Raw genomic sequence first — 56,287 nt, 5'->3', positions numbered from 1 at the left:
ACACCGTCCGCGAGGGGCACCCCGACACGCCGCTGCTCGTGGTATCCCCCGTCCTGTGCCCGATGCACGAGGACACCCCCGGCCCCACGATGCCGGACCTCACCGCCCTGAGCGAGGGCCGCCTCGCCTTCCGGGCGGCCGGAGACCCGGCGGAGACCGCCCGGGGGAAGCTGACCCTCACCGCGATACGCGAGGAGCTGGCCCGGATCGTGGCCCAGCGCTCCGCCGAGGACCCGCACCTGTATGTCCTCGACGGGCGCGAGCTGTACGGGGAGGCCGACTTCGCGGAGCTGCCGCTGCCGGACGGGCTGCACCCGGACGGCGCCGCGCACCGGCGGATCGGCGAGCGGTTCGCCGCGCTAGCCTTCGCCCCGGACGGTCCGCTGGCAGCCCGTACCCGGTGAGCGCGACGCCTCAGACGGTGAGCGCGGCGCCTCAGACGAGGTGGCCGAAGACGACCAGGTTCTCCGTGTAGTCCTTGGCCGAGTGGTCGTAGTCCCCGGCGCAGGTGATGAGCCGGACCTCGGGGCGCTCGGCGTTCGCGTACACCCGCTCGCTGGGGAAGTCGTCCTTGGCGAAGGTGTCGGCGCTGTCCACGACGAAGTTCGCGGTGTTGCCGTCGGCGCGCTCCACGGAGAAGCGGTCGCCGGGCTCCAGGTCGTCGAGGTTGGCGAAGACGGCCGCCGAGGTGGTCGTGTCCACGTGGCCGGCGATGACCGAGGTGCCCTTCTCGCCGGGCGAGGCGCCCTTGGCGTACCAGCCGACGAGGTTGGTGTTGCCCGCGGGCGGGGGCTCCAACTGGCCGGTGGAGGCGAGCACCAGGGCGGTGAAGGGCGCGTCCACGCCGATCTTGGGGATGCGCAGCCGGGTGGGCGCCGAGCGGGGCAGTGGCGCTCCCGCCTTGACCGCGCCCGCCGTCGCGGTCCTGGTGCGGGCCGCGTCCGTGCCGGTGCCGGTGCCGTGATGGCCGCCGAAGACGCTGAGGGCGAGGATGGCGATGGCCACCCCCCACAACGTCAGTCGGCCGCCCCGGCCCGCGGGGTCACCGGAAGGGTCTGCTGCCATCGGACACCACCTCGCTCGGGCACGGCAGCACAGGGATCGGGGTCGGGGGGCGCGGGCCGCCGACGCGACCATGCGTCGACGGCGGCCACGGCCCCTGATGCGCGGGAACGGTCAGGACGCGGACCCGGCGGACTTCTTGCGGCGCAGCGCGTAGGCGCCCAGCGCGCCGGCGGCGAGCACGGCGGCGCCGCCCATGGTCACACCGCCGGAGTCGGCGAGGGCGCCGCCACCGGTGTGCATGCCGCCGCGCGGCTCGTCACCGCCGGAGTCGCCCTTGCCCCCGCTGTCCTTGCCGCCACCGCCGCTGTCCTTACCGCCGCCGCCGCTGCCACCGCCGTCGCCCTTGTCCTTGTAGCTCTCCGGGTCGAAGCGGCTGTCGTCACCGGAGTCGGAGCTCCAGTCGTCGCTGTTGACGGCGGCCAGGGCGCCGCCGCCCGTGTGCATGCCGCCGCGCGGCCCGTCGTCGTCGGAGTCGTAGGAGTCACGGCCGGAGTCCTTGCCCCCGGAGTCCTTGCCGCCGGAGTCCCGTCCGCCGGACTCCTTGTCACCGGACTCCTTGTCACCGGAGCCCTTGTCGCGGTCGGAGCCGCTGTCGTGCTCCTTGTTGTAGGAGGAGTCGTCCCGGCCTCCGTCGTCCCCGGCGAGCGCGGCGCCGGGGGCCAGGGCGATGGCGGCGGACGCGGCCGCCGTGGCGAGAAGAATGCGGGCAGAGCGCATGTCTGTGTCCTTCCGCCGTGGCCGGGCAGCTGATTCCTCATCGGCTGACATGACCCGGCCTCGACATGATCCACCGTCGGACAGGCCGTCGCCGCGCACCATCCAGGCCGTCCAGCCGGGTCAGCTCTCCACCCGTCTGTCCCAGCGACACGCCGGTACGACCCCCGAACGGGTCAGCCGACGACCCGTCCGGCGCCGGGTACGACGGCTCGGCGCGCCCTCCGCCCGTCCCACGGAAGCAGCCGGGCACCACCACCCGGCATTCCGGGCAAACTTGGCCGAAAACCGTCGTAGCAATGCGCGAAGTTCTCGACGTGGCGGGGGTTTTGCGGGTCGTACCCTGGGGCCGTGATCGAGCGAGTCGAAGATCCAGGGCTGACGGCGTCCCGGCTCACCGGGCGCCGGGTCACGGGCGGCCCGGTGGCGACGGGGTCGCCCGCCGAGGTGACCCTCGAGGACGGCACCACGGTGATGGTCAAGCGCGGGGACGGCCCCGGCGCCGCGCGCGCCGAGGCGGCCGGGCTGCGCTGGCTCGCCGCCGCGGGCGCGGTGCGCGTGCCGGAGGTGCTCGGGTTCGACGAGTGGTCGCTGGTCAGCGAGCGGGTACCGACCGGCAGTCCCGGCCCCGGGGCGGCGACGCGCTTCGGCCACGCCCTGGCCGCCCTGCACGCGTCCGGCGCCCCCGCGTTCGGCGCCGCCCCGCCGGACGGGCCCGAGGAGGCGTACATCGGCCGCGCGCCGATGCGCAACGCGCGGGGCGACGACTGGCCTTCCTGGTACGCCGAGCACCGGGTGCTGCCGTATCTGCGTACCGCGGTCGACGCGGGGATCGTCCGGACGGGCGAGGCCGGGGTGATCGAGGCGGTGTGCGAGCGGCTGCCCGCGCTCGCGGGGCCCGCCGAGCCGCCCGCGCGACTGCACGGCGACCTGTGGCAGGGCAACGTCCTGTGGGGCGCCGACGGCGAGGTCCACGTCATCGACCCGGCCGCGCACGGCGGCCACCGGGAGACCGACCTGGCGATGCTGAGCCTCTTCGGCTGCCCCCACCTGGAACAGGTACTGGCCGGGTACGAGGAGACGAGCCCCCTCGCCGCGGGCTGGCGCGACCGGGTCGGGGCGCATCAGCTCTTCCCGCTGCTGGTGCACGCCGTGCTGTTCGGCCGGGGGTACGCCGAACAGGCCCTGGCCGCCGCCCGCGCCACCTTGGCCGGGTAATCGGGGTCCGGAGAAGAGCATTCGGGGCAGACGAATGTGCGGTGGAGCGCAGCCACCGCGCCCTGACCGGCGTCCTTCCAGCTGACCCACCGGCTCACGGTGCCTCCCTCCGGACCGCTGTCACGGAGCGTGAGGAAACCAACCAATCGTTCGATTCGTATAAGGACGTGAAGGACGAAACAGGGGAGAGACCATGCAACCGTTCACGCTCAACTACGCGCGGCCTGCTGGCCAGTTGGATGTCACCGCAGCGTATTCGTACGACTCCGCACTGCAGTTGAACGTCCTGCCGGACGGGCGGATCGCCGCGACCGACCACGCGGTCCTGCTCGCCCTGGGGACGACCACCTCCACGGCGGGTTCCAAGACGCACTTCGACGACTGATCGCGGGCCCCGGACGATGACCGTGCTCATCCTGACCAGTGACGAGGACGTCACGGCGGACATGGTGGTCCTGCGACTGGGCGAGACGGGCGTGCCCGTCGTCCGGTTCGACCCCGCCGACCTGACCAACGGGGTGTCGCTCACCGGCGAGTACGCGGGGGACGCCCTGGGCGGACAGCTGTCCGTCGGCGGGCGCCTGGTCGGGATGAGCGGCCTGCGCTCCATCTGGGTGCGCAGGCCGGGCGACGCGGCCGCCCGCGCCGCCCGGCCGTCCTCCTGGCTGACCCAGGAGTCGACGCAGGCGCTGTACGGCATGCTGCGGTGCGGCGACGCCCGCTGGATGAACCATCCGGACGCGGCCCGCCGGGCCCGGCACAAGCCGTGGCAGCTGCGGCTCGCCCAGCGCAGCGGACTGCCGGTCCCGGCCACGCTGATCACCACGTTCCCGGAGGCGGCGCGGGAGTTCGCCGAGCGGCACCGGGACGTGGTGGTCAAGCCGGTCTCCGGCGCGCATCCGCAGGAACCGCCGCGCGCCGTGCCGACCAGCCGGGTCGCGCCGGGCACCGACTTCAGTGCCGTGGCCTTCGGGCCGACGCTGCTCCAGCGGCGGGTGGACAAGCGGGCCGACATCCGGCTCACGGCGGTCGGGGACCGGCTGCTGGCGGCACGCAAACCGGCCGATCCGGATGCCCACCCCGACCATGTGGACGTCCGTTTCGCCCCGTCCGTCTCCCCCTGGCTCGCCACCGAGGTGCCGCCGGGGGTGGCCCGGTCGGTCCGCCGCTATCTGCGTGCCGCCGAACTGGCTTACGGCGCTTTCGACTTCGCGGAGGACGCGGAGGGGACCTGGTGGTTCCTGGAGTGCAATCAGTCGGGGCAGTTCGGTTTCGTCGAGCTGGACACCGGTCAGCCGATCGCGGAGACGATCGCCCGCTGGCTCGCCGGAGACGACGGGCCCGTGGAGCCGTATACCCACGAGAACAGGGGCAGAGTGCCCTGATGCCGTGGAGAGCGGCCGGGAGAAGGGAGCGCTCGATGCGCATCGGACTGCTGGGAACGGGCCCGTGGGCACGCACCGCGTACGCCCCGGCGCTGGCCGGCCACGCGGGCGTGGACTTCGCCGGGGTCTGGGGTCGCCATCCGGAGGCGGCGGCCGCGCTGGCCGGGGAGTACGGGGTGCGGGCGTACCCGGACGTGGACGCGCTGCTGGCCGATGTGGAGGCGGTGGCGGTGGCCCTCCCGCCGTCCGTGCAGGCGGAGTTGGCGGTACGCGCGGCGCGGGCCGGGCGGCATCTGCTGCTGGACAAGCCGCTGGCGCTGAGCGTGGCCGACGCGCGGGCGGTGGCCGAGGCGGCCCGGCGGGCCCAGGTGGCGTCGGTGGTGTTCTTCACCACCCGGTTCCAGAAGGAGCCGGAGGCGTGGATCGAGGAACAGGCCGCCGAGGCGGGGTGGTTCACGGCGCGGGCGCAGTGGCTGGGCTCGGTGTTCACCAGCGACAGCCCGTTCGCGGCCTCGGCGTGGCGGCGGGAGAAGGGCGCGCTGTGGGACGTGGGCCCGCACGCGCTGTCGGTCCTGCTGCCGGTGCTGGGTGACGTACGGCAGGTGCTGGCGGCGGCGCACGGCCCCGCGGACACCGTGCATCTGGTGCTGGACCATGCCACCGGCGCGTCGAGCACGCTGACGCTGAGTCTGTCGGCGCCGCCCTCGGCGGCCGGGGCCGATGTGGAGCTGCGGGGCGAGTCGGGGGTGACGCTGCTGCCGAGGAGTTCGGAGGGCGCGGTGCCCGCGCTGGGCCGCGCGGTGGACGCGCTGGCGTCCGCCGCGCGCACCGGCCGCCGACACGCCTGCGACGCAGCGTTCGGACTCCGGGTGACGGAGATCCTCGCGGAGGCGCAGGCGCGGCTGGGCGCCGAGGATGTGGACTAGGCGGCCGGTTCCCGGTCGGTCCAGAAGCTGACGCGCTCTCGTACGACGGGATAGCCGACCGCGGTGAAGTGGGCGGCCATCGGGAAGTTGCCCTGGTCGGTGGCGGCCGCGATGAAGTCGGCGCCCTGGTCGGCGAGGAAGCGGGTGCAGTCGGCGAGCAGGTCGTAGGCGTAGCCGTGGCCGCGCTGTTCGGGGACGACGCCGATGAAGCCGACGCAGGGCCCGGAGGGGTTGTGGGCCGGGATGTGGATGCCGACGGTCTCGCCCTCGGGGGTACGGGCGACCCGCCACCACTCGCGGGGCGAGGGGCACCAGTGGAAGAAGTCCAGTTCCTCCTGGGCGGCGAGTTCGACGCCGCCCTTCTCGATGGCGCGGAGGGCGTGGGCGTCCAGGGTGACGGAGTGGATGCGGCGCAGGGCGTCGAGGAAGACGGCGTCGTCCGGTTCCGGGGTGAACTCCAGCCGGGCGGGCTGTTCGGGCAGGCCCAGGTCGGGGGTCCAGCGGTAGAGGAAGCGCTCGACGAGGGGTTCGTACCCGGCGAGGCGGGCGGCGGCGGTGCGGGTGGCGACGGCGACGGCCAGGGCCGGGTTGTCGCGCCAGCCGGGCGGCAGGTCCAGCTCGAGTTCCGAGGTGGCCCACGGCGCGGTGCGCAGCAGCTCGGCGCCCGCCGCCTCCTCGCCCTCGGCGACGTCGAACCAGTTGATCAGCAGCGGGGTGGGGTCCTCGGCGCGGGCCCACCAGGCGGCGCGGGCCACGGGGCGTCCGTCGCGCAGGGCGACGCGCTGCCAGTCGGGGCGGTATTGAGTGGTGCGGTGCCGCTCGCTCAGGCCGAGCGGGTCGGGCAGGTCGTGGAAAAGCTGGGCACTGCTCTGGTCGAGCGTGCGGATGACCGGTGCGGTCAAGGTGTCCTCCGGGAGACGCGGCTGCGGTGAGGCGCTCCCGGTCCGGTCAGGGGCACACCCGGATGACGGAGTGGAGGGAGCGCGCGTGCGGGGTGATGTCCATGACGCTCGCCTCCTTCCCGGTCCGTCTCGGGGCGTGCCCGCGCCACATTAGAGGGACGCCCACGCGTGCGTCCAGGGGTTTTTCGGGGCGGGCGGCGGGGGCGGCCCCGGCGTAGCGTGGGCGTGTGAGATCGCTGCGTGGCTGGTCGCCGGGCCGAACGCGGGAGCGGCGCGGCTGGCTGCGGGGCGCTCCCCCGCCGCCGTGGGTGCGGGTGCTTCCGGTGCTGCTGCTGATCGCGGTCACCCTGGCCACGCTCGTCACCCCGCACGCGAGCGATCTGGGTTTCCTGCTCGGCGCGATCCCGCCGCTCGCGGTGCTGTCGTACGGGCCGCTGGCGACGGCGGTGCTGGGCGCGCTGGTGATCGTGTCGCTGGTCGTGCCGGTGACCCATCTGAACCGGCCGGGCGACACCGACCTGCTGACCATCGCGTTCGTGTCCCTGCTGAGCGTGTTCGTGTCGTACGTACGCAGTCACCGGGACGCCCAGCTGGACACGGAGCGGGAGATCGGCGAGGCGGTGCAGCGCGCGGTGATGCCGCCGCTGCCGGAGCGGGTCGGCGGCGTCCGGTGCGCGGGGTTCAGCCGGGCCGCGCAGGACGGGACGCTGCTGGGCGGGGACTTCTTCGACGTACGGGACGGGCCCTACGGGGTGCGGGCGGTCATGGGGGACGTCCAGGGGCACGGGCTTTCGGCGGTGCGGACGGTGGTGGCGCTGCTGGGCGCGTTCCGGGAGGCGACGCTCGACCAGCGGGCGCTGGAAACGGTGGCCGCCCGGATGGACCGCAGGCTGGTGGTCGACTCGTCCGGGGTGCGGCACGCGGAGTTGTTCGCGACGGCGGTGCTGCTGGAGTTCTCCGCCGACACCCGGACGGTGCGGGTGGTGGCCTGCGGGCATCCGCCGCCGGTGCTGCTGCGCGCGGGGCGGGCGCGGGAACTGACGGTCGCACCGGGTCCGCCGCTGGGCATCGGTCTGCTCGGTGTCGATCCGCCGAAGGAGGTCACGGTGACCCTGGACGCGCGCGACCGGCTGCTGATCGCCTCGGACGGGCTGTGGGAGGCGCGGGACGCCGCCGGCCGCTTCTATCCGCTGCCCGAACGGCTGGCGGCCCTCGCGGACACCGGCACGGCCGGGCTGCCGGACGCCCTGTGGGAGGACGTACGCCGCCAGGGTCACCGGGTGGACGACGACGCCAGTGTGCTGGTCCTGGCCCGGGAGCCGTCGGCCCGCTGACCCGGCGCTCACCCGAACGGCCGACGGGCGGGGCGGAAGAAGCGCTCCTATGCTGAGAGCCCGGGGCGTCAGCCCCGCCGCAGCTCCGGCTCGTCCGTGCTTGCCGTCCGTGCTTGGAGTCAGCCCATGCCCCGTTCCCCAGCACGCCTGCGCCGGAGGCTCGCCACCGCGGCCGCGCTCGGCGCACTCGTCGTCCCGCTCACCGCGGCCCCCTCCCTGGCGGCGCCGCCCACCGCGCCTTCCCCGAGCCCCTCCCCCACGGGCCCCGACGTACAGGCCCTCACGCCCGAGGTGAACCGGCAGATCGACGACGCCGTGCAGCGGGTGATGCGCGAGGCGAACGTCCCCGGTGTCACGGTCGGGATCTGGACCCCGGACAAGGGCAATTACGTCCGCTCCTTCGGTGTCGCCGACAAGAGCAGCGGGCGCCCGATGTCCCCGGACCTGTACATGCGGATCGGCAGCGAGACCAAGACGTTCACCGTCACCGCGCTGCTGCAACTGGTCGACCAGGGCAAGGTGGACCTGGACGACCCGATCGGCCGGTACATCGCCGACGTGCCGAACGGCGACAAGATCACGCTGCGCCAGCTCGCCGACATGCGCAGCGGGCTGTTCAACTACTCCCAGGACCCGGACTTCGTCAAGGCGCTCACCTCGGACCCGCAACGCTCCTTCACCCCGCAGGAGTTGCTGGACTACGCCTTCAAGCACCCGGTGCAGTTCAAGCCGGGCGCGAAGTTCGACTACTGCAACACCAACCTCATCCTGCTCGGTCTGGTCGTGGAACAGCAGAGCGGGCAGGGGCTCGGGGACTACATCCAGCAGCACGTGCTGGACCCGGCCGGGATGAAGCACACGTCGTTCCCCGAGGGCGCCGAGTTCCCCAAACCGCACGCGCAGGGGTACACGAACCAGACGGCGGACGGGAAGGTCGCGGAGACGGCCGGCTGGAACCCGTCCTGGGGCTGGGCGGCCGGGGCGATGGTCTCGGACCTGGAGGACCTGCGGGTGTGGTCCCGCACGGTGGCCACCGGACGGTTCCCGGACGGCCGGACGATGGTCTCCCCCGCCACCCAGCGCCAGCGCCTGCTCACCCCGCCGACCGGCTACCCCGACGCGGGCTACGGCCTGGGCATCTTCGACGTGCACGGCTGGATCGGCCACAACGGCTCGCTGCCGGGGTACGAGTCGCTGACGGTGTATCTGCCGTCGGCGCGGACCTCGCTGGTGGTGCTGCTGAACACGGACATCACCCACGGCGGCCAGGAGCCGAGCACCCTCTTCGGGCAGGCCGTCACGAAGGTCATCTCCCCGGACCACGTCTTCGAACTGCCCGCGCAGAACGCCCAGCACTGAGCCGCAGGCCGGGCGGACGAGAGGGGTACGACCGGTCCCCCGCGCCGGTCGTACCCCCGCATGACTGCCGAACCTAACCTCGGGGCAGGGCGGTGGCCATCGCAGCGGTGCCCGGTTCGCGCCGGTGAGCACTCACCCGTGCACAGGTGCGTCCGCTTGGTCCCCGTTCGCTCCGGCCGCGGGGGCGGCGAGGGTGCCGTCCGCGAGGAGGGCGAGGACCACCTCGTACAGATCGCTGCCGCCCGCGAGAAGCTGCCGTTCCAGTACGGGTTCGGCGGCGCGGACGTGTTCGCGGACCGTCTGGGCGTGCACTCCGCGCCGGCGGGCGGCGCGTTCGGCGTTCGCGTCGGCCGCGATCCAGGCGCCCAGGGTGCCGCGCAGGTCGCGGCCGTCGCCGTCCAGCCTGCCGAGCAGGTCCCCGGCCCAGTCGCGCAGCGCGGCCGAGTCGAGCAGGTCGGTGAAGCGGACCCCGGTGGGCGGGTGGGGGGAGGCTCCGGGGTCGTACGGGCCGTGCGCCGCTTCGGTGAGCAGGGCGAGGCGGACGGCGGTACGGGTGGTGAGGCAGGACAGGTCGGTGTCCAGCAGGGTCTGCAGCCGGTCCATGCGGGCGCGGACGGTGTTGCGGCTGACGCCGAGCACCTTGGCGGCGCTGACCGCGGTGAAGTCCAGGCCCAGCCGGGTGGTGGCCAGCAGTTCGGCGCGGGTGTGGTGGGGCAGCGTGTCCAGCGGGCGCAGGGTCCGGGCGGACCAGGTGCGCAGCGCGGCCGGGTCCAGCAGGCGTTCGGGGTGGGTGCGTTCGGCGTAGACCGCGCTGCGGCCGGGGCTGAACCGGGCGACGGCGAGGGCGCTGATGGCCTGTCCGTAGGCGGTGGCGGTGCGTGCGAGGCGCTGGTGGAGGCTGCCGCCGAGGTAGGTGCCCGGACGGTCGGCGGCGAGGGCGCGCAGCCGGTCACTCGGCGCCGAGTCGGTGCTGACGACGATGACGTGGGCGTCCATGGCGGGGCAGCGCACGACGAGCGCGCGGCCCTCGGTGACGTCGGCGCACTCCTCGGCGAGGGCGTCGCGTCCGGCGGGCGTGCCCTCGAGGACGTGGACGCGGGCGGTGTCCTGTTCGAGCAGGCCGGGCCAGAGTCCGGCGGCGACCCGGCGGGCGGAGACCACGTCCTCCACCATGAGCAGTTGCAGGATGGCCAGCCGCAGGTCGGCGGAGGCCCGCCGCAACCGCCGTGCGGAGCGGGCGAGTTCGCCCTCCCGGAGCAGCAGGCCGAGGACTCCGGCGGTGCGGTGGACGATCTCGGCGGCGCGGCGGTCGAAGGGTTCGGGCCGGGCCACGGTGAGCAGGGCGCCCGCCGCGCGTCCCGGTCCGGGGTGCCGGATGCCGACCAGGTGGACATGGCGTCCGCCGTCCTCCAGGGCGGCGGCGGAGATCCGGCCGGTGGCCACGTCGGCGCGGACGGCGGGGTCGACGGGGAGGTGCTCACCGGCGAGGAGCCGGCCGTCGGCGCGCTCGAGACCGACGGTGGCGTGCACGGTGCGGGCGAGCCAGGTGACGGCCCGGCGCGGGTGCCGGACGGCGGGGCGCAGCTGGTCGAGCAGCTCTTCCGCCCAGGTGGCGGCGGTGTCGTGCGGCGGTGGGGCCTGGGTGCCCTCGCCGGTTCGGGCGGCCACGTGGTGCCTCTCCTCGTCCCGTCTCGGCGTCGGCGTTCGACGGCCGACGTTACCCGACACCCCTTCCGCGCGTCGCCGGGCGGACGCGGACATGGCTCCGCCGGTGGCCTGGGGGGCGTTGGCCACCGGCGGAGACGGCGGGGCCCGGAGCTGGGGGGCGTCTCCCCGATCTTCGCGGGCCCGCGCCTCCCCCAGCCTCCGGCCGGGAGGTGCCCCCTGGCACGGCACCTCGCCGCACGGTCGAATCGCCCAAGTACGTCCAGTACGAGGACGACTCGACCGCACGCCGAGGCACCGCACCAGACGCCGCGGGCTGATCCACGAAGATCGAGGAGACACCCCCTAGGGGGGAGAGTGCTCCGGGTGCCTCGCCGTGCGGGTGCCCCGGTCCGCGCGTGCTACGCCTGGCCGGGTGGGGGTGCGCGAGTGGCGCGAGGGGACGGCTTAAGCTCGGCGGATGGCCAAGTACTTCGACGTGCACCCCGAGAACCCGCAGCCCCGTGCGGTGTCGCAGATCGCGGACGCGGTCCGGTCGGGGTCGCTGATCGCTTATCCCACGGACTCGTGTTACGCGCTGGGCTGCAAGCTGGGCAGCAAGGACGGCATGGAGCGCATCCGCTCCATCCGCCGCCTGGACGACCGGCACCACTTCACGCTGATGTGCCAGAACTTCGCGCAGCTCGGGCAGTTCGTCCGCATCGACAACGACGTCTTCCGCGCGGTGAAGGCGGCGACGCCGGGCAGTTACACCTTCATCCTGCCCGCCACCCGTGAGGTGCCGCGCATGCTGCTGCACCCGAAGAAGAAGACGGTGGGCGTGCGCATCCCCGACCATGTGGTCACCCAGGCGCTGCTGGCCGAGCTGGGCGAGCCGCTGGTCTCCAGCACGCTGCTGCTTCCCGACGAGGAGGAGCCGCTGACCCAGGGCTGGGAGATCAAGGACCGGCTCGACCATGTGGTGGACGCGGTGGTGGACTCCGGCGAGTGCGGTACGGAGCCGACGACGGTGGTGGACTTCTCCAGCGGCGAGGCGGAGATCGTACGGGTGGGCGCGGGCGACCCCGCGCGGTTCGAGTAGACCAGCCCCGGACCGACAACAGCCCGACAACAGCCCGGCAGCAGACCGGCCAGGGAGCGTGCGCATCATGACCGACGTCCAGGGAACGACCGTCACCATCCCGACGGGGGACGGTGTCGCCGACGCCTACCTCGTCCACCCCGCCGACGGGCGGCCGCATCCCGGCGTCCTCTTCTACCAGGACGCCTACGGGCTGCGGCCCTGGCTGAAGGAGATGGCCGGCCGGCTGGCCGCAGAGGGGTACACCGTGCTGGTGCCCAATGTGTTCTACCGGCAGGGGACGGCCCCCGTGGTGGAGCTGCCCGAGTTCATCGACCCGGGGTCCGACCCGACGATCTGGGAGCGGCTCGGCCCCCTGGTGCACTCGCTGACGCCCCGGCAGGCGGAGGTGGACGCGGACGCGTTCCTGAACTGGCTGGCGGACTCCCCGTCGGTCGCGGCCGGACCGGTGGCGGTGACCGGGTACTGCATGGGCGCCCGGCTCGCGCTGCGCGCGGCGGCCACGCATCCGGACCGGGTGGCGGCGGCCGCCGGGTTCCACGGCGGCAACCTGGCCACCGAGGACCCGGACAGCCCGCACCTGGGCGCCGACCGGGTCACGGCCGAGCTGTACTTCGGCCACGCCGACCAGGACTCCTCGATGCCCGAGGAGCAGATGCGCCGCCTGGACGACGCGCTCACGGCCGCCGGAGTGCGCCACACCAGCGAGGTCTACGAGGGCGCGCCGCACGGCTACACCCAGAAGGACACCTCGTCCTACGACCAGGCGGCCGAGGAGCGCCACTGGGAGGCACTCAACTCTCTTTTGCGGCGCACTTTTTGACGCTTGCTCACATCACGGAACGTGTTCTGTTCGGTTCAACTGATTGACACGTCCGTGACACACAAGCACTCTGAGAGCGCTCTCAAAAAGGTCCGGACCAACATCCGTACCGCCCCGAACCCCCACACGGAGGTGGAGAGTTGACTCGAAGAATCGCTCGTTCCGTACTGTCGGCCACGGCCACGGCCGCCTTGGTCGGCTCGGTCCTCACCTTCGGCGCCGCCGGTGAGGCCAGTGCCGCGGTGCCGGACACGATCCCGCTCCAGATCACCAACAACTCGGGCCGCTCCGAGCCGGTGTACATCTACGACCTCGGCACCCAGCTGTCCTCCGGGCGGCAGGGCTGGGCCGACGCGGGCGGCACCTTCCACGCCTGGCCCGCGGGCGGCAACCCGCCGACCCCCGCGCCGGACGCGGCCATCGCCGGGCCCGGTCCGGGCCAGTCGACGACCATCCGGATACCGAAGTTCTCCGGCCGGATCTACTTCTCCTACGGCCGCAAGCTGGACTTCCGGCTGACCACCGGCGGTCTGGTGCAGCCCGCCGTGCAGAACCCGTCGGACCCGAACCGGGACATCCTGTTCAGCTGGTCCGAGTACACGCTGAACGACGCCGGGCTCTGGCTGAACAGCACCCAGGTGGACATGTTCTCGGCGCCCTACGCGGTCGGCGTGAAGCGGGGCAACGGCCAGGTCGCCACCACCGGGCACCTCAAGGCAGGCGGCTACGCGGCCGTCATGAACTCGCTGAAGAGCAAGTCGGGTTGGTCCGGCCTCGTGCAGACCCGCTCGGACGGCACCGTGCTGCGCGCCCTCTCCCCGCTGTACGGCGTGGAGACCGGGGCGCTGCCCGCGAACGTGATGGACGACTACGTCAACCGGGTCTGGTCGAAGTACTCCTCGCAGAACCTGACCGTGACGCCGTTCACCGACCAGCCGAACACCAAGTACTTCGGTCGGGTCTCGGGCAACGTCATGAACTTCACCAACTCCTCCGGCGCGGTCGTCACCAGCTTCCAGAAGCCGGACGCCTCCAGCATCTTCGGCTGCCACAAGCTGCTGGACGCGCCCAACGACCTGGTGCGCGGCCCCATCTCCCGTACTCTGTGCGCCGGTTACAACCGCTCCACGCTGCTGAGCAACCCCAACCAGCCGGACTCCTCGGACGCCGGTTTCTACCAGGACGGGGTCACCAACCAGTACGCGAAGGCCATCCACGCGCAGATGGCCGACGGCAAGGCGTACGCCTTCGCCTTCGACGACGTCGGCAACCACGAGTCGCTGGTCAACGACGGCAACCCGCAGCAGGCGTATCTCACGCTGGACCCGTTCAACTGACGGGCGACGCGAAGGGCCCCGCACACCTGTGTGCGGGGCCCTTGTCGTGCGGGGAGGTGCGGATCAGCCGGTCGTCAGGGCGGTGTCGTCGACGACGAAGCTGGTCTGGAGCGAGGAGTCCTCGACCCCGGTGAACTTCAGGCTGACCGTCGAGCCCGCCAGCGAGGACAGGTCGATGGTCTTCTGGACGTACCCCGTGGCCTTGTTGAGGTTGGAGTAGGTCGCGAGGGTGGTCGAACCGGCGGTGAGCGTCAGCTTGTCGTACTGGGTGCTGGTGGTGGTCTCCGCCGAGTCCACGTGCAGGTAGAAGGTGAGGGTCGCCTTGCAGCCCGCCGGGATCGCGACCGACTGGGCCAGGGTGTCGGTGTGCGTGGCGCCGTAGCCGTTCAGCCATGCCTTGTACGAGCCGCCGTGGCTGGCCTGGCCGCTGTCGGTGGTGATGACGCCGCTGCTCGCGGTCCAGCCGGTGTTGCCGGACTCGAAGCCGGGGTTGGCGAGCAGCTGGGTTGCCGAGCAGCCGCCGCCGGTGGCGCTGACCGTCCAGGTGAAGGCGGCCGTGCCGGTCTTGCCCGCGGAGTCGGTGACGGTGACCGTGGTGCTGGAGGAGCCCGCACCGGTCGGGGTGCCGGATATCAGGCCCGTGGAGGCGTTGATCGAGAGCCCGGCCGGGAGCCCGGTGGCGCTGTAGCTCAGCGCGCCGCTGTTGGTGCTGCTGGCCTGGATCTGGAGGCTGACCGCCTTGCCCACCGTGGCGTTCTGGTTGCCCGGGTTGGTGACGGTCACCCCGCTGGCCGGCGGGTTGATGTGGCTGCCGACGTTGATCCCGGCGAAGGCGTTGCCGACACCCGCGTACTCGGCGGAGTTGGCGCCGTAGAGCGCGGTGGCCGCGTTCAGGGCGGCGGTGCGGGCGGCGGCGTAGTTGGTGCTGGACGTCATATACGTCGTCAGCGCCTTGTACCAGATCTGGAGGGCCTTGTCCCGGCCGATGCCGGTGACCGCGACGCCGTCCGAGGTCGGGCTGTTGTAGGTGACGCCGTTGATGACCTTGGTGCCGCTGCCCTCGGAGAGCAGGTAGAACATGTGGTTCGCCGGGCCCGAGGAGTAGTGCACGTCCAGGCCGCCGAGGCTGGAGGACCAACTGTCCTTCGAGGCACCGTCCTTGCTCGGCTTGTCCATGTAACGCAGCGGCGTGCCGTTGCCATTGATGTCGATCTTCTCACCGATGAGGTAGTCACCGGGGTCGGTGGTGTTGTTCGCGTAGAACTCCACACCGGTGCCGAAGATGTCGGAGGTCGCCTCGTTCAACCCGCCGGATTCCCCGGTGTAGTTGAGTCCGGCGGTGTTGGAGGTGACGCCGTGGCTCATCTCGTGCCCGGCGACGTCCAGCGAGGTCAGCGGGTCGTTGTTGCCCGTGCCGTCGCCGTAGGTCATGCAGAAGCAGGAGTCGTCCCAGAACGCGTTCACGTACGCGTTGCCGTAGTGCGCGCGGGAGTAGGCGCCGACGCCGTCGTTCTTGATGCCGCTGCGGCCGAAGGTGTTCTTGTAGAAGTCCCAGGTCTCCTGGGCGCCGTAGGCGGCGTCCGCGCCCGCCGTGGCGGCGTTGGACGTGGTGCCGTTGCCCCAGGTGTCGTTGGTCTGGGAGAACAGCGTGCCGGTGCCGGAGGTGCCGCGGTTCAGGTTGTACGTCTTGTGGCCGCCGCGCGTGCTGTCGGTGAGGGTGTAGTTGGAGCCCGACTGCGCGGTGGTCAGCGTGACCTGGCCGCTGTACTGGGTGTTGCCGACGCCGGTCTGCACCGCCTGGTACCGGTACAGCTCCTTGCCGGTGTTCGCGTCGGTGATGACGTGCAGCTTGCTCGGCGTGCCGTCGTCCTGGAAACCGCCGATGACGGATTCCCAGGCGAGGGTCGGCGTGCCGGAACCGGCCCAGATCACCTTGCGCGCGCTGTCGGCGGCGGGCTTCTCCGCCTTCAGGGCCTTGGCGGCCTTGAGCGCCGTGGACTGCGCGGCGGACTTGGTGACGGCCGGGGTGGTGGAGGCGACCTTGATGGTGCGCTTGGTGGCGAAGGTGGTGCTGACCGTGCCCTTGGCCAGGGAGGCGGGCGGGGTGTGCACCACGAGGTCGCCGCCGAGGACCGGCAGGCCCGCGTAGGTGCGCTCGTAACGGGTGTGCAGGGTGCCGTCGTTGTCCTTGACGACGTCCCGGACGACCAGCTTCTCCTGGGCGCCGAGGCCGAGGGAGCGGGCGGTGTCGTCGGTGCGCTGCTTGGCGGTCTTGAGCAGGGCGCCGCGCTGGGCGGGGCTGAGCTTGGCCTCCAGGCCGCCGGTGCGCAGCGAGGCGTGGGGGGCCGCGGGCCGGGCCGCCGCGGGGGTCGCCTGGACGGCCACGGCGAGGAGGGCCGCCGTGGAGAGCAGGGCGGCTCCGACCGTGGCTCCCTTGCGGGAAACCCGGCCGGAAAGGGGTCTGTGGGGAAGGCGTCTCACTCGTACTCCTCCTGTGAAGGGAGTGGGGAGGATGCGCGTACGGGGCGAGAATGGCACCTTGACTAGGTCATGTCACCAAGCGCCGGGGCAAGCGAGGGTTTTCCCTAGGGGGCCGGGCTGTTCCGGGAGAGGAAAAGGGATCTCAAACCTCGCTGTGTAAAACCTTTTTGACAGCTGGACAAAGAAATTCCCATGGCGTCCGCATTCCGGATCGGCGGTTTTCCTCGAACCCGTTCGGCCGCCGGAGTTCCGCACGCGCCGCCGGTCCGTGTGACCCTCGGAACTGGACGCCTGCCGGGCGCCGGGCGCCTCGGGCGTCCCTGGAACCGCACATCTCCGGAAGTGGATGACCATGGAGTTCACGCAGCCCGTCCCCACCGCCAAGGGTCCCGCCGAGTGGTTCACCGGGGACGTGTGGTTCGACGTGATCTGCGCGGGCGAGGAGCCCTCCCGTATGCGGGCCAACCTGGTGCGGTTCGCGCCCGGCGCACGTACCCACTGGCACTCCCACGTCCTCGGCCAGACCCTGCGCGTCGTCTCCGGCACCGCGCTGGTCGGCACCCGCGACGGTGTGGTCCTCGCGGCCCGGCCGGGCGAGACGATCACCTGCCCGCCGGGCGAGGAGCACTGGCACGGTGCCGCGCCGGACACCTTCATGGAGCACCTCGCGCTGTGGGAGGGCGCCGGGAACGGCACCCCCGAGACCGTCTGGCGCGAGGCCGTCACCGAGGAGCAGTACGGGCGCCCGCGCAGCTCGAACGACTGACGCGCCGGACGTCCTCCCTGAGACGGACCCCCGAGAACCCCCCTGTGAGGGGACGACCGCACCCCCGCCCTCCGCCTACCGTCTCTTCCGTGACCGAAACGACGCACACCCAGCCGATACCGCCGGGCGGCACCGCGCGGCCGCGCAGCCCCGAGGTCCGGTTCGCCGCGGACGCCCTGCGCGGGCTGCGGCGGGACCTGTTCCACGACGCCTTCGCCTACCGCCCGCTGCCGCCCACGGAACCGGGCGGCCGCTTCACCCGCCGCGGTTCCGAGCGGATGAGGGAGTACGGGGCCTGGGCGCCGCACGCGGTGGTCGTCGCGCTCGCGGGGCTGTCGGTGTTCGTCGCCCTGGTGACCACGTACACCGGCGGCCTGTTCGGCCTGGTGTGCGGGCTGCTGGCCGGGGCGCCGGTGCTGCTGACCCTGGTCCGTCCGGCGGGGGCGTTCTGGGTCTCCCTGGCCGCGAACACGGTCGCCCTCGTCCTGGTCGGCGGTGTCTCCGGCGAGTCCCCGTTCCCGCCGGGCGGCTTCGTCGGGCACCTGGCCGTCCTGACGGTCGTCGCGGTGCGCACCCGCCCCCGCACGGCCGCCTGGATGTGGCTGGTGACCGCGGCCTACGGGGTCCTCGCCGACGGCCTGTTCGGCCGGAGCGACTTCGGCTACGGCTCCGACCTGGGGCCGCTGCTGTTCTGCGCCGGCGTGGCCCTGCTGACCGTCTCGGTCCGGCAGACCCTGCGACAGGCCCGGCGGGAGGTGAGCGTCCACCAGACGGTCACCGCGCACGAGCGTTCCCGGCGCACCCTGCTGGAGGAGCGCACCACCATCGCCCGCGAGCTGCACGACGTGGTCGCCCACCACATGTCGGTGGTCGCCATCCAGGCGGAGGCCGCGCCGTACCGGGTGGAGAACCCGCCGCCGGAACTGGAGCAGGCGTTCGCCACCATCCGGGAGAACGCGGTCGCCGCCCTGACCGAGCTGCGCCGGGTCCTGGGTGTGGTCCGCGCCCAGGACTACGCGGCGCCGGACGCCCCGCAGCCCACCCTCGCGGAGCTGGACGGCCTGCTCGCCAACGTGCGGGACGCGGGCCTCGACGTGACCAAGCTGGTGACGGGCGCGGTGCGCGAACTCCCGCAGGGCGTGGAGCTGTCGGCGTACCGGATCGTGCAGGAGGCGCTGAGCAACACGCTGCGGCACGCGCCCGGGGCCGACGCCAAGGTCGAGATCGGGTACGTACTCGGCGGACTGGGCCTGCGCGTGGTCAACGGGGCACCGCCCGCGCCGAGCCTCATCAAGCCCTCCCCCGGCGCCGGGCACGGCATCACGGGCATGCGGGAACGGGTCACCATGCTGAACGGCGAGATGACCGCGGGCCCGACGGCCGAGGGCGGCTACGAGGTGACGGTGTTCCTGCCGGTCCCGGCCGCCCCGAACGAGGGTGCGGCATGACGATCCGCGTGGTGATCGCCGACGACCAGATGATGGTCCGCGAGGGCTTCTCGGTCCTGCTGAACGCGATGCCGGACATCGAGGTGGTCGGTGAGGCGGTCGACGGCCGGGAGGCGGTCGGGCGGGTGCGTGAACTGGCCCCGGACGTCGTGCTGATGGACATCCGGATGCCGGAGATGAACGGCATCGAGGCGACGCGGGAGATCATCGCGGCGGACGCGGCGGCGAAGGTGCTGGTGCTGACCACCTTCGACCTGGACGAGTACGTGTACCAGGCGCTGCGGGCGGGCGCTTCCGGCTTCCTCCTGAAGGATGCCTCCGCACGCCAACTCGCCGACGGGGTGCGGGTGGTGGCCTCGGGAGAGGCACTGCTCGCGCCGACGGTCACCAAGCGGCTGATCCACGAGTTCTCCCGGCTGGCCGAGGCCCCCCGCCTGATGCCCGCCGCGCACGCGGCCTACGGCGAGCTGACCGAGCGGGAGACGGAGGTGCTGGTGCTGATCGCGCAGGGCCTGTCGAACGCGGAGATCGCCGAGCGGCTGGTGGTGGCCGACTCCACCGTGAAGACCCATGTCAGCCGCATCCTGGTGAAGCTGGGGCTGAGGGACCGCACGCAGGCGGCGGTGTTCGCGTACGAGGCCAGGCTGGTCACGCCGGGCTGAACCGGCGTGACCCGGCGGGGCTCACCAGCGTCCGGGCTCCGTGCCCACCAGCGGCTTGGAGGCGATGCCGTCCACGCCCACGGGCACATCGCCGTGGAGCATCACCCGGTGCATGATCCGGGGGTGGTCGACGTGGGCGGTGTCGTTCGGGGCGAGATGCACGGTGGCCCGGTTGTCCCAGAAGGCGACACTGCCGGGCTCCCAGCGGAAGCGGACGGTGTACTCCGGCCGCACCACCTGCTCCAGCAGCATCTCCAGCAGGGCCGCGCTCTCCGGGCGGGAGACCCCGGAGATCTGCTCCAGGTAGTAGCCGTTGACGAACAGCACCCGCTCCCCCGTCTCCGGATGCACCCGCACCAGGGGATGCTCGGAGGCCACCTGGTGGTCCAGCAGATGCCGCAGGTACGCGTCGTCGCCGGGCCGGGACTGGTAGCCGACCCCGAGCCGGTGCTCGGCGCGCAGCCCGTCGACGAACGCCCGCACCGGCGCGGAGAGCCCGGCGTAGGCGGCGGCCAGGTTGGCCCAGGTGGTGTCGCCGCCGTACGGGGGTACGGTCTCGGCGCGCAGGATGGTCGCGGCGGGCGGGTCGATCCGGGCACCGTGGTCGCAGTGCCAGCCGCGCAGCAGGGTGTGCCGTCGGCGGCGCAGCCACTCCTCGTGCTCCATGCCGAACCGGCCGCCCAGCTCCAGCCGGTCGGCGGTGGTCTCCACCTCCGGGAACCCCTCCGGCGAGGCGCTCCCCCGCTTGCGCAGCACGACCGGCTCGCCGAAGCGGCGGGCGAAGGCGACATGCCCGGCGTGGTCGAGCCGCTGACCGCGGAAGAACACCACCTTCCAGCGCAGCATCGTCTCCCTGATCAGCGCCACCAGGGAGTCGTCTAGCGGTGCGGCGAGGTCGACGCCGGTGATCTCGGCGCCGATGTGCCCGGCGACCGGTCTCACCGTCACGCCCGCGACCGGCTCCGCCGAGGTGCTGTCCGTGGTCATGTTCGCGCTCCCGAGGGTCGTCGTACGTGCCTCATCGTGATCGTGCCAGCCGGTCGGCGCGGTTGGCGAGCGCCGACCGCCGACATCTGCCATGCAAAGGCAGCACTCAGCTCTTCGCCGCCCGCAGCGCCTCCAACGCCCGGTCGGCATGGGTGTTCATCCGCAGTTCGCTGCGGACGACCTCCAGCACGGTGCGGTCCTGCCCGATGACGAAGGTGACCCGCTTGGTGGGCGCGAGGCTGAAGCCGCGCTTGACGCCGAAGCGTTCACGGATCGTGCCGTCGGTGTCGGAGAGCAGGGGCATGCCGAGGGTGTGCCGCCCGGCGAACTCCTGCTGCTTCTCGACGGTGTCACCGCTGATGCCCACGGGCCGGGCCCCGGCGGCGGCGAACTCGCCCGCCAGGTCGCGGAAGTGGCATGCCTCGGCGGTGCAGCCGGAGGTGAGGGCGGCCGGGTAGAAGAACAGCACCACCGGGCCGTCGGCCAGCAGCTCCGTCAGCCGGCGTTCGGTGCCGGTCTCGTCCGGCAGCGTGAAGTCCTCGACCTTGTCGCCGACTTGGAGGCTCATGACTGTCCCTTCGGGTTACGGGCGACGCCGCGGGCCCACAGCACCAGCGGTACCTGGAGGGGCAGCCGGGCGAGGGCGGCGGTGCGCTGCGGGGCGGGGCGGTGCCGCCAGTCGACGGCCATCTTCACATTGGCGGGGAAGACCCCGACGAAGAAGGCGGCGGCGGCCTTCGCGGCCAGCGGGCGGGTGGCGGGCGCGGCGACCCCGGCGGCGAGGGCGAGTTCCGCGACACCGCTGGCGTAGGTCCAGGTGCGGGGCGAGCCGGGCAGGGTGCGGGGGACGAGCCCGTCGAACACCTTCGGGGCGGCGAAGTGGGCGATCCCGGCCGAGGCCAGCAGACCGGCGAGCAGCAGGGGCGAGCGTGGGGGCACGGTGTCTCCTTCGATGGCCTGCCGCCGGATATTACTTGACGGTAGGGGCTGGTCGGCGGCTCGGGTACGACCGAGTCCCGGCACCGTTCAGGGGAACCGGTGGCGTGGCGCGCGTGACCGTGTGCGGCGCGGTCGACATGTTCTGCCGTGACCGTCACCCCGCTGCCGTTCGTCCGCCCCATGCTCGCCACCCCCGGCGTCCTGCCGCCGCCCGCCCAGGACGCGCGCTGGGCGTACGAGACCAAGCAGGACGGGCAGCGGGTGATGGTGTACCTGCCCGGTGACGGCACTCTGCTGCTACGCGCCCGCTCCGGGGAGGACATCACGGCCGCCTACCCCGAACTCGGCCCGCTGGCCCGTGCCTTGGGTGACACGCCCGCGATCCTGGACGGCGAGGTGCTGGCGCTGGACGCGGCGGGCCGGGCCGACTTCCAGGCGCTGCAGAACCGGATGGGCCTCGCGCACACCCCGGCGCTCGCGGCACACCGGGCCGCCCGGGCGCCGGTCCACCTGGTGCTGTTCGACGTGCCGTACCTCGCCGGACCTCAGCTGGCGACCCCGTACGCGCGGCGGCGGGAGCTGCTGGCGGGGCTCGGTCTGGACGGTCCGCGCTGGTCGGTGCCGGGCGCGGTGGTCGGGCACGGCGCCGAGGCGCTGCGGGTCACGCGGGAGCACGGTCTCGAGGGGGTGGTGTGCAAGCGGCTGGACTCGGTGTACGAGCCGGGCACCCGCTCCCGGAACTGGATCAAGATCCGGAACACCCGGAGCGCGGATGTCATCGTCGGCGGCTGGCTGCCCGGCAAGGGCCGCCTGTCCGGGCTGCCGGGCGCGGTGCTGGTCGGCCGGCGCGCCGGAGGGCGGCTGGTGTACGCGGGCCGGGTGGGCACGGGCTGGAGCGAGGGCGAGCGCGCGGAGCTGGCCGCGCTGCTGGCGGCGGCCGCGAGCGAGCGGTGCCCGTTCGACCCGGTGCCCCGGATTCCGGGGGCGCGCTGGGTGCTGCCCCGGCTGGTCGGCGAGGTCGGTTTCAGCACCCGGACGCGGGCGGGGCTGCTGCGCCAGCCGAGCTGGCTGCGGCTGCGCCCGGACCTGACCCCGGAGGAGTCGGCGGCGGACCTTCCCGAGGAGCCGTGAGGGCTCGGCTGACAGGATTTCATCTGTGGGACAGGTGGGACGGCTTGGCAGCGAGCCATCCGGCCGGGATGCTGAACTGCCCTGTCCCTCAACCCAGTTGGAGACTGCAGTGGGTTCGTCCACGTCCCGCCGACGGCGCGGCAGATGGCTCGCCACCCTCACCGGTGCCGCCACGCTCGTGATCGCCTTCCCGGCCGCGGCCTTCGCCGCTCCCCCGCTCGCCCTCCCGGTCAACGCCACGGCCGAGGAGCTGAAGTACCAGCCCGCGTTCGACTACGACACGGACGGCTGCTACTCGACGCCCGCGATCGGCCCCGACGGCACGGTCAACCCCGGCCTGAACCCGACCGGCGCGCTCAACGGCAACTGCCGTGACGCCTCGGACCTGGACAACACCAACGGCTACTCGCGCGCCAAGTGCAACAACGGCTGGTGCGGCTATCTGTACGGGCTGTACTTCGAGAAGGACCAGGCGTTGCCCGGCAGCAGCCTGGGCGGGCACCGCAACGACTGGGAGCACGTGGTGGTGTGGGTGCAGGACGGGCAGACGCGCTATGTGTCGACGTCCAACCACGGCTCCTTCACCGTGCACCCGGTCTCCGAGGTCCGCTTCGAGGGCACGCACGCCAAGGTCGTCTACCACAAGGACGGCATCGGCACGCACTGCTTCCGGCTGGCCAACGGCAATGACGAGCCGCCGGAGAACCACAAGCACACCTGGCAGTACCCGGCGCTGGTCGGCTGGGACGGCTACCCGCCCGGGCTGCGCGACAAGTTGAGCGGCTATGACTTCGGCAGCGCCAACTTCGGTCTGAAGGACGCCAGTTTCGCCTCGCACCTGGCGTCGGCGAAGCCGTCCGGCATCCCCTTCGACCCGAACGCCTGACCCCGGGGGCCGGTCCCGGCGGCGCCCGTCAGGCGGCGCCGGGCTCGGTCCGCTCCTCCAGGAACGCGGCCAGCTGGTGAGCCAGGCTGTCCGGCCCGGTGGCCGCCGCGGTGGCCACCTGCGCCGTCTCGGTGAGGCCGATGCCACCGGCCCACAGCCTGCGGTCGGTCCACTCCTCGTCGACCCGCAGATGGACCTGGACGTCGACATGGGTGAGCGCGGCCTCGGCGGCGGCCGCGTGCACGACGGCGGTGGCGCGGCGCAGCGGATGCACGTCGAAGCCCTCGATGAACTGGGAATTGCGCCAGTCGATGAAGGCGCCCTCGCCGTCCGGGCCGACCCGGATGTCGATCTGGCCGTCCTCCAGCTGGACACTGGCCAGGCGGGTGCCGCGGTTCTCGATCGTCACCCGGACGCTGAAGTACGTCAGCCCGGCCGCGGCGTCGTCGCGCCCCCGGGGCGGTTCGGCCGTCTCCAGACGGTGGACGCGGACCCGCAGACCGGCGTGTTCGCCGTACTCCTGCCAGTCGCCGACCACGTTCGGCTCGTACACAGTGCCCCTCTCGACCATCCGCGAGCTGCTGTCTATCCGTGCGCTCTGCACACTGTCAAATGAGCGGAATGCCACATGGCCAGGCGGTTCGCCCGCTTCGCTCGGTGATCAAGCCGTGCCCAGGAGAAACCGTCCGGGCGGGTGCGCGGGCGCCGCTCGCGCGCGTGCCGCACATCACTCCGGGCGACCGCCTCTCACGGCCCGCGTCCATGGAGCCACCGAGCCCAAAACCGGGTCAAGACCGACACGGGTTTCGTCCCTTATTGGCATGTTTGTTTGTTTTTGCCGCACACTGGGGATGAGGGACTGCAGTGCCGAATGTGCCTGTCGCCCCAGCCCGCGAGAGAAGTGCACGCGATGTCTGTAACTGGCAGCACGAAAACCCACCCTCACGACGACGCCCCCGACACGGCCCATGCCTTCGAGCGCCTCGCCGGGCTGCCCGAGGGCCCCGAGCGCACGGCGCTGCGGGACGAGCTGGTGCGGCTGTGGCTGCCCATGGCCGAGCGCATCGCCGTCCGGTTCCGCGGCCGCGGCGAGTCCCTGGAGGATCTGTACCAGGTGGCGGCCCTGGGCCTGGTGAAGGCCGTGGACCACTACGACCCCGAGCGCGGCCGGGCCTTCGAGGCGTACGCGGTGCCGACGATCACCGGCGAGATCAAACGCCACTTCCGGGACCACATGTGGACCCTGCACGTACCGCGCCGGGTGCAGGACCTGCGCAACCGGGTCCGCGGCGCGGGCAAGGAGCTGGCGCAGACCATTCCGGGCCGTCCGCCCACCGTCGCCGAGCTGGCGGCGCACACCCGGCTCACCGAGGCCGAGGTGCGTACCGGCATGGAGGCCCTGGAGTGCTTCTCCGCGCTGTCCCTGGACGCCGACGTGGCGGGCACCGACGGGTACGCGCTGGGTGACTCGCTGGGCGAGCCGGACCCCGGCTTCGATCTCGTGGTGGACCGGGCTGCCGTGAAGCCCTGCCTCGCGGCGCTGCCCGAGCGCGAGCGCACCATCCTCTACCTGCGGTTCTTCCGCGGTATGACGCAGAGCGGGATCGCGGAACAGCTCGGCATATCGCAGATGCACGTCTCCCGGCTGCTGAGCGGCTGCTTCGACCGGCTGCGCGAGGAACTGCGCACCGAGACCGGCTGAGCCGCCGCCGTCCCGCCGCGTGTTCGCTCCTTCCATGTTCACTCTTTCGGGCGAGTACCGCCCGCCTTCGTGACGGCGCGGACGCGCTGGGTGGCGGCGCGATGTCCCCGCACATCAGGGCCCCCCTCGGGGGTAGTCGACAGGCAGCCGACCCCGTTCCGGCCGGACACTGGTCGAGACCGGTGGCCGCCGGGCCCCGAGAGCAGGACGCGACCGTCATGAATCACGACACATCCGTCAGCGGTGGATCGAGGAAGAAGAGGAAAGCCGTCTCGACGCACTCCGTCTTCGGCGCCCCCTGCTGGGTGAGCCTGACCAGCCGCGACCTCGACGCCACCGAGGAGTTCTACAGCGCCGTGCTGGGCTGGCGCTGGCGCGACGCCAGGCTGGGCGACCACTTCCGGATCGCGCTGGCCGACGGGGTGCCGATCGCGGGGATCGCCGCGGTGGCGGGCATGTGGCAGACGGCGGTGGCCTGGACGCCGTACTTCGCCGTCCCCGACGCCGACATCGCGGTGGCGCGGGTGCGGGAGCGGGGCGGTACGGCGGCCGTGGGGCCGTTGTCCTTCCCGCCGGGCCGGGGTGCGCTGCTCGCCGACCGGGACGGGGCGACCTTCGGCGTCTGGCAGGGCGAGCTGTTCTCCGACTGGGAGTCCTGGCAGCGCACCGCCCCCGCCTTCATCCGCCTGCACACCCGCAACGCCTTCGACGCCGCGATCTTCTACGGGGAGGTGCTGGACTGGGCCACCGGGAAACCGGGCTGCTGCGAGGTCCAGTACGAGGGCGGCGAGGTGGTGCTGCGCAGCCAGGGCACGGTGGTGGCGCGGATCGACTCCGGCGCGGTGGAGGCGGCGCCCGACCCGTCGGTGCGGCCGCACTGGCAGATCCATTTCTCGGTCGACGACGTGGCGCGCTGCGCCCGCAGCGCCGAGAAGCACGGCGGCAGCGTGCTGAGCGAGACCGACCGCGAGGCGGTCCTGCGGGACCAGGACGGGGCCCAGTTCACGGTGACCGTGCGCGACCCGCGCTGACACGAGCAGAGGGCGCCCACCGGGATTCCGGTGGGCGCCCTCTCGTGTTCCGCAGCTCAGCCGTCGCGGGACGGCCGGGACAGCAGGATCAGGCTCCGCGACTCGACCCGGAGCCGGGTGCCCGCCTTGCGCTCGCGCTCGTCCGGGACGCCCTCGGGGTCGGCGGTGTCGATCAGGGTCGTCCAGCGCTCGCCGTAGGACGCGGCGGGCAGACGGAAGTCGACGGGCTCCCAGAAGCCGTTCAGGAGCAGCAGGAAGGAGTCGTCGACGACCCGGCGGCCGTAGGCGTCGCGCTCGGCGATGGCGTCGCCGTTGAGGAAGACGCCCACCGAGTGCGCGTCACCGCGCCGCCAGTCCTGGTCGGCCATCTCGCGCGCGTCGGGCCGCAGCCAGATCAGGTCGGGCAGCGGCTGCTTGCGCCGGGTCTCGGTCTCGCCCCGGAAGAAGCGGCGCCGCCGCAGCACGGGGTGGTCGGCGCGCAGGCCGATCAGGCGCCGGGTGAAGTCGGCCAGGGCGCGCTGCTCGTCCGTGAGGTCCCAGTCGATCCAGGAGACCTCGTTGTCCTGGCAGTAGGCGTTGTTGTTGCCGCCCTGGCTGCGGCCGAGTTCGTCGCCGTGGCCGAGCATCGGGATGCCCTGGCTGAGCAGCAGGGTGGCCAGCAGGTTGCGCTGCTGGCGGGCCCGCAGTTCGAGCACGGCCGGGACGTCGGTGTCGCCCTCGACACCGCAGTTCCAGGACCGGTTGTCGCTCTCCCCGTCCCGGTTGCCCTCGCCGTTGGCCTCGTTGTGCTTGTCGTTGTACGACACGAGGTCGCGCAGCGTGAAACCGTCGTGCGCGGTGACGAAGTTGACGCTGGCCCGGGGTCTGCGCCTGCTGGCCTGGTACAGGTCGGAGGAGCCGGTGAGCCGGGACGCGAACTCACCGAGCGAGCCGGGTTCGGCCCGCCAGAAGTCCCGTACGGCGTCCCGGTACTTGCCGTTCCACTCCGACCACAGCTGGGGGAAGTTGCCTACCTGGTAGCCGCCCTCGCCCAGGTCCCACGGCTCGGCGATGAGCTTGACGCGGCTGATCACCGGGTCCTGCTGGATCAGGTCGAAGAACGCCGACAGCCGGTCCACCTCGTGGAACTGCCGGGCCAGGGTCGCCGCGAGGTCGAAGCGGAAGCCGTCGACGTGCATCTCGGTGACCCAGTACCGCAGCGAGTCCATGATGAGCTGCAGCACGTAGGGGTGCCGCATCAGCAGGCTGTTGCCGGTGCCGGTGGTGTCGTAGTAGTGCGCCCAGTCGCCGTCGACCAGGCGGTAGTACGAGGCGTTGTCGATGCCCCGGAAGGAGAGGGTGGGGCCCATCTCGTTGCCCTCGGCGGTGTGGTTGTAGACCACGTCGAGGATGACCTCGAGGCCGGCCGCGTGCAGCGCCTTCACCATGGCCTTGAACTCGTTGACCTGCTGGCCGCGCGAGCCGAGGGCGGCGTAGGCGTTGTGCGGGGCGAAGAAGCCGATGGTGTTGTAGCCCCAGTAGTTGGACAGCCCCCGGTCGCGCAGCACACCGTCCTGCGCGAACTGGTGGACCGGCATCAGCTCGACCGCGGTGACACCGAGCGAGGTCAGATGCTCGGTCACCGCGGGATGCGCCAGCCCGGCGTAGGTGCCGCGCAGCCGCTCCGGCACGTCCGGGTGGGTGGCGGTCAGGCCGCGCACATGGGTCTCGTAGATGACGGACTCGGAGTACGGGCGGCCCGGCGGGCGGTCGTCGCCCCAGTCGAAGTAGGGGTCGGTGACGACGCCCAGCATCGAGTGCCCGGCGCTGTCGGCGGGCGCCGGGCCGTGCGGGTCGCGTTCGTAGAGCGAGGGGTCGTTGTCCGTCTGGCCGTCGACGGCCCGCGCGTAGGGGTCGAGCAGCAGCTTGGCCGGGTTGCAGCGGTGGCCGAGGGAGGGCTGCCAGGGGCCGTGCACCCGGTAGCCGTAGCGCTGCCCGGGCCCGACGTCCGGCAGGTATCCGTGCCAGACGGAGCCGTCGACCTCGTGGAGGGGTACGGGCGTCTCGGCGCCCGCGTCGTCGACGAGGACCACTTCCACGCGTTCGGCGACCTCGCTGAACAGCGCGAAGTTGGTGCCCTGACCGTCGTAGGAGGCGCCCAACGGATAGGGGTGCCCGCTCCACACGGGCACCCCCTTCCGGGACTTCCTGGCCGTCACCGGGCGCCCGCCAGGACACCGGCGGGGGCCTCGGCCACCCGTACGGGCACCGGGGCCGCGCGGGGCACGCGCAGCATCCGGCGGATGTGCGGCGAGGGAGCGGTCGGGACCAGCGGGACCCGCTGGCCGGCCCGGGCACGCTGCGAGAACCAGATGATCCTGGCTCCGGTCTCGGTGGCGCAGCAGCCCCATCCGTCGCTCATGGCGGCGATGTCGGCGAGGCAGGCACGCAGGCCCTCGTCCGGGCCCAGATCGTGGTCGCCGCCGCCGATGGCGGTGATGAGGTGCTGGCCGTTCCACCACATCTCGATGGATGTGGTGGAGTCCGGTGCGTGCTGGTCGATGGCGCGCAGCAGAAGCTCGGTGCCGCGGCGGACGGGCTCCACGAGATTGTCGAGGTCCCAGTGACTGAGGTGGGCGGCCAGGATGCGGCTGACCTGTCCCACCCGTTCCGGGCCGACTTCCACGTCGAGGTGGTAGTAGCGGGGCACTGCGGTCTCCATTGTCGCTTGCTCCTCACCGGCGAAGCTCCTGCTCCACGGCCGTCCGACGGGATCGCCGAACACTCAGCGTGAACACCAGTCGCTTCTGAGTCACCATCCACACTGCGGCTGCTACGCCATTCGTGCAACACGAGCGTCACGAACGGCGGGGTCGTTGAAGGTCCAACAGGACGGAGTGTGTTTACACGTGCACCATGAGTGAAAGCCTCGATCGCCGTAACGGTGCCGTGCCCTCCCATGCGCGGTCATCACCCGACCGTCGGGAACGCGAGGGTCGAGCCGTGGAAGGTGAAGGGGACCATGCTGCTACCCGCCAAGGCCGAAGTGGCCCGGCAGTTGCGGCGTTACCGGGCCTGGGAGCGCGTGATGCTCGCCTCGCCCCACGACCGCACGGTCCGGAGCACCTTCGAGGATTCGGGCTACACGTTGTGCGTGTTGATGGGAAAACGCTGCGCCAGGGAGGCGGCGGACGCCGCCGAGCGGTATCTGCGCTCCACCCCGGCCGGTTATCTGAGCGAGCAGGACGGGCGGCCGCAGCCCGGCCGGACGGCGCGACGCGCGCAGTCACCGGAGCGGCGATCCACGGCGCCAAGCCCCTGACCTGGCACCGTACATGGCGTTCCCCTACGGGACGGCACCTGCCGGCCCCGTATCCAGGACCGCGAAGCCGGGCCCCGTGTGCCCGGCTTCGCGCACGGCGGAGGTGAGATCCATGCGCAGGACCCCGGCCATCGGCCGCGTACCGGTACGTGATGTCCGGCCGGCCGTGGAGTGCGGCAGGCGCCCGGCGAAGGCGGTGGCCGGGGAGACGTTCCAGGTGACCGCGACCGTGTTCCGTGAGGGACATGACGCGGTGGGCGCCAATGTGGTCCTGCGCGGTCCCAAGGGCCGGCGCGGCCCGTGGACCCCGATGCGCGAGCTGTCCCCCGGCAGCGACGTGTGGGGCGCGGACATCACCCCGGACGCCACCGGACGCTGGACCTACCGCGTGGAGGCGTGGTCCGATCCGGTCGCCACCTGGCGGCACCAGGCGGCCATCAAGATCCCGGCCGGGATCGACACCGGGCTGGTGCTGGAGGAGGGCGCGGAACTCTACGAGCGCGCGGCCGCCGGAGCGCCCAAGGGCCCCGAGCGCGACCTCGTCCTGGCCGCCGCGCACGCCCTCGGCGACGACACCCTCTCGGTGAACCACCGTCTGCGGGACGCGCTGGGCCCCGAGGTGGAGGCGGTCCTCGCCCGGTACCCCCTGCGGGACCTGGTGACCGCCTCTGACCCGATGCCGCTGCTGGTGGAGCGCGAGCGCGCGCTGTACGGCTCCTGGTACGAGTTCTTCCCCCGCTCCGAGGGCACGGTCGAGCAGCCGCACGGTACGTTCCGCACGGCGGCGAAGCGGTTGGAGGCCATCGCGGAGATGGGCTTCGACGTGGTCTACCTCCCCCCGATCCACCCGATCGGCACGGCCCACCGCAAGGGCCGCAACAACACCCTGACGGCGACCCCTGACGATGTCGGTGTCCCCTGGGCGATCGGTTCGCCGGAGGGCGGTCACGACGCCATCCACCCCGACCTCGGCACGCTTGAGGACTTCGACCACTTCGTCGGCCGGGCAAGCGAGTTGGGGATGGAGGTAGCGCTCGACTTCGCCCTGCAGTGCTCTCCGGACCACCCGTGGGTGGAGAAGCACCCGCAGTGGTTCCACCACCGCGCGGACGGCACGATCGCGTATGCGGAGAACCCGCCGAAGAAGTACCAGGACATCTACCCGATCGCGTTCGACGCGGACATGGACGGCCTGGTCACCGAGACCGTGCGGGTGCTGCGGCACTGGATGGAGCACGGGGTGCGGATCTTCCGGGTCGACAACCCGCACACCAAGCCCGTGGTGTTCTGGGAGCGGGTGATCGGGGAGATCAACGGCGCCGATCCGGACGTCATCTTCCTGGCGGAGGCGTTCACCCGTCCCGCGATGATGCACACCCTCGCCCAGGTCGGCTTCCAGCAGTCGTACACGTACTTCACCTGGCGCAACAGCAAGCAGGAACTGACCGAGTACCTGACCGAGCTCTCGGGGGACGCGGCCGCGTACATGCGGCCCAACTTCTTCGCCAACACCCCCGACATCCTGCCCGGCTACCTTCAGCAGGGCGGCCGTGCGGCCTTCGAGGTCCGGGCGGTGCTCGCGGCCACCCTCTCCCCCGCCTGGGGCGTCTACAGCGGCTACGAACTCTGCGAGAACCGGCCGCTCAAGCCGGGCAGCGAGGAGTACCTGAACTCCGAGAAGTACCAGCTCGAACGCCGGGACTGGGAAGCCGCCGCCCGTGAGGGACGCACCATCGCCCCCCTCATCACCAGCCTCAACGAGATCCGCCGCAGGCACCCCGCACTGCACCACCTGCGCAATCTCAGCTTCCACCCCACCGACAACGACTCGGTGCTCGCGTTCAGCAAGACCACCGGCGACGACACGGTCATCGTGGTCGTCAATCTCGACCCGCACCACACCCAGGAGGCCACCGTCTCGTTGGACCTGCCGCGACTCGGCCTGGACTGGAACGACGCCCTGTCCGTGCACGACGAACTGACGGGCGAGACATATCACTGGGGCCGCGACAACTACGTGTGCCTCAGCCCCGGCCGCACCCCCGCGCACGTCCTGCGTGCCGAGTCGGCGACGTCACCGATCGGAGGGCCCGCAGCGTCATGACCGTCAACGAACCCGTGCCGGACACGTTCGAGGACACACCGGCCAAGGACCGGGACCCCGAGTGGTTCAAGCGTGCCGTCTTCTATGAAGTGCTGGTCCGTTCCTTCCACGACAGCGACGGCGACGGTGTCGGCGATCTGCAGGGTCTGACCGCCAAGCTCGACTATCTGCAGTGGCTCGGCGTGGACTGCCTGTGGCTCCCGCCCTTCTTCAAGTCCCCTCTGCGCGACGGTGGTTACGACGTCTCGGACTACACCTCCGTCCTTCCCGAGTTCGGGGACCTGGCCGACTTCGTGGAGTTCGTGGACGCGGCCCATCAGCGGGGCATGCGGGTCATCATCGACTTCGTCATGAACCACACGAGTGATCAGCACCCGTGGTTCCAGGAGTCCCGCGCCAACCCCGAGGGCCCCTACGGCGACTACTACATGTGGGCCGACGACGACAAGCAGTACCAGGACGCGCGGATCATCTTCGTCGACACCGAGGTCTCCAACTGGACCTTCGACCCGGTGCGCGGACAGTACTTCTTCCACCGCTTCTTCTCGCACCAGCCGGACCTGAACTACGAGAACCCGGCCGTGCAGGAGGAGATCCTGGCCGCCCTGCGGTTCTGGCTGGACCTCGGCATCGACGGCTTCCGGCTCGACGCGGTGCCGTACCTGTACGCGGCCGAGGGCACCAACTGCGAGAACCTGCCCGCCTCGCACGCCTTCCTCAAGCGCGTCCGGAGCGAGATCGACGCCCAGTACCCGGACACCGTGCTGCTGGCGGAGGCCAACCAGTGGCCGGAGGACGTCGTCGACTACTTCGGCGACTACTCCACCGGCGGCGACGAATGCCACATGGCGTTCCACTTCCCCGTCATGCCCCGCATCTTCATGGCCGTACGACGGGAGTCCCGCTACCCGGTCTCGGAAATCCTCGCCAAGACCCCGGCCATTCCCACGAACTGCCAGTGGGGCATCTTCCTGCGCAACCACGACGAGCTGACCCTCGAAATGGTCACCGACGAGGAACGCGACTACATGTGGGCCGAGTACGCGAAAGACCCGCGTATGCGCGCCAACATCGGCATCCGCAGGCGCCTCGCCCCCCTGCTCGACAACGACCGCAACCAGATCGAACTGTTCACCGCCCTCCTGCTCTCCCTGCCCGGCTCGCCGATCCTCTACTACGGCGACGAGATCGGCATGGGCGACAACATCTGGCTCGGCGACCGCGACGCCGTCCGCACCCCCATGCAGTGGACCCCGGACCGCAACGCGGGCTTCTCCTCCTGCGACCCCGGACGCCTCTTCCTGCCCACGATCATGGACCCGGTCCACGGCTTCCAGGTCACCAACGTCGAAGCCTCCATGTCCTCCCCGTCCAGCCTCCTGCACTGGACCCGCCGCATGATCGAGATCCGCAAGCAGAACCCCGCCTTCGGACTGGGTTCGTTCACGGAACTCTCCTCGTCCAACCCGGCGGTGCTGGCCTTCCTGCGCGAATACGGCGACGACCTGGTGCTGTGCGTGCACAATTTCTCCCGGTTCGCGCAGCCCACCGAGCTGGATCTGCGGGAGTTCGACGGGCGGCACCCGGTGGAGCTGATCGGCGGGGTGAAGTTCCCGGCCATCGGCGAGCTGCCGTATCTGCTGACCCTCGCGGGCCACGGTTTCTACTGGTTCCGGCTCACCCGACCCGCATCCCGCATCGGCCGCCGCCGCTGAGCGCCCGGCGCCGAGGAAAGGACGCGTCACCATGCCGAAGACCATCACCCTCAGCCCCCCGGCGGCGACCGGTGCCGAAGGGCTCCTGGCCTCGCTGGGCGGCCTGCTGCGCGACTGGCTGCCCCGGCAGCGCTGGTTCGCGGGCAAGGACCGGCCCGCCACCGACCTGTCGGTGCTGTCCGCCACCGAACTGTTCCCGGGCTGCCTGCACCTGCTGGTGAACGCCTCGCACGCGCCGGTGCCCACGCCCGGCGGCACTCCCCCGCCCGGCGACTGCTACCAGCTGCTCCTGGGCCTGCGCGAGCGGCCCGCGCCGAGCCTGGCGCGGGCGCTCATCGGGCGCGCCGAGCACGGCCCGCTGGCCGGGCTCGACGTGTACGACGCGCTGCACGACCCGCGCTGCGCGCAGCTGCTGCTGGAGCGGCTGCGGCAGCCCGGCACGGCGGGCCCGCTGCGTTTCGAGGCGGACCGGAACGCCGATGTGCCCGGCAGACTGGCACCCCGGCTGCTGACCAGTGAGCAGTCCAACTCCTCGATCGTGTACGGGGATTCCTACATCCTGAAGGTGTTCCGCCGTATCCAGCCGGGCGTCAACCCGGATCTGGAGGTGCCGCAGGCACTGGCCGCGCAGGGCTGTGCGCGGGTGCCCGCGCCGGTCGCGTGGTTCTGCACCACCGCGCCGCGCCCGGCCACGCTGGGCGTGCTCCAGCCGTTCCTGCCGGACGCGGTCGACGGCTGGGAGCTGGCGCTCGGGGCACTGGCCCGGGGCGAGGACTTCACCGCCGAGGCCAGCGAGCTGGGCGGTGCCATGGCCGAGGTGCACCTCGCGCTGGCCGGGGCGTTCCCGGCGGCCGGTGGGGACGAGAACGACGTCACGGCCGAGGCGATGTGCGCGCGGGTCGACGCGGCGGCGCGCGCGGTGCCGGGGCTGCGGCCCTATGTGCCGGGCCTCAGGGCCGCGTTCGGGGCGCTGGCCGCCCACGACTCCGGTCCGGCCGCCCAGCGGGTCCACGGCGATCTGCACCTGGGTCAGGTGCTGCGCGCCGGGCCCGACTGGTTCGTCATCGACTTCGAGGGCGAGCCCTCCCGTCCGCTCGCCGAGCGGCGGACCGCGCAGTCCCCGGTGCGTGACATCGCCGGGATGCTGCGCTCCTTCGACTACGCGGCCCGGCAGCGCCGCCCCTGGCGGCCCGAGTGGGCCAGCCGCTGCCGGGAGGCGTTCTGCGCGGGCTACGCGGCCCGAGCGGGCTGGGACCCACGCAAGGAGCACGCGCTGCTGCGCGCGCACGAGACGGACAGGGCGGTGTACGAGGTCCTGTACGAGGCGAGACACCGGCCGGACTGGCTTCCGGTCCCGATGGCGGCCATCGAGCGGCTCGCCGAGTGGAGAGGCTGAACCATGGCACTGCGCGACATTTCGCTGCCCGAGACCTCGGGCCCCGTCCGCACCTCGTCCGTCGCCCTGGTGGGCGAGGAGCGCGACCGTCTGCTCGGCGGCGCGCATCACGATCCGCACGCCCTGCTGGGCGCGCACCCGGTACCGGGCGGTGTGCTGTTCCGGGCGCTGCGCCCGAACGCGCTCGGCGTGAGCGTCCTCGTCGACGGAGAGCGCTCGCCGCTGGTCTCGGAGGGCGACGGCCTGTTCTCGGCCGTACTGCCGTACCGGGAGATCCCCGCGTACGAGCTGGTGGTGGCGTACGGGGATGGCGAGCGGACGGTGCACGACCCGTACCGTTTCGCGCCCGCGCTCGGTGAGCTGGACCTGCATCTGATCCGCGAGGGCCGGCACGAGGAGCTGTGGAAGGCGCTGGGCGCCGAGCCGATGACCCACGAGGGGGTCGGGGGTACCCGGTTCACCGTGTGGGCGCCGAACGCCCAGGGGGTGCGGCTGGCCGGGGACTTCACGTTCTGGGACGGCACGCAGTACCCGATGCGCTCGCTAGGCGCGGCCGGGGTGTGGGAGGTGTTCCTGCCGGGAATCGGCGAGGGCGCCCGGTACAAGTTCGAGATCACCTCGCGGTACGGCCACCGGTTCCTGAAGGCGGACCCGATGGCCCGGCTCACCGAGGTCCCGCCGGACACCGCCTCCGTCGTCACCTCCTCCGCGTACGCGTGGAACGACGGTCAGTGGATGACGCACCGGGGCGACACGCCCGTGCACCGGGCGCCGATGTCGGTGTACGAGGTGCATCTGCCGTCCTGGCGGCCGGGGCTGACCTACCGCGAGCTGGCCGAGGAACTGCCCGCCTACGTACGGGACCTGGGCTTCACGCACGTGGAGCTGATGCCGGTCGCCGGGCACCCCTTCAGCGGCTCCTGGGGCTACCAGGTCACCTCGTACTACGCGCCCACCCCGCGGCTCGGTTCGCCGGACGACTTCAAGTTCCTGGTGGACGCGCTGCACCGGGCGGGCATCGGCGTGATCATGGACTGGGTCCCGGCCCACTTCCCCAAGGACGACTGGGCGCTGGCCAGGTTCGACGGCGACCCGCTGTACGAGCCCGGAGACTCCCGGCGGGCCGAGCACCCGGACTGGGGGACGTACGAGTTCGACTTCGGCCGGACCGAGGTGCGCAACTTCCTGGTGGCCAACGCGGTGTACTGGTGCGAGGAGTTCCACATCGACGGGCTCCGCGTGGACGCCGTCGCCTCGATGCTCTACCTCGACTACTCGCGCGAGGACGGCCAGTGGGCGCCGAACGTCTTCGGCGGGCGCGAGGACCTGGACGCGGTCGCGTTCCTCCAGGAGATGAACGCGACCGTGTACCGGCGCTGCCCCGGTGTGGTGACCATCGCCGAGGAGTCGACGGCGTGGGAGGGCGTGACCCGGCCGACCGACAGCGGCGGTCTCGGGTTCGGGCTGAAGTGGAACATGGGCTGGATGCACGACTCGCTGGAGTACGTGCAGAAGGAGCCGGTGCACCGCAAGTACCACCACCACGACATGACGTTCTCGATGGTGTACGCGTACAGCGAGAACTACGTGCTGCCCATCTCGCACGACGAGGTGGTGCACGGCAAGCAGGCGCTGGTGTCGAAGATGCCCGGCGACTGGTGGCAGCGGCGCGCGAACCACCGGGCGTACCTGGGTTTCATGTGGGCCCACCCCGGCAAGCAACTGCTCTTCATGGGGCAGGAGTTCGCGCAGGGCGCGGAGTGGTCGGAGAAGCAAGGGCCCGAGTGGTGGCTGCTGGCCGACGACTACCACTCGGCGGCCGACCACCGGGGCATGCGGGACCTGGTACGGGAGCTGAACACGGTGTACCGGGACGCCCCTGCGCTGTGGGAGCGGGACACCGATCCGGGCGGCTTCCAGTGGTCGATGTGCGACGCGGCCGACGACAACGTCTTCGCGTTCGTCCGGTACGCCGAGGACGGCACTCCCCTGCTGGCGGTGTCGAACTTCTCGCCCGTGGTCCGGGAGGACTACCGGCTCTGGGCGCCCGAGCAGGTGCCCGCCTGGCAGGAGGCGCTGAACACCGACGCGGTCCGGTTCGGCGGCAGCGGCGTCCAGGTCGGTGACGCGGGCAAGCTCCGCCCCGAGGACGGCCGGCTGCGCCTGACACTGCCGCCGCTCTCCACGGTCTGGCTCACACCCGCCCGCTGAGCCTTCCGCACCGGCGTCCGACGAGGGGCGGCCGGGGTCGTACGGACCCCCGGCCGCCCCTCTCGGCGTGTCCGGACGCCCGTGCCGATACCCGCACGGAACGGGGGCACCCGGGACCCACCGGACACCCGCAGGTCATCAGCGGATCACGACTTTCTCCTTCCCCCCACCGAAACCGCTTCCCCGCGCTACATTCGTGCACCGCCGACACAGAGCCGATCGGCGGGGTCACCCTCCGTACTCCCAGGAGCAGCGCATGCGCGACGTCGCCTCCGCTCCGGCAGCGTTCCCGCCGCCCGCCGGCGGGCTCGCCGACACCGTCTTCGAGAAGGCCGAGAAGAGTCCCGGACTGCCGCTGCTCGCCCGGCACGCGAGGTCCGCCGCGGGCGAGTGGGAGACGGTCACGGCCGCCGAACTGCGGGACGAGGTGCTGGGGCTGGCCAAGGGACTGGTGGCCGCCGGGATCTCGCCGGGCCACCGGGTGGCCCTGATGGCCCGCAACCGCTACGAGTGGACGGTGCTGGCGCACGCCCTGTGGACCGTGGGCGCGGAGGTCGTCCCGATCCATCCGACCTCCTCGCGGGACCAGGTCGAGTGGATCCTGCGGGACGCGGGCTGTGTGGCCGTGGCGGTCGAGGACGAGCTGGGCGTGATGACCGTCGGCACGGTGTGCGCGGTGCTGCCCCGGCTCCGGCACGTCTGGCAGCTGGACGCGGGTGCGCTCACCGAACTCACCGAGCGGGGCGTGGACATCCCGCTGACCACCGTGGAGTCGCTGCGCCGGATCGTGCTGCCGGACTCCACGGCGGCGGTCACCTACACCTCCGGCGCCACCGGGCGTCCGATGGGCTGTGCGCTGAGCCATCGCGGGCTGGCGTACTCCTGCGACGTGCTGCTGGCGGGCTGGGGCCACACGGCCGCGCAGCCGGGCGAACAGCCCTCGGTGCTGGCGTTCCTGCCGTTCTCGCACGTGTACGGGATCATGGTCCAGACGCTGTGTCTGCGCGGCGGCATCCTGATGGCGCACGAGCCGGAGATGTCCGAGGAGGCGCTCGCCTCGGCGCTGCGCACCTTCCGGCCGACGTATCTCTACGGTGTCCCCTCGGTTTTCGAGAAGCTGTATAAGACGTTCCTGAGGACGGCTCAGCAGGCGGGCCGGGGCGCGCTGTTCGAGCGGGCGGCGCAGACCGCGCGGGACTTCGCGGAGTCCGAGGAGCGCGGCCGCCTCGGCATCGGGACGGGCCCCGGCCTGGATCTGCGGCTCCAGCACGCCCTGTACGAGCGGACCGTGTACCGCAAGCTGCGGTCCGCGCTCGGCGGCCGGGCCCGGCGCGGCACCTCGGGCGGGTCCTCGCTGAGCCGCGAACTGTCGCTGTTCTTCGAGGGCATCGGCCTGTACATCCACGACGGGTACGGACTCACGGAGACCTCCGGCGGGATCACCATGCAGCCGCTGGGCCGGGAGAAGTCGGGGACGGTGGGCGTGCCGCTGCCCGGCACCGAGGTCCGGGTGGCCGAGGACGGGGAGATCCTGGTGCACGGCCCGTCGGTGTTCCAGGGCTACATCGGCGACGAGGCCCGTACCCGGAGCGTGCTGCGCGGCGGCTGGCTGTCGACCGGGGACATCGGAAGGCTGGACCGGGAGGGGTATCTGACCATCACCGGCCGCAAGAAGGACGTCATCATCACCTCCAGCGGCAAGAGCGTGGCGCCCGCGCCGCTGGAGCAGCGGCTGCGCATGCACCCGCTGATCCACCAGGCGGTGGTCGTCGGCGAGGACCGGCCGTGCATGGGCGCGCTGATCACCCTGGACCCGGAGTTCCTCGCGCACTGGCGGGCCGCGCTGGCGCTCCAGGGCGACTTCGAGGGGCGGGAGAGCCGGGAGGAGAACGCGCTGCGCGAGGAGTTGGCCCGCGCGATCGCCTCGGCCAACAGCGCGGTGTCCCGCGCCGAGTCCATCCGGGTCTACCGGGTCGTGCAGGAGCCGTTCGCCCCGGACAACGGGCTGCTGACGCCGTCGCTGAAGCTGCGCCGGGACGCGATAGCGCGGCACTACGCGGCCGAGATCGACGCGATGTACAAGGCGCGTTCGCGGGCCGCGCGGTCCGGACGGGGCCCGGAACCGGCGGACTGGGACGAGCCGGACGACGTGTTCCGGTGAGCCGGTGTCCGTCCGGTGGCGCGGCCACGCGTAATCCGCGTGGCGCTGGGAACCCGCCCTGGTGAACTGACCAGCGACGATGACCGCCCCGGAGCGCGGGGGCCGAGCCCGACCCGCTCCGGGGGACGGCGGGGAATACGAGATGGCGACAGAGCGGCGTTGGGACGGCACCCCTCCCTCCGAGAGGGCGCACGAGCGTGCGTACTCCTTTCCCGGCGAGCTGCCGAACGTGACGGGCGCGCGGCTGGCCGCGGAGGAGTTCCTCCGCAGGCTCGCCCGTGACGCGCCGCCCTCGGCGCCGGAGTACTGGGACGACATCCTGCTGGTGGTCACGGAGCTGGCGGCCAACGCGGTCCAGTTCGCGCCGGGGCCGTTCGGACTGCGGATGCGGCGCACCTTCGACGGGGTGCATGTGACCATGCACGACACCAGCACGGTGGTGCCCGAGCCGCGCCCCTTCAGGCCGAGTTCGGGCGGCGGGGGCATCGGCTGGCATCTGGTGCACACCCTGTGCGACCAGGTGAGCGTCGTCGTGGTGGCGGACGGCAAGGACATCCACGTCTTCCTGCCCTGGTGAGAACGGTGGAAGGTGTACCGGTGCGGAATCGGGTTACTCCGGTGCGTGGAGGGGCAGGCTGCTGCCCACGCGTCCGCCGCCGGGGCGCTTCCGACTGGCGGAACGGCTCGGGGCGCGGTGGGATCGGGTGTGGTGACAGTGGTCCAGGGCATGCGAACGGCGTCCATCCGGACCGACGGGAGCCGCAGAAGGGAACAACACCGTGACACGACGACCCAGGATTCTGGTGATCGGCGCAGGCTTCGCCGGAGTCGAGTGCGTCCGCCGGCTGGAGCGCAAACTCGGCCCTGACGAGGCGGATGTCGCGCTGGTGACGCCGTTCTCCTACCAGCTCTACCTTCCGCTGCTGCCCCAGGTCGCCTCCGGCGTGCTGACGCCACAGTCGATCGCCGTCTCGCTGCGCCGCAGCAAGAAGTACCGCACCCGGATCATTCCGGGCGGGGCGATCGGGGTGGATCTGGCGGCGAAGGTGTGCGTCATCCGCACCATCACCGACGAGATCGTCAACGAGCCCTACGACTATCTGGTGCTGGCGCCGGGCAGTGTGACCCGCACCTTCGACATCCCGGGCCTGGCCGAGCACGCCTTCGGCATGAAGACGCTCGCGGAGGCCGCGTACATCCGCGACCACGTCATCTCGCAGCTCGACCTCGCGGACGCCAGCGACGACCCGGAGGAGCGGGCGGCGCGGCTGCAGTTCGTGGTGGTCGGCGGCGGCTACGCGGGTACGGAGACGGCGGCCTGCCTCCAGCGCCTCACCCACGCGGCGGTCCGCCGCTATCCGCGGCTGGACCCGAGTCTGATCCGCTGGCATCTGATCGACATCGCGCCGAAGCTGATGCCGGAGCTGGGCGACAAGCTCGGCAAGCAGGCGCTGAAGATCCTGCGCGACCGGGGTATCGACGTGTCGCTCGGGGTGTCGGTCGCCAAGGTGACCGAGGACGAGGTCACCTTCACCGACGGCCGGGTGATCCCGACGCACACCCTGATCTGGACGGCCGGTGTCGTCGCCAGTCCGCTGATCGGCACGATGGACGCGGAGACGGTGCGCGGGCGGCTCGCGGTGACCCCGGAGATGACGGTGCCGGGGCACGACGGGGTGTTCGCGCTCGGCGACGCGGCGGCGGTGCCCGATCTGGCCAAGGGCGAGGAGGGCGCGATCTGCCCGCCCACCGCGCAGCACGCGATGCGGCAGGGCCCGAAGGTCGCGGACAACATCATCCACGCGCTGCGCGGCGAGCCGCTGGAGCCGTACGTCCACAAGGACCTCGGTCTCGTCGTCGACCTCGGCGGCAAGGACGCGGTGTCCCGGCCGCTCGGCATCGAGCTGCGTGGCATCCTCGCCCAGATCGTGGCGCGCGGCTACCACTGGTCGGCGCTGCGCACCGGGGTCGCCAAGGCGCGGGTGCTGGTGAACTGGGTGCTGAACGCGGTCGCCGGGGACGATTTCGTCCGCACCGGCTTCCAGGCCCGCAAGCCCGCCCAGCTGAAGGACTTCGAGTACACGGACTCCTATCTGACGCCGGAGCAGGTGCGCGGCGAGGTGCGGACGGCCGAGGCGGAGGGCAAGGTGCGGGGGAAGGTCACCGGGGGCTGACGGAGATGAGCCGGGCCGCCGGAGGCCGCCGTCCCGTGGTGGGGACGGCGGCTTCCGGCGGCTGCGGGCGCGTGGTTCCGGGGGTCGCGGGCGCGCCGGGCCTGCATGAGCCGGCCAGGCGCGAGTCGGGCGGGGCGTCGTGACATCCTGGGTCGTAGATCATGGTCCGGCACGGGAGAGAGAGCGCGGCGGCGTGAAGGCAAGGGGACGGGCGCTTCTGGTACGGCTGTGGGACCGGGTCGCCGCGTCCGATCCGGGACTGCTGCGGCTGATCGCGGGGCTGCGCACGGTGGCCGCGATCGCCCTCACCCTGTTCGTGCTGGGCGTGCTGCGCTTCCCGGTGCCCGAGCTGGTCGCGGGCGCGATGGCGGCGATGTCGTCGACGTTCGCCGTCCGGGAGACCGACCGCGCCAAGCAGGGCATCACGCTGGCGCTGTGTCTTCCGGTGGCGCTGGCGGCGGTGTCACTGGGCGCGGTGCTGAACCGGTGGCCGCTGGTCAGCGACATCTCCTTCCTGCTGCTCATCTTCGCGGCCGTCTACGGGCGCCGGTTCGGCGAGCGGGCCACGGGGCTGGGGCTGATCGGCTTCCAGGTCTACTTCCTGTCGCTGTTCGTCCGGGCCACGGTTCCGGCGCTGCCCTCGCTGTACGTGGTGATCGCGGTGGCGGTCGGGTGCAGCGCCTTCGCGCGGTTCGTGCTGATGCCGCAGACGGAGGCGGGCACGCTGGACCGGCTGCGGCGGGCCTTCCGGGCCCGGCTGGGGCAACTGCTGGGCACGCAGATCGAGCTGCTGGACGCGGGTCCCGAGGACGTCGACAAGGTCGTGGAGGACCTGCGCACCGGGACCGCGCGGCTGCACGAGACGGCGCTGATGATCCAGGGCCGGCTGGAGCGCGGTACCTCGGACGAGGCGGTGGCCCGGCTGCTGCAGCGCCGTACCGCGGACGCCGAGATCGCCGCCGAGCGGCTGGGGCTGATGCTGCTCACCGCGCGCAGCGCCGAGCGGACCAACACCCTCACCCTGCATCTGCCGGGCGCGCCGCTGCCGTCGATCGGGGTGCTGCCGGTGCGGGACGCGTCGACGGAGCTGATGCGCCGGGACCTCGGGGCGCTGCGGCTGCTGGTGCTGCGTCCGGTGGGCGAGACCTCGGGGACGGCGCTGGCGCAGGTCCGCAACCGGCTGCTCGGCTACCGCGAGGAGGACAACCTGCCCGACGCGTCCCCGGCCGTGCAGGACGTGTTCCGCGGCATCGGTGAGGCGGCGCGCGCGGTGCTGGGTCTGCGGACCGCGCTGGACGGCCCGCAGGACGAGTCGGACGACAGTCCGGCGACGGCCAGGTCCCGTGAGGAGCTGGAGGCCGAGGACGCGGCGATCGAGATCAGCGAGGAACCCGACGCGGAGAAGGCCGAGCCGACGGGGCTGCGGCGGCCCACGACGCGGGCGGCCGTGCAGGTCGCGGTGGGGTCGACGCTGGCCATCGCGGGCGGTGAGCTGCTGTCCCACCAGCGGTGGTACTGGGCGGTGCTGACCTGCTGGATCGTGTTCATCAACACCACCTCCACCGGGGAGATCCTGGTGAAGGGCGGTCGGCGGCTGCTGGGAACGGTCCTCGGGGTGGTGGCCGGTATCGGGCTCGCCGGTGCGGTGGGGCACCACACGTGGACGGCGTTCGCGCTGGTGCTGGTGTGTGTGTTCGCCATGTTCTACACCGCTCCCCTGTCGTACACGCTGATGTCGTTCTTCGTGACGGCGGCGCTGGGGCTGCTGTACACCCTGCTGAACACGTACAGCATGTCGGTGCTGCTGTTGCGGGTGGAGGAGACGGCGCTGGGCGCGGCGTGCGGGGTGGTCGCGGCGGCGGTGGTGCTGCCGGTGCACACCGACCGGCGGACCAACGAACTGCTCGTGGACGTGCTCGACAAGCTGGCCGAGCTGACGCAGGCGGCCGTGGACCAGCTCAGTGGGCGCCCGCACGTGGATCTGGTGGACCAGGCACGCGAGCTGGACCAGGCGCTGGCCGACCTGCACGCGGCGACCCAGCCGCTGACGCACCCCATCACCCCGCTGCGTACCCGCCGGGACACCGCCCGGTACGTGGTGGCGCTGTTGGAGACCTGCGCCTATCACGGGCGGGCGCTGGCGGCCACGGCCGAGCTGCTGCCCAGCAACCCCTCGATCGCGGCCGACCCGAGGCTGAGCGGTGTGTGCAGCCGGATCGTGCACAACATCGAGGCGATCGCCGACCATGTCCGCGACCCGCACTCCGCCGCCGAGATCGAGACGGGCCCGAGCATCGCCTCCATGCTGGAGCCCGGCACCCTGGCCACGCCCCGCTGGGGCCGGGTCACGGACCGGGTCCTGCGCCATCTCCAGCGCCTGGACGAGGCGGTCTCGGGCCTGGCCCGTCCGCTGGGCGTCCCGGTCGAGGTGGAGAAGGCCACCGCCAAGAAGTAGCGGTCGGCGGTCCCGGGGGACGACGTTCAGCGCAGGGGTACGACGGCGGTGACGCATTTGCCGCCGCGGGGCAGCCCCGCCACCTGGACGTCACGGGCGAGCAGGCTGACGATGGGCCAGCCCCGGCCGCCGGTGCGGCTCCGGTCGGCGTCGGTGCCCAGGGAGGCGGTGGTGTCCGGGAGTTCGTCGCTGCGGTCGCTCACCGAGAGCCGTACGCCACGGGTGTCGACGTCGACCTCGAAGCAGGTGATGCCGCCGCCGTGCAGGATGGCGTTGGTGGTCAGCTCGGAGGCGACGAGCAGGGCGTCCTCGAGGGTCTCGTCGGCGCAGTCCAGCGCGCGGTCGCGGCAGCGCTCGGTCACCACCCGGCGTACGGTTCTGCGGGCGTCGGCCGGCCGATACGCCATGGTCCTGCGGCTCTGCCGAGGCACGGCCGGGGTGCTGGTCTTGTACTGCTCGCACATGGTCTCGTCGTCCCTCCCTGGCGGTGCCCGGTCTCCGCTCGGGCCGTACCCGGACGGCCGGGGTCTCTTCCTTGCGGCTGACCCCTCGCGGCGATGTCAAACACCGTGGGTGCGGCTGCCTTTCACCGGGCGCCGAGCGGGTAGGAGCCCGGCATGAGTGATGTCGTGGACGCGGATGAACTGTTGCGGCGTATCCGGCGGGGCCGGGATCTGGCCGCCGAGGAGGAGCGGGCGTGGCTGGAGCGGGCGCAGAGCCTGACGGCCACCGATCCGGACCGGGCGCGGGAGGCGACCGAGCGCGCGCTGACGTACCAGGTGGTGGTCGGGGTGCTGACGGAGATCGTCGCGCCGGGCAGTCACCCCGCTGAGGCGGGCGGGGCGGGAGCGGCGGGAGTGAGGCACGTCACGTGATTCCGCCCCCATTACCGGTCACGCGCCCTGTAATTTATCGTTCACACATATCGGGGCGCGCGCCGGACCGGTACTCGTGAGTTCGCGCGCTTCCGCACAGACCGCCCTGGCTGGTTACCCCCGTCCAGCCAGGGCTTTTTCCTGCCCTCGGCACGGCGGGCCCGCGCGCGGCCGCTGCTTCGAGGTGCCCCGCACGGCGGCAGCGGCTCAAATGGGCTTAGGGAACCACCCGAACGGCCGCCGGTGAGGAGCCCCGCGTATGACCAAAGCGATCAAACTGTTGACCGCCCTGCCACAGGCACAGCGGGAACGGCTGATGGAGCTGGCCAAGGAGGTCTCCTTCCCGGAGGACACCCGGGTGTTCGGGGCGGGCGGCGTCGCCGACCGGTTCTGGGTGATCCGGTCGGGGGCGGTCTCCCTGGACCAGCAGGTGACCTCGCGCCAGTACGTCACCGTGGCCACGCTCGGCGCCGGTGACCTGCTCGGCTGGTCCTGGCTCTTCCCGCCGTACGAGTGGGACTTCGGGGCGGTGGCGTTCAGCAACGTCCGCGCCTACGAGTTCGAGGGGCCCGCGGTGCTCGCGCTGTGCGTGGAGGACCCGCTGCTGGGCCTGTCGCTGGTGCGGACCGTGGCCGAGATCCTGGCCCACCGGCTGGAGACGACCCGCGGCAAGCTGATGGACCAGTACGCGATCCGGCGGAGCACCCCCCTGTAGCGTCCCGCCGGTCAGATCCGGTAGCGGCGCAGCGCGGGCGTCACGGCGGCCAGCGCCAGCATCACGACGACCACCAGCGCGCCACCGCCCGCGACGGCGGCGCGGGGACCGAAGGCGGAACCGGCGGTGCCGTGCAGCACGTCGGCGAGGCGTGGTCCGCCCGCGACGACCACGGTGAAGACGCCCTGCATCCGGCCGCGCATCTCGTCGGTCGCGGCGGACAGCAGGATGGCGCCCCGGAAGACCATGGAGACCATGTCGGCCACGCCTCCGGCGGCGAGGAAGGCGACCGCCACCCAGAGGTTGCCGCTCAGCCCGAACCCGACGACGGCGAGCCCCCAGCCGACCACCGAGCCGATGACCATCCAGCCGTGGCGGCGGGCCCGTGAGAACACACCGGAGAACAGCCCGCCGAGCACCGCGCCGACCGGGATGGCGGCGAAGAGCAGGCCGAGCGCGAACCCCGAGCCCCAGGCGCCGTAGGTCTGCGCGGCCAGCTCCGGGAAGAGCGCGCGGGGCATGCCGAAGACCATGGCGACGATGTCGGCGAGGAAGGACAGCAGCAGCACCTTGTGCCCGGCGATGTACCGGAACCCGGCCGCGATCTCCCGCACCCCGGCGCGGCGGGCGATGGTTTCGCCGAGCGGGGGCAGGGCGGGCAGCCGGAAGACGGCCCACACGGTGAGGGTCAGCGCGACGGCGTCGACGAGGTACAGCTCGGGCAGTCCGATGACCGGGATCAGCACACCGGCGAGCAGCGGCCCGGCGACCGCGCCGATCTGCATGACGGTGGTGCCGAGCGCGTTGGCCGCGGGCAGTTCCCCGGCCGGGACCAGCCGGGCCACGGAGGCGCTGCGGGCGGGCTGGTTGAGGCCGAAGAACGCCTGCTGGGCGGCGAGCAGGATCATCAGCACCGGCACCGAGTCGAGGCCGGTGACGGCCTGGGCCCAGAACAGCAGCGAGGTCACCGCGATGCCGATGTTGGTGACCAGCAGCAGCTTGCGCCGGTCCACGGTGTCCGCGACGGCCCCGCCCCAGAGCGCGAAGACGACCATGGGGACGAGCCCGGCGAGGCTGGCGTAGCCGACCCAGGCCGAGGAGTGGGTGATGTCGTAGATCTGCTTGGGCACGGCGACCGCGGTGAGCTGGCTGCCGACCGCGGTGACGATGGTCGACGACCACAGGCGCCGGTAGGCCGGGATGCGCAGGGGGCGGGTGTCCATCGCCCAGCGGCGCCAGCCGCGTGCGGGCGGGTCCCCTCCGGGCGTCTCGCCCTTGCCCGCGTCGGTGGTGCTGCTCTCGCTCGTGTCCACGGAGGTCCTGGTTGCTCGATACATCTTTCGATTTCGAGCCTCACTATCGCAGCAACACCCGGCGAAAGCCGAACCCTTCGCCGCCTCAGGCGCCGATCAGCAGCATCGCGCCCAGGCCCAGCATGGTGACGGCGACCAGCCCGTCCAGCACCCGCCAGGCGGCGGGCCGGGCCAGGACGCGGCCGAGCAGCCGGGCGCCGAGGCCGAGGGCGGCGAACCAGACCAGGCTGGCCAGGGCCGCGCCCAGCCCGAAGGTCCAGCGCAGCGGGCCCCGGTCGGCGGCGAGGGAGCCGACCAGGAAGACGGTGTCCAGGTAGACGTGCGGGTTGAGCCAGGTCATCGCCAGGCAGGTGAGCACCGCGCGCCGGATCGACCCGGCCGCCTCGCCCTCGGTGCTCAGTCCGCCCGTGCCGGGGCGCAGGACGCGCCGGGCGGCGAGGGCGCCGTAGCAGAGCAGGAAGACGCCGCCGACGATGCCGACCGCCCGGACCGCGTCCGGCCAGGCCACCACGATCGCGCCGACCCCGGCGACGCCGAGGGCGATGAGCAGGGCGTCCGAGAGCGCGCAGATGCCCACCACGGCGAGGACGGCGTGCCGACGAACCCCCTGGCGCAGGACGAAGGCGTTCTGGGCGCCGATGGCGACGATGAGGGAGAGGCCGGTGCCGAAGCCCGCGGCCGCGGCGGTGAGCGCGTGGTTCATGCCGTCGACGCTACGGACCGGATCACCGCGCGTACAGCTAAAGATTCTTACGTAACATTAGCTCTCGTGATGAACGAGCTTCCCCTGGACCAGGTGCGGACCCTGCTGGCCGTGGTGGACGAGGGCACCTTCGACGCGGCCGCCGCCGCGCTGCACGTGACGCCGTCGGCGGTGAGCCAGCGGGTCAAGGCGCTGGAGCAGCGCACCGGCCGGGTGCTGCTCCAGCGCACCAAGCCGGTCCGCCCGACCGACTCCGGCGCGGTCCTGGTCCGGTACGCCCGGCAGCTCGCCCGGCTGGAGCGGGACGCGCGCGACGAGCTGGGGATGAGCGGGGCCGGGGAGCCGACGCGGGTGTCGGTGGCGGTGAACGCCGACTCGCTGGCCACCTGGTTCCTGGACGCCCTCACCGAGGTGCCGGGGCTCGGTTTCGAGCTGCGCCGGGAGGACGAGGACCACACGGCGGCGCTGCTGCGCGAGGGGCTGGTGATGGCGGCCGTGACGGGGTCGGCGGAGCCGGTGCCCGGCTGCTCGGTGCGCCCGCTGGGCCGGATGCGCTATCTGCCGGTGGCGGCGCCGGAACTGGCCGCGCGGCTGCCGTCGGGACCGCTCGCGGAGGCGCTGGGCGCGCTGCCGGTGATGGTCTTCGACGACAAGGACGACCTCCAGGACGCCTTCGTCCGCGGGCTCGGCGGTCCGGGCGCGGGCCCGGTGCGGCACTACGTGCCGACCTCGGAGGGGTTCGCGGAGTCGGTGGCGCGCGGGCTCGGCTGGGGCATGGTCCCGGAGTCCCAGGCGGAGCCGCTGCTCGCGGCGGGCCGGGTGGTGCCGCTGGCGCCGGGCCGGTGGCTGGACGTGGCGCTGTACTGGCAGCAGTGGCGGCTGGACTCCCCCGCGCTGGCGGCGCTGGCCGACGCGGTCAGCGCGACGGCGGCGCGGGCGCTGCGCCGCTGAGCCGGGCGGCCGCGCTGTCCAGCAGCATCTCCAGCGCGGTCGGGTAGGCGCTGTGCACCATCTGCCGGGCGAGCAGCGGGGCGGCCTCGGCGATGCGCGGGTGGGTGGAGCGGGGCAGCCGGGCGTAGGTGACGTGCCACTGGTCCTCGTCGGCGCGCTGGGAGGCGCTGGGCAGCGCCAGGGTGGCGGCGTCCAGGGCGGCGAAGGCGAGGGTCTGGTCGATGAAGGCGTGGTAGACCCGCACCGCCTCGGCCAGCGGGAACCCGGCGCGGGCGAGGACGTCGAGCACCGCCTCGTCGACGGCGAGTTCATGGGCGCGGCCGGTGACCCGGCTGACGGTGAGCAGCGCGGCCTGGGGGTGGGCGACGTAGGCGGCGTGGATGCGGGTGCCGATGGCGCGCAGGTCGGCGCGCCATCGGCCGGTGCGCCGCCAGCCTTCGAGGGCCTGGCCGATGAGGGCGTCGCCGATGGCCAGGGTGAGGTCGTCCATGCCGCGGAAGTACCGGTAGAGGGTGCTGGGGTCGCAGTCCAGGGCGATGCCGAGGCGGCGCGCGGTGAGTCCGGCGCTGCCGTGCTCGCGGAGCAGGCGCAGCGCGGTGGTGACGATCAGTTCCTCGGAGAGCACGGTGCCGCTCCGGGTGGGACGGCGCCTGCGGCGCTTCTCCTCGGGCACGACGGGTTTGGGCACGGCACAGCCCTCTCTGCGGTCCGTACGGCGGTCCTGGCGGTGTCCTTATGCCAACGCCATTGACCTTAACGCGGGCCGGGGCGTTGGATGCGGGGCAAGGCGCGCCTGTCCCGTTCTCGTTTCCCGTCCGTGTCAGGCAGGGAGTTTCCGTCATGCGTGTACTGCTCGTGGGCGCCGGTGGTGTGGGCACCGCCGTCACCCGGATCGCGGCCCGCCGTCCGTTCTTCGACCTGATGGTGGTGGCCGACTACGACCCCGCCCGCGCGGAGGCGGCCGTGGCCGCGCTCGGCGCGGACGCGGGCCGGTTCCGGGCCGAGCGGGTCGACGCGGCCGACGAGGCGGCGGTCGCCGGGCTGCTCGAACGGCACGGCTGCGACGTGCTGCTCAACGCCACCGACCCCAGATTCGTGATGCCGCTGTTCCGGGCCGCCCGTACGGCCGGGGCCACCTATGTCGACATGGCGATGTCGCTGTCCCGGCCGCATCCGGAACGCCCGTACGAGGAGTGCGGGGTGAAGCTCGGCGACGAGCAGTTCGCGGCCGCCGCCGACTGGGAGCGCGCGGGCGCGCTGGCGCTGGTGGGGATGGGCGTCGAGCCTGGCCTGTCGGACGTGTTCGCCCGGTACGCGGCGGACGAACTCTTCGACTCCATCGAGGAGATCGGTGTCCGCGACGGCGCCAACCTCACCGTGGACGGCTACGACTTCGCGCCCTCCTTCAGCATCTGGACCACGATCGAGGAGTGCCTGAACCCCCCGGTGGTCTACGAGGAGGGGCGCGGCTGGTTCACCACCGAGCCGTTCAGCGAGCCGGAGGTGTTCGACTTCCCCGAGGGCATCGGCCCGGTGGAGTGCGTGAACGTCGAGCACGAGGAGGTGCTCCTGATGCCGCGCTGGACGGACGCGCGGCGGGTCACCTTCAAGTACGGTCTCGGCCGGGAGTTCACCGACACGCTGCGCACGCTGCACCAGCTGGGCCTGGACCGCACCGCGCCGGTGACCGTGCCGGGCCCGGACGGTCCGGTCGAGGTCTCCCCGCGTGACGTGGTGGCCGCCGGGCTGCCCGACCCGGCGACGCTGGGCGACCGGATGCGCGGCAAGACCTGCGCGGGCACCTGGGTGCGGGGCACCAAGGACGGGTCACCGCGCGAGGTGTACCTCTACCACGTGGTCGACAACGAGTGGTCGATGGCCGAGTACGGCTCCCAGGCCGTGGTCTGGCAGACGGCCGTGAACCCCGTGGTCGCCCTCGAACTCCTCGCCACCGGCGCCTGGTCGGGCGCGGGCGTGCTGGGCCCGGAAGCCTTCCCCGCCCGCCCCTTCCTCGATCTGCTGACCGCCTACGGCTCCCCGTGGGGCCTGCGCGAGCAGTGAGCGTCAGGCGGTCTTCGGCTTGCCCTTGGTGTAGAGCCAGGTGTGCAGCACCGGGGCGACCTTCTTCCCGGACTCCTTCTCGGCGAGCCGGGTGAACTGCTCCGTCGTGCCGTGGCCGTCGCGGTGCCGGTCGGCCCAGGCGCGCAGGATGCGGAGGAAGGCGCGGTCGCCGACGGTCCTGCGCACCTGGTGCAGGGCCATCGCGCCCCGGTCGTAGACGGGCTCGCCGAAGATCTTGCCGCCGTTGCCGGGGTTGCCGGGCGGGTAGGCCCACAGCTTGTCCTTGGCGGGGCGGGCGTAGAGGCCGTCGAAGGTCTTCTGCGCGCTGTCGCCGCCGTGCTGCTCCTCGTAGAGCCATTCGGTGTAGCTGGCGAAGCCCTCGTTGAGCCAGATGTCCTGCCACTTCGTCAGGGAGACCGAGTCACCGAACCACTGGTGGGCGCTCTCGTGCACGAGGGTGTCGATGTCGGGCGCGGAGTCGTACACCGGCCGGGTCTGGGTCTCCAGGGCGTACCCGACGTCCGGGGCGTGGTCGACGATGGAGCCCGCGGCGCGATACGGGTACGGGCCGAACAGTCCGGCCTCCCATTTCAGCACCGAGGGCAGCTTCTTCATCACCGGGTCGGCCTTGCGGGCCTCCCGGGGGTCGACGGCGTCGTAGAGCTGGACACCGCCGGGCAGGGTGCTGCGCCGGACCGTGAAGGTGCCGATGGTGGCGGTGGCGAGGTAGGCGGCCATCGGCTCGGCCTGGTGCCAGCGGAAGGTGGTGCGGCCGTTCTCGGTGCGCTGCCCGCGCAGCACGCCGTTGGCGACGGCGGTACGGCCCTTGGGCACGGTGATCGTGAAGTCGTACGACGCCTTGTCCAGCGGGTGGTTGTTGGCCGGGTACCAGGTCATGGCGCCCTGCGGCTGGCCCGCGACGAAGGCGCCGTCGTCGGTGGGAATCCAGCCGTCGGTCGAGCCGTCCGGGTCGGTGACCGGCTTCGGCTTGCCTTGGTAGCGGACGGTGACCTTGAACTCCTGGCCCTCGCGCAGGGTGTTCTTCGGGGTGACGACGAGTTCTTGACCCTTACGGGTGAAGCGGGCGTCGGTGCGGTCCACGCGGACGGAGGTGACGGTGAGGCCGCTCAGGTCGAGGTCGAAGCGGCTGAGGCGCTGGGTGGCGCGGGCGGTGAGGACGGCGGTGCCGTCGAGGTGCCGGGAGCCGGTGTCGTAGCCGAGGGTGAGGTCGTAGTGGCGTACGTCGTAGCCGCCGTTGCCGCTGAGCGGGAAGTACGGGTCGCCCGCCCCGGCCGCGCCGGTGGTGCCCGACCCGAGGGGTGCGGCGGCACCGAGGAGGGCGGCCACGGCGAGCGGGACCGTGGCGAGGACCGTCTCGCGGCGCAGGAGGGCGATGCGGCGTCGTGCGGCCGGGCGGCGGGAGGACGTCACGTGCGCTCCTTCGGGACGGCGGTGATCGCTCCGCACAGATTAGGGCGCCGGACCCCCCGCTGTCCTGCGCTCCCGATCACCCGCGGGCCGTCCCGGCGTGTCCGGCGCGGGACCTCCTCGCGTGCCGGACCGGCGCCGTCAGCCGGTCTGCCGGGCCGCCGCCCGGCCCGCGGCGCGGCCGGAGAAGAGGCAGCCGCCGAGGAAGGTGCCCTCCAGTGCGTTGTAGCCGTGCACCCCTCCCCCGCCGAACCCGGCCACCTCACCGGCCGCGTACAGCCCGTCGACCGGGCTGCCGTCGAGGCCGAGGGCGCGGGAGTCCAGGTCGGTCTGGATGCCGCCGAGGGTCTTGCGGGTCAGGACGCGCAGCCGGACGCCGATCAGCGGGCCCGCGGCGGGGTCGAGGAGGCGGTGCGGGGCGGCGACCCTGCCGAGCCGGTCGCCGATGTAGCGGCGGGCGTTGCGGATGCCCTGGACCTGGGAGTCCTTGCTGTAGGGGTTGGCCAGCTGGCGGTCGCGGGCCTCGATCTGGCGGCGGACCTGGGCCGGGTCGAGCAGGGCCTTACCCGTGAGGCCGTTCATCTTCCCGACCAGTTCCTCCAGCGTCCCGGCGGTGACGAAGTCCTCGCCCTTGTCGAGGAACGCCTGCACGGGGGCCGGGGCGCCCTTGCCCAGCACGCGGTCGCGGAGCACGGCCCCCCGGTCCTTGGCGGTGATGTCGGGGTTCTGCTCGGAGCCGGAGAGCGCGAACTCCTTCTCGATGATCTTCCGGGTGAGGACGAACCAGGAGTGGTCGTATCCCGCGATGTCCTCGGTGGTGCGCAGGTGACGGAGGGTGCCGAGGGTGTCGTAGCCGGGCAGGCAGGGGTCGGGCAGGCGGCGGCCGCGGGCGTCGAGCCAGATCGAGGAGGGGCCGGGCAGGATGCGGATGCCGTGGCCGGGCCAGATCGGGTCCCAGTTGGCGAGGCCCTCGGTGTAGTGCCACATCCGGTCCCGGTTGACCAGGCGTACCCCGGCCTCCGCGCTGATGTCGAGCATGCGGCCGTCGACGTAGGCGGGGACACCGGTGACCATGTCGGCCGGGGGTGTGCCGAGCCGTTCGGGCCAGTGGCGGCGGACGATGTCGTGGTTCGCGCCGATGCCTCCGGTGGTGAGGACGACGGCCTGGGCGGTCAGCTCGAACTCCCCCGCCGCGTCCCGGCTGGAGGCGACACCGCGCGGCGCGTCGTCGGGGGCGAGCAGCGTGCCGCGTACCCCGCGGGCGGTGTTGCCGTCGATCAGCAGCTCGTCGACGCGGTGCCGGTGGTGGAAGGTCAGCAGCCCGTCCCGAGCGGCCTGCCGGGCGTACCGCACGAAGGGCTCGACCACGCCGGTGCCGGTGCCCCAGGCGATGTGGAAGCGGGGTACGGAGTTGCCGTGGCCGTCGGCGCGCAGGTCGCCGCGCTCGGCCCAGCCGACGGTGGGCAGCAGCTCGATGCCGTGGCCGCGCAGCCAGGACCGCTTCTCCCCGGCCGCGAACTCGACGTAGGCGCGGGCCCAGCGCACCGCCCAGGAGTCCTCGTCCTCGGTCCGGTCGAAGCCCGCGCTGCCCTGCCAGTCGTTCCAGGCGAGGTCGAGGGAGTCCTTGACGCCGAGGCGGCGCTGCTCGGGCGAGTCGACCAGGAAGAGGCCGCCCAGCGACCAGTACGCCTGGCCGCCGAGATTGGCGGCGTTCTCCTGGTCCAGCAGGGCCACCTTCCGGCCCCGGCTGGTGAGTTCGTGCGCCGCGACCAGGCCGGCCAGGCCGGCTCCCACGACTATGACGTCCGCGTCCATGGAGTCCTCGTCCTTCCTTCCAGGGGTCATGCAGGGTTCATGCCGGGTCGCCGCCGCCGGACAGCAGAGGCGTGAGCAGGTGTTTCAGCCAGTCGCGGGCGGCGTCCACGTCCTTGTCCAGCAGGAGCTGGACGGTGACACCGTCGTAGGCGGCGACGACCGCGCGGGCGGCGGCGTCCACCCCGCCGGGTGGTGTGGAGGTGGCCTCGGCGCGGCGCAGCCGGTCGGCGACGGCCTCGCGCAGCCGGGCCCGGTGGTCGAGCAGGGCCTCGGCGACGGCCGGGTCGCGGGCGGCGTGCACCAGGAAGTCGGTCTTCACCAGCAGCCAGTCCACGTCGAGCAGCAGCACCTCGGCGACCCGGTCCACGGAGGCGGCCACGTCCAGCGCGGGGCCGTCCTGAGCGAGGGCGTCGGCGACCTGGGCGGCGATGAGGTCGGCGCGCTCCTGGTAGAGGGCGAAGAACAGCTCGTCGAGAGTGGCGAAGTTGGAGTAGAAGGCGCCCCGGCTGTATCCGGCGGCCTCACAGACCTCCTCGATGGAGACCCGCCCGAACCCCTTGGCGGCGAACACCGCGAAGGCGGCGGCGAGCAGCTCGGCCCGCGTCCGCGCCCGCCGCTTGGTGACACGCGGCGCCTTGTCGTGAGTCGTCATCGCCCTCACCTCCCGTTTGATACGGGAATGTATCCGATACATCTTTGTATCGAAAGAGTTCTGCGCGTCGCGATCAATTCATAGAACGTATTTTCGATTTAGGAGTACGCTGGCCCCATGTCCACGCATCTCCAGAGTTCGCTGTTCGACCAGGCCGACGAGCTGCGCCTCGGTCCGCTCGACGGGCTGCGCCGGACCGTGCTGGGTTCCGGGGCCTGGATCGACGTGCTGCCGGGCTGGCTGAGCGGCGCCGACGCGCTGTTCGAACAGCTGGCCGCCGAGGTGCCCTGGCGGGCCGAGCAGCGCCGGATGTACGACAACGTGGTGTCCGTACCGCGCCTGCTGGCCTTCTACCGCGAGCGGGAACCGCTCCCCCACCCGGTGCTGGACGAGGCCCGCGAGGCGCTCTCGGCGCACTACGCGCCGGAGCTGGGCGAGCCCTTCGCCACCGCCGGGCTGTGCCACTACCGCGACGGGCGGGACAGCGTGGCCTGGCACGGTGACCGGAGCGGGCGGGGCAGCCGCGAGGACACGATGGTCGCCATCCTCTCGGTCGGCGCGCCCCGCGATCTGCTGCTGCGCCCGGCGGGCGGCGGCCCGGTGGCGGTCCGCAAGCCCCTCGGGCACGGCGATCTGATCGTGATGGGCGGCTCCTGCCAGCGCACCTGGGAGCACTGCGTCCCCAAGTCGGCGCGCGCCACCGGCCCCCGGATCAGCGTCCAGTTCCGGCCGCGCGGGGTGCTCTGACCCCGGCGTCTGATTGGCTGGCGCCGAGAAGTCACCGGCCGGAAATCCGAGGGAACATGCGGGCACAGCTACAGCACGTCGCGGACGGCGTCCATCTGGTGCGCGGGCACCACGTCAACTGGGTGATCCTGAAGGACGGCGACGCCGTCACGCTCATCGACACCGGCTATCCGGGAGACCGGGAGGGACTGCTCGAATCCCTCGCCGCCGTGGGCAGTTCACCCGAAGCGGTGGCGGCGGTGCTGATCACCCACGCGCACAACGACCACCTGGGCTCGGCCGAGTACCTGCGCGCGGCCCACGGCACGCCGGTCCTGCTGCATCCGGCCGAAGTCCCGCACGCCCGGCGGGACTTCCTCCAGCAGTGCTCGATCGGTGACGTGGTGCGCAACGCCTGGCGGCCCGGTGTGGTGCCGTGGGCGGCGCATGTGATCAAGGTGGGCGGCATCGAGCAGCACCCGGTCGTGAAGCCCGAGCCGTTCGCCGCCGGGGACGCCCTCGACCTGCCGGGGCGCCCGGTGCCCGTGCACACCCCCGGCCACACCGACGGGCACTGCGTCTACCACCTGCCCGAGGCGGGCGTCGTGATCTCCGGCGACGCCCTGGTCACCGGGCACGCGACCTCCCGGGTCCGGGGCCCGCAGATGCTGCACGGCTTCTTCCACCACGAGACGGAGCGGGCCGTGACCTCGCTGGACCTCATCGCCGGGCTGGAGGGCGACGTCCTGCTGCCCGGCCACGGCCCGCTGTACGAGGGCCCGGTGCGGGCCGCCGTCGAGCGGGCCCGCGACCGGGCGTCCTGAGCGTCAGGCCGGTTCGGCGGCGGGCCGGTCCTGCGGGACCACGGCGACCGGGCTGCCCGCGTGGTGCAGCACCCCGTGCGCGACCGAGCCGATCCGGGCGCCGACCGCCGTACGGCGTGCCCGGCGGCCCACCACGAGCAGCTGGGCCCGCGTGGCCTGGGAGACCAGCACCTGTCCGGCGCTGCCCATCTCGACGTGCTCGACGACGGGCACGCCGGGGAACCGCTCCCGCCAGGGCGCGAGCGCGTCGGCCAGGGCCCGCTTCTCGTACGGTTCGAGGCCGCCCGCGTCGTCCAGCAGCTTCAGCGAGCCGGGGCTGTAGGCGAAGACCGGCGGCAGGGTCCAGGCGCGTACCGCGCGGACGGTGGCGCCGCGGGCGGCCGCCGTCTCGAAGGCGAAGCGCAGCGCGGCGGCGCTGTCCTGCGGGGTGCCGTGCTGGCCGACGACAATCTCGCGTCCGGCGGACTCGGCCTCGGCCCGGTCCCCGGCGCGCACCAGGATCACCGGCCGCGCGGCCTCGGCGACGACCCGGAGGCCGACCGAGCCGAGCAGGAAGCCGACCACCGCGCCGTGCCCGCGGGTGCCGAGGACCAGCGCCTCGGCGTCCTCCCCGGCCGCGAGGAGCGCGTCCACGGCGTCGTCCTCGGTCAGCTCGGTGCGCACGTCCAGTCCGGGGTGCCGTCCGGTGAGGGCGCGGACCGTGCCGCCGATGCCCTCCTCGACCCAGCCGAGCTGGGTGTCCCGGTCGGCGGGCAGCTCCCCGACCTGCTCCCAGGCGTGCACCACGCGCAGCGGCAGTCCCCGGCGCACGGCCTCGCGGGCCGCCCAGTCCAGCGCGGCCACGCTCTCCTCGGTACCGTCCACC

51 protein-coding genes (2 of these 51 only partly in view) are annotated in these 56,287 nt (G+C 72.4%); 32 read left to right on the top strand and 19 right to left on the bottom strand.

Annotated features, from left to right (window positions below; all coding sequences use genetic code 11):
• A protein-coding gene (locus tag ACIPPM_RS21025) for a GDSL-type esterase/lipase family protein (protein WP_401449915.1) crosses the window boundary here: on the top strand, positions 1-404 show its final stretch. Its footprint begins 775 nt before the window's first position; 404 of the gene's 1,179 nt are visible here — the last part of the coding sequence; its start codon lies beyond the left edge, outside the window; its stop codon occupies positions 402-404.
• Positions 405-435: 31 nt separating this feature from the next.
• On the opposite strand, the gene ACIPPM_RS21020 is transcribed toward ACIPPM_RS21025, so the two are convergent.
• A complete protein-coding gene (locus ACIPPM_RS21020; protein ID WP_401449913.1) occupies positions 436-1,065 on the bottom strand; it encodes a class F sortase in 630 nt (209 codons plus the stop codon).
• 111 nt (positions 1,066-1,176) lie between these two features.
• Positions 1,177-1,782, bottom strand: a complete 606-nt coding sequence (locus tag ACIPPM_RS21015; protein ID WP_401449911.1) for a hypothetical protein — start codon at positions 1,780-1,782, stop codon at positions 1,177-1,179.
• A gap of 348 nt (positions 1,783-2,130) precedes the next feature.
• Between ACIPPM_RS21015 and ACIPPM_RS21010 the strand changes: the two genes are divergently transcribed.
• The 4 genes from ACIPPM_RS21010 to ACIPPM_RS20995 all read left to right on the top strand — a co-directional run bounded on the left by ACIPPM_RS21010 (position 2,131) and on the right by ACIPPM_RS20995 (position 5,308).
• Positions 2,131-2,997, top strand: coding sequence for a fructosamine kinase family protein (locus ACIPPM_RS21010; RefSeq protein ID WP_401449908.1), 867 nt, complete (start codon positions 2,131-2,133; stop codon positions 2,995-2,997).
• 193 nt (positions 2,998-3,190) lie between these two features.
• Complete coding sequence (tgmA, locus tag ACIPPM_RS21005; protein WP_388997793.1) at positions 3,191-3,382, top strand: putative ATP-grasp-modified RiPP; 192 nt, start codon at positions 3,191-3,193, stop codon at positions 3,380-3,382.
• Positions 3,383-3,398: 16 nt separating this feature from the next.
• Positions 3,399-4,382, top strand: a complete 984-nt coding sequence (tgmB, locus tag ACIPPM_RS21000) for an ATP-grasp ribosomal peptide maturase (RefSeq protein ID WP_401449906.1) — start codon at positions 3,399-3,401, stop codon at positions 4,380-4,382.
• A gap of 35 nt (positions 4,383-4,417) precedes the next feature.
• Positions 4,418-5,308, top strand: coding sequence for a Gfo/Idh/MocA family protein (locus ACIPPM_RS20995; protein WP_401449904.1), 891 nt, complete (start codon positions 4,418-4,420; stop codon positions 5,306-5,308).
• Here the strand turns inward: ACIPPM_RS20995 and ACIPPM_RS20990 are convergent.
• On the bottom strand, positions 5,305-6,210 hold the full coding sequence (locus ACIPPM_RS20990) for a GNAT family N-acetyltransferase (RefSeq protein ID WP_401449902.1): 906 nt from the start codon (positions 6,208-6,210) through the stop codon (positions 5,305-5,307). The two genes, ACIPPM_RS20995 and ACIPPM_RS20990, sit on opposite strands and share 4 nt — an antisense overlap.
• Positions 6,211-6,437: 227 nt before the next feature.
• On the opposite strand from ACIPPM_RS20990, the gene ACIPPM_RS20985 reads away from it, so the two are divergent.
• Together ACIPPM_RS20985 and ACIPPM_RS20980 are read left to right on the top strand one after the other, a co-directional pair.
• The gene (locus ACIPPM_RS20985) at positions 6,438-7,544 is read left to right on the top strand and encodes a PP2C family protein-serine/threonine phosphatase (protein ID WP_401449900.1); all 1,107 of its coding nucleotides are present in this window, start codon (positions 6,438-6,440) and stop codon (positions 7,542-7,544) included.
• Positions 7,545-7,670: 126 nt separating this feature from the next.
• On the top strand, positions 7,671-8,903 hold the full coding sequence (locus tag ACIPPM_RS20980; RefSeq protein WP_401449898.1) for a serine hydrolase domain-containing protein: 1,233 nt from the start codon (positions 7,671-7,673) through the stop codon (positions 8,901-8,903).
• A 132-nt stretch (positions 8,904-9,035) separates the two neighbouring features.
• Here the strand turns inward: ACIPPM_RS20980 and ACIPPM_RS20975 are convergent, their stop codons facing one another.
• Positions 9,036-10,571 (bottom strand): helix-turn-helix domain-containing protein, encoded by a 1,536-nt coding sequence (locus ACIPPM_RS20975; protein ID WP_401449896.1) that lies wholly within the window; start codon positions 10,569-10,571, stop codon positions 9,036-9,038.
• Positions 10,572-11,028: 457 nt separating this feature from the next.
• Between ACIPPM_RS20975 and ACIPPM_RS20970 the strand changes: the two genes are divergently transcribed.
• From ACIPPM_RS20970 to ACIPPM_RS20960, 3 genes are all read left to right on the top strand, one after another.
• A complete protein-coding gene (locus tag ACIPPM_RS20970; protein ID WP_401449893.1) occupies positions 11,029-11,649 on the top strand; it encodes an L-threonylcarbamoyladenylate synthase in 621 nt (206 codons plus the stop codon).
• Between the two features lie 67 nt (positions 11,650-11,716).
• A complete protein-coding gene (locus ACIPPM_RS20965; RefSeq protein WP_401449891.1) occupies positions 11,717-12,472 on the top strand; it encodes a dienelactone hydrolase family protein in 756 nt (251 codons plus the stop codon).
• 140 nt (positions 12,473-12,612) lie between these two features.
• Complete coding sequence (locus ACIPPM_RS20960) at positions 12,613-13,809, top strand: glycoside hydrolase family 64 protein (RefSeq protein WP_401449888.1); 1,197 nt, start codon at positions 12,613-12,615, stop codon at positions 13,807-13,809.
• 63 nt (positions 13,810-13,872) lie between these two features.
• Here ACIPPM_RS20960 and ACIPPM_RS20955 read toward each other — a convergent pair whose 3' ends face one another.
• A complete protein-coding gene (locus tag ACIPPM_RS20955) occupies positions 13,873-16,290 on the bottom strand; it encodes a M4 family metallopeptidase (protein ID WP_401449885.1) in 2,418 nt (805 codons plus the stop codon).
• Positions 16,291-16,642: 352 nt separating this feature from the next.
• On the opposite strand from ACIPPM_RS20955, the gene ACIPPM_RS20950 reads away from it, so the two are divergent.
• The 3 genes from ACIPPM_RS20950 (at position 16,643) to ACIPPM_RS20940 (ending at position 19,166) form a co-directional block, all read left to right on the top strand.
• Entirely contained in the window at positions 16,643-17,056 is a 414-nt protein-coding gene (locus tag ACIPPM_RS20950; RefSeq protein WP_401449882.1) for a cupin domain-containing protein, read from the top strand.
• Between the two features lie 89 nt (positions 17,057-17,145).
• Entirely contained in the window at positions 17,146-18,504 is a 1,359-nt protein-coding gene (locus ACIPPM_RS20945; RefSeq protein ID WP_401449879.1) for a sensor histidine kinase, read from the top strand.
• Positions 18,501-19,166, top strand: a complete 666-nt coding sequence (locus ACIPPM_RS20940) for a response regulator (protein WP_401449876.1) — start codon at positions 18,501-18,503, stop codon at positions 19,164-19,166. Before ACIPPM_RS20945 ends, ACIPPM_RS20940 begins: the two co-directional genes overlap by 4 nt.
• A gap of 21 nt (positions 19,167-19,187) precedes the next feature.
• Here ACIPPM_RS20940 and ACIPPM_RS20935 read toward each other — a convergent pair whose 3' ends face one another.
• The 3 genes from ACIPPM_RS20935 to ACIPPM_RS20925 form a co-directional block, all read right to left on the bottom strand.
• Positions 19,188-20,153 carry a TauD/TfdA dioxygenase family protein gene (locus ACIPPM_RS20935; protein WP_401449873.1) on the bottom strand — a complete coding sequence of 322 codons (966 nt, stop codon included), beginning with the start codon at positions 20,151-20,153 and terminating at the stop codon, positions 19,188-19,190.
• A gap of 106 nt (positions 20,154-20,259) precedes the next feature.
• Positions 20,260-20,721 (bottom strand): peroxiredoxin, encoded by a 462-nt coding sequence (locus tag ACIPPM_RS20930; protein ID WP_401449871.1) that lies wholly within the window; start codon positions 20,719-20,721, stop codon positions 20,260-20,262.
• Positions 20,718-21,092: a hypothetical protein gene (locus ACIPPM_RS20925; protein ID WP_401449868.1), complete on the bottom strand. Its 375-nt coding sequence runs from the start codon at positions 21,090-21,092 to the stop codon at positions 20,718-20,720. Before ACIPPM_RS20925 ends, ACIPPM_RS20930 begins: the two co-directional genes overlap by 4 nt.
• Before the next feature lie 180 nt (positions 21,093-21,272).
• Here ACIPPM_RS20925 and ACIPPM_RS20920 point away from each other — a divergent pair, with 180 nt between their 5' ends.
• Positions 21,273-22,223: an ATP-dependent DNA ligase gene (locus ACIPPM_RS20920; RefSeq protein WP_401450151.1), complete on the top strand. Its 951-nt coding sequence runs from the start codon at positions 21,273-21,275 to the stop codon at positions 22,221-22,223.
• Between the two features lie 109 nt (positions 22,224-22,332).
• A complete protein-coding gene (locus ACIPPM_RS20915) occupies positions 22,333-23,109 on the top strand; it encodes an NPP1 family protein (protein ID WP_401449866.1) in 777 nt (258 codons plus the stop codon).
• Between the two features lie 28 nt (positions 23,110-23,137).
• Here the strand turns inward: ACIPPM_RS20915 and ACIPPM_RS20910 are convergent, their stop codons facing one another.
• A complete protein-coding gene (locus tag ACIPPM_RS20910) occupies positions 23,138-23,662 on the bottom strand; it encodes a hypothetical protein (protein ID WP_401449864.1) in 525 nt (174 codons plus the stop codon).
• 357 nt (positions 23,663-24,019) lie between these two features.
• On the opposite strand from ACIPPM_RS20910, the gene ACIPPM_RS20905 reads away from it, so the two are divergent.
• Both ACIPPM_RS20905 and ACIPPM_RS20900 read left to right on the top strand, forming a co-directional pair.
• A complete protein-coding gene (locus tag ACIPPM_RS20905; RefSeq protein ID WP_401449862.1) occupies positions 24,020-24,811 on the top strand; it encodes an RNA polymerase sigma factor SigF in 792 nt (263 codons plus the stop codon).
• A 218-nt stretch (positions 24,812-25,029) separates the two neighbouring features.
• Entirely contained in the window at positions 25,030-25,842 is an 813-nt protein-coding gene (locus tag ACIPPM_RS20900) for a VOC family protein (protein WP_401449859.1), read from the top strand.
• Between the two features lie 56 nt (positions 25,843-25,898).
• Here ACIPPM_RS20900 and glgX read toward each other — a convergent pair whose 3' ends face one another.
• Together glgX and ACIPPM_RS20890 are read right to left on the bottom strand one after the other, a co-directional pair.
• Complete coding sequence (glgX, locus tag ACIPPM_RS20895; RefSeq protein ID WP_401449857.1) at positions 25,899-28,013, bottom strand: glycogen debranching protein GlgX; 2,115 nt, start codon at positions 28,011-28,013, stop codon at positions 25,899-25,901.
• 23 nt (positions 28,014-28,036) lie between these two features.
• A complete protein-coding gene (locus ACIPPM_RS20890; protein WP_401449854.1) occupies positions 28,037-28,543 on the bottom strand; it encodes a pep a2 in 507 nt (168 codons plus the stop codon).
• 300 nt (positions 28,544-28,843) lie between these two features.
• Here ACIPPM_RS20890 and ACIPPM_RS20885 point away from each other — a divergent pair, with 300 nt between their 5' ends.
• From ACIPPM_RS20885 to ACIPPM_RS20845, 9 genes are all read left to right on the top strand, one after another.
• Positions 28,844-29,143, top strand: coding sequence for a DUF5133 domain-containing protein (locus ACIPPM_RS20885; protein ID WP_361659373.1), 300 nt, complete (start codon positions 28,844-28,846; stop codon positions 29,141-29,143).
• 112 nt (positions 29,144-29,255) lie between these two features.
• The gene (locus ACIPPM_RS20880; RefSeq protein ID WP_401449851.1) at positions 29,256-31,247 is read left to right on the top strand and encodes an alpha-1,4-glucan--maltose-1-phosphate maltosyltransferase; all 1,992 of its coding nucleotides are present in this window, start codon (positions 29,256-29,258) and stop codon (positions 31,245-31,247) included.
• Positions 31,244-32,962, top strand: a complete 1,719-nt coding sequence (gene treS / locus ACIPPM_RS20875) for a maltose alpha-D-glucosyltransferase (protein WP_393601920.1) — start codon at positions 31,244-31,246, stop codon at positions 32,960-32,962. The genes ACIPPM_RS20880 and treS overlap by 4 nt, the downstream gene beginning before the upstream one ends.
• Before the next feature lie 31 nt (positions 32,963-32,993).
• Entirely contained in the window at positions 32,994-34,358 is a 1,365-nt protein-coding gene (locus ACIPPM_RS20870; protein ID WP_401449848.1) for a maltokinase, read from the top strand.
• Positions 34,359-34,361: 3 nt separating this feature from the next.
• Positions 34,362-36,569: a 1,4-alpha-glucan branching enzyme gene (glgB, locus tag ACIPPM_RS20865; protein ID WP_401449846.1), complete on the top strand. Its 2,208-nt coding sequence runs from the start codon at positions 34,362-34,364 to the stop codon at positions 36,567-36,569.
• A gap of 256 nt (positions 36,570-36,825) precedes the next feature.
• A complete protein-coding gene (locus tag ACIPPM_RS20860; protein WP_401449843.1) occupies positions 36,826-38,730 on the top strand; it encodes an AMP-dependent synthetase/ligase in 1,905 nt (634 codons plus the stop codon).
• A gap of 142 nt (positions 38,731-38,872) precedes the next feature.
• Complete coding sequence (locus tag ACIPPM_RS20855) at positions 38,873-39,307, top strand: ATP-binding protein (RefSeq protein WP_401449841.1); 435 nt, start codon at positions 38,873-38,875, stop codon at positions 39,305-39,307.
• 202 nt (positions 39,308-39,509) lie between these two features.
• A complete protein-coding gene (locus ACIPPM_RS20850) occupies positions 39,510-40,904 on the top strand; it encodes an NAD(P)/FAD-dependent oxidoreductase (RefSeq protein WP_393592839.1) in 1,395 nt (464 codons plus the stop codon).
• 193 nt (positions 40,905-41,097) lie between these two features.
• Positions 41,098-43,359, top strand: a complete 2,262-nt coding sequence (locus ACIPPM_RS20845; protein ID WP_401449839.1) for an FUSC family protein — start codon at positions 41,098-41,100, stop codon at positions 43,357-43,359.
• A gap of 26 nt (positions 43,360-43,385) precedes the next feature.
• Here ACIPPM_RS20845 and ACIPPM_RS20840 read toward each other — a convergent pair whose 3' ends face one another.
• Positions 43,386-43,823 carry an ATP-binding protein gene (locus ACIPPM_RS20840; RefSeq protein ID WP_401449836.1) on the bottom strand — a complete coding sequence of 146 codons (438 nt, stop codon included), beginning with the start codon at positions 43,821-43,823 and terminating at the stop codon, positions 43,386-43,388.
• A gap of 153 nt (positions 43,824-43,976) precedes the next feature.
• Between ACIPPM_RS20840 and ACIPPM_RS20835 the strand changes: the two genes are divergently transcribed.
• Both ACIPPM_RS20835 and ACIPPM_RS20830 read left to right on the top strand, forming a co-directional pair.
• On the top strand, positions 43,977-44,234 hold the full coding sequence (locus tag ACIPPM_RS20835) for a hypothetical protein (protein ID WP_401449833.1): 258 nt from the start codon (positions 43,977-43,979) through the stop codon (positions 44,232-44,234).
• 259 nt (positions 44,235-44,493) lie between these two features.
• Positions 44,494-44,949 (top strand): cyclic nucleotide-binding domain-containing protein, encoded by a 456-nt coding sequence (locus tag ACIPPM_RS20830; protein WP_388997890.1) that lies wholly within the window; start codon positions 44,494-44,496, stop codon positions 44,947-44,949.
• Positions 44,950-44,960: 11 nt separating this feature from the next.
• Here the strand turns inward: ACIPPM_RS20830 and ACIPPM_RS20825 are convergent, their stop codons facing one another.
• Together ACIPPM_RS20825 and ACIPPM_RS20820 are read right to left on the bottom strand one after the other, a co-directional pair.
• Positions 44,961-46,262, bottom strand: coding sequence for an MFS transporter (locus tag ACIPPM_RS20825; RefSeq protein WP_401449831.1), 1,302 nt, complete (start codon positions 46,260-46,262; stop codon positions 44,961-44,963).
• Between the two features lie 85 nt (positions 46,263-46,347).
• Complete coding sequence (locus ACIPPM_RS20820) at positions 46,348-46,965, bottom strand: LysE/ArgO family amino acid transporter (RefSeq protein WP_393601935.1); 618 nt, start codon at positions 46,963-46,965, stop codon at positions 46,348-46,350.
• A 66-nt stretch (positions 46,966-47,031) separates the two neighbouring features.
• On the opposite strand from ACIPPM_RS20820, the gene ACIPPM_RS20815 reads away from it, so the two are divergent.
• On the top strand, positions 47,032-47,916 hold the full coding sequence (locus tag ACIPPM_RS20815) for a LysR family transcriptional regulator ArgP (RefSeq protein WP_401449828.1): 885 nt from the start codon (positions 47,032-47,034) through the stop codon (positions 47,914-47,916).
• Here the strand turns inward: ACIPPM_RS20815 and ACIPPM_RS20810 are convergent.
• On the bottom strand, positions 47,882-48,604 hold the full coding sequence (locus ACIPPM_RS20810) for a TetR/AcrR family transcriptional regulator (RefSeq protein ID WP_401449825.1): 723 nt from the start codon (positions 48,602-48,604) through the stop codon (positions 47,882-47,884). The genes ACIPPM_RS20815 and ACIPPM_RS20810 overlap by 35 nt on opposite strands.
• Positions 48,605-48,756: 152 nt before the next feature.
• Between ACIPPM_RS20810 and ACIPPM_RS20805 the strand changes: the two genes are divergently transcribed.
• Positions 48,757-49,977, top strand: a complete 1,221-nt coding sequence (locus ACIPPM_RS20805; RefSeq protein WP_401449822.1) for a saccharopine dehydrogenase family protein — start codon at positions 48,757-48,759, stop codon at positions 49,975-49,977.
• Between the two features lie 3 nt (positions 49,978-49,980).
• On the opposite strand, the gene ACIPPM_RS20800 is transcribed toward ACIPPM_RS20805, so the two are convergent.
• The 3 genes from ACIPPM_RS20800 to ACIPPM_RS20790 all read right to left on the bottom strand — a co-directional run bounded on the left by ACIPPM_RS20800 (position 49,981) and on the right by ACIPPM_RS20790 (position 53,872).
• Positions 49,981-51,408: a M1 family metallopeptidase gene (locus ACIPPM_RS20800; protein ID WP_401449819.1), complete on the bottom strand. Its 1,428-nt coding sequence runs from the start codon at positions 51,406-51,408 to the stop codon at positions 49,981-49,983.
• Positions 51,409-51,546: 138 nt separating this feature from the next.
• Positions 51,547-53,220, bottom strand: a complete 1,674-nt coding sequence (locus ACIPPM_RS20795) for an FAD-binding dehydrogenase (protein ID WP_401450148.1) — start codon at positions 53,218-53,220, stop codon at positions 51,547-51,549.
• A gap of 37 nt (positions 53,221-53,257) precedes the next feature.
• A complete protein-coding gene (locus tag ACIPPM_RS20790) occupies positions 53,258-53,872 on the bottom strand; it encodes a TetR/AcrR family transcriptional regulator (RefSeq protein ID WP_401449816.1) in 615 nt (204 codons plus the stop codon).
• Positions 53,873-53,989: 117 nt separating this feature from the next.
• Here ACIPPM_RS20790 and ACIPPM_RS20785 point away from each other — a divergent pair, with 117 nt between their 5' ends.
• Positions 53,990-54,619, top strand: a complete 630-nt coding sequence (locus tag ACIPPM_RS20785) for an alpha-ketoglutarate-dependent dioxygenase AlkB (protein ID WP_401449814.1) — start codon at positions 53,990-53,992, stop codon at positions 54,617-54,619.
• 56 nt (positions 54,620-54,675) lie between these two features.
• Positions 54,676-55,422: an MBL fold metallo-hydrolase gene (locus ACIPPM_RS20780; RefSeq protein ID WP_401449812.1), complete on the top strand. Its 747-nt coding sequence runs from the start codon at positions 54,676-54,678 to the stop codon at positions 55,420-55,422.
• A gap of 3 nt (positions 55,423-55,425) precedes the next feature.
• Here ACIPPM_RS20780 and ACIPPM_RS20775 read toward each other — a convergent pair whose 3' ends face one another.
• Positions 55,426-56,287, bottom strand: partial view of a universal stress protein gene (locus ACIPPM_RS20775; protein WP_401449809.1) — the 3' portion only. Its footprint extends 23 nt past the window's final position; the window shows 862 of its 885 coding nt (coding positions 24-885); its start codon lies beyond the right edge, outside the window; it ends in the stop codon at positions 55,426-55,428.

The sequence above is a fragment of the Streptomyces sp. NPDC090119 genome, from assembly GCF_044747085.1.
GTDB lineage: Bacteria > Actinomycetota > Actinomycetes > Streptomycetales > Streptomycetaceae > Streptomyces.
This window is presented reverse-complemented; position numbering and strand designations above follow the sequence as displayed.

What these genes read in the sequence shown, in the direction of transcription:
- ACIPPM_RS20995 (WP_401449904.1), top strand. Translation starts at nt 4,418, where the DNA reads ATGCGCATCGGACTGCTGGGAACGGGCCCGTGGGCACGCACCGCGTAC.
- glgB (WP_401449846.1), top strand. Translation starts at nt 34,362, where the DNA reads ATGGCACTGCGCGACATTTCGCTGCCCGAGACCTCGGGCCCCGTCCGC.
- ACIPPM_RS20795 (WP_401450148.1), bottom strand. Translation starts at nt 53,220, where the DNA reads ATGGACGCGGACGTCATAGTCGTGGGAGCCGGCCTGGCCGGCCTGGTC.
- ACIPPM_RS20840 (WP_401449836.1), bottom strand. Translation starts at nt 43,823, where the DNA reads ATGTGCGAGCAGTACAAGACCAGCACCCCGGCCGTGCCTCGGCAGAGC.
- ACIPPM_RS20920 (WP_401450151.1), top strand. Translation starts at nt 21,273, where the DNA reads ATGCTCGCCACCCCCGGCGTCCTGCCGCCGCCCGCCCAGGACGCGCGC.
- ACIPPM_RS20980 (WP_401449898.1), top strand. Translation starts at nt 7,671, where the DNA reads ATGCCCCGTTCCCCAGCACGCCTGCGCCGGAGGCTCGCCACCGCGGCC.
- ACIPPM_RS20820 (WP_393601935.1), bottom strand. Translation starts at nt 46,965, where the DNA reads ATGAACCACGCGCTCACCGCCGCGGCCGCGGGCTTCGGCACCGGCCTC.
- ACIPPM_RS20780 (WP_401449812.1), top strand. Translation starts at nt 54,676, where the DNA reads ATGCGGGCACAGCTACAGCACGTCGCGGACGGCGTCCATCTGGTGCGC.
- ACIPPM_RS20900 (WP_401449859.1), top strand. Translation starts at nt 25,030, where the DNA reads ATGAATCACGACACATCCGTCAGCGGTGGATCGAGGAAGAAGAGGAAA.
- ACIPPM_RS20855 (WP_401449841.1), top strand. Translation starts at nt 38,873, where the DNA reads ATGGCGACAGAGCGGCGTTGGGACGGCACCCCTCCCTCCGAGAGGGCG.
- ACIPPM_RS20970 (WP_401449893.1), top strand. Translation starts at nt 11,029, where the DNA reads ATGGCCAAGTACTTCGACGTGCACCCCGAGAACCCGCAGCCCCGTGCG.
- ACIPPM_RS20965 (WP_401449891.1), top strand. Translation starts at nt 11,717, where the DNA reads ATGACCGACGTCCAGGGAACGACCGTCACCATCCCGACGGGGGACGGT.
- ACIPPM_RS20880 (WP_401449851.1), top strand. Translation starts at nt 29,256, where the DNA reads ATGCGCAGGACCCCGGCCATCGGCCGCGTACCGGTACGTGATGTCCGG.
- tgmA (WP_388997793.1), top strand. Translation starts at nt 3,191, where the DNA reads ATGCAACCGTTCACGCTCAACTACGCGCGGCCTGCTGGCCAGTTGGAT.
- ACIPPM_RS20890 (WP_401449854.1), bottom strand. Translation starts at nt 28,543, where the DNA reads ATGGAGACCGCAGTGCCCCGCTACTACCACCTCGACGTGGAAGTCGGC.
- ACIPPM_RS20870 (WP_401449848.1), top strand. Translation starts at nt 32,994, where the DNA reads ATGCCGAAGACCATCACCCTCAGCCCCCCGGCGGCGACCGGTGCCGAA.
- ACIPPM_RS20830 (WP_388997890.1), top strand. Translation starts at nt 44,494, where the DNA reads ATGACCAAAGCGATCAAACTGTTGACCGCCCTGCCACAGGCACAGCGG.
- ACIPPM_RS20790 (WP_401449816.1), bottom strand. Translation starts at nt 53,872, where the DNA reads ATGACGACTCACGACAAGGCGCCGCGTGTCACCAAGCGGCGGGCGCGG.
- ACIPPM_RS20940 (WP_401449876.1), top strand. Translation starts at nt 18,501, where the DNA reads ATGACGATCCGCGTGGTGATCGCCGACGACCAGATGATGGTCCGCGAG.
- ACIPPM_RS20805 (WP_401449822.1), top strand. Translation starts at nt 48,757, where the DNA reads ATGCGTGTACTGCTCGTGGGCGCCGGTGGTGTGGGCACCGCCGTCACC.
- ACIPPM_RS20835 (WP_401449833.1), top strand. Translation starts at nt 43,977, where the DNA reads ATGAGTGATGTCGTGGACGCGGATGAACTGTTGCGGCGTATCCGGCGG.
- tgmB (WP_401449906.1), top strand. Translation starts at nt 3,399, where the DNA reads ATGACCGTGCTCATCCTGACCAGTGACGAGGACGTCACGGCGGACATG.
- ACIPPM_RS21015 (WP_401449911.1), bottom strand. Translation starts at nt 1,782, where the DNA reads ATGCGCTCTGCCCGCATTCTTCTCGCCACGGCGGCCGCGTCCGCCGCC.
- ACIPPM_RS21020 (WP_401449913.1), bottom strand. Translation starts at nt 1,065, where the DNA reads ATGGCAGCAGACCCTTCCGGTGACCCCGCGGGCCGGGGCGGCCGACTG.
- ACIPPM_RS20905 (WP_401449862.1), top strand. Translation starts at nt 24,020, where the DNA reads ATGTCTGTAACTGGCAGCACGAAAACCCACCCTCACGACGACGCCCCC.
- ACIPPM_RS20950 (WP_401449882.1), top strand. Translation starts at nt 16,643, where the DNA reads ATGGAGTTCACGCAGCCCGTCCCCACCGCCAAGGGTCCCGCCGAGTGG.
- treS (WP_393601920.1), top strand. Translation starts at nt 31,244, where the DNA reads ATGACCGTCAACGAACCCGTGCCGGACACGTTCGAGGACACACCGGCC.
- ACIPPM_RS20885 (WP_361659373.1), top strand. Translation starts at nt 28,844, where the DNA reads ATGCTGCTACCCGCCAAGGCCGAAGTGGCCCGGCAGTTGCGGCGTTAC.
- ACIPPM_RS20785 (WP_401449814.1), top strand. Translation starts at nt 53,990, where the DNA reads ATGTCCACGCATCTCCAGAGTTCGCTGTTCGACCAGGCCGACGAGCTG.
- ACIPPM_RS20935 (WP_401449873.1), bottom strand. Translation starts at nt 20,153, where the DNA reads ATGACCACGGACAGCACCTCGGCGGAGCCGGTCGCGGGCGTGACGGTG.
- ACIPPM_RS20860 (WP_401449843.1), top strand. Translation starts at nt 36,826, where the DNA reads ATGCGCGACGTCGCCTCCGCTCCGGCAGCGTTCCCGCCGCCCGCCGGC.
- ACIPPM_RS20930 (WP_401449871.1), bottom strand. Translation starts at nt 20,721, where the DNA reads ATGAGCCTCCAAGTCGGCGACAAGGTCGAGGACTTCACGCTGCCGGAC.